The organism is Ruegeria sp. YTSC325 (genome assembly GCF_059609525.1).
This window is the reverse complement of sequence record NZ_JBXWLY010000002.1, coordinates 337,902-395,572: the sequence shown is the minus strand read 5'-3', so window position 1 is coordinate 395,572 and position 57,671 is coordinate 337,902. Positions and strand designations below refer to the sequence as shown.

52 protein-coding genes and 1 pseudogene (2 of these 53 cut by a window edge) are annotated in these 57,671 nt (G+C 57.2%); 38 read left to right on the top strand and 15 right to left on the bottom strand.

The window, feature by feature from the left end:
• From AC2FF7_RS04725 to AC2FF7_RS04705, 5 genes are all read left to right on the top strand, one after another.
• Positions 1–1,776, top strand: the 3' portion of a protein-coding gene (locus AC2FF7_RS04725) for a GcvT family protein (protein WP_496905267.1). Its footprint begins 642 nt before the window's first position; only the last 1,776 of its 2,418 coding nucleotides appear in the window; its start codon lies off the left edge, out of view; the stop codon is at positions 1,774–1,776.
• Positions 1,777–1,807: 31 nt separating this feature from the next.
• Positions 1,808–2,401, top strand: a complete 594-nt coding sequence (locus tag AC2FF7_RS04720; protein WP_496905266.1) for a nucleotidyltransferase family protein — start codon at positions 1,808–1,810, stop codon at positions 2,399–2,401.
• A gap of 758 nt (positions 2,402–3,159) precedes the next feature.
• Complete coding sequence (locus AC2FF7_RS04715; RefSeq protein ID WP_496905265.1) at positions 3,160–4,596, top strand: Do family serine endopeptidase; 1,437 nt, start codon at positions 3,160–3,162, stop codon at positions 4,594–4,596.
• Positions 4,597–4,778: 182 nt separating this feature from the next.
• Entirely contained in the window at positions 4,779–5,459 is a 681-nt protein-coding gene (locus AC2FF7_RS04710) for a response regulator transcription factor (RefSeq protein ID WP_480867465.1), read from the top strand.
• A complete protein-coding gene (locus AC2FF7_RS04705) occupies positions 5,452–6,819 on the top strand; it encodes a sensor histidine kinase (protein ID WP_496905264.1) in 1,368 nt (455 codons plus the stop codon). Before AC2FF7_RS04710 ends, AC2FF7_RS04705 begins: the two co-directional genes overlap by 8 nt.
• On the opposite strand, the gene AC2FF7_RS04700 is transcribed toward AC2FF7_RS04705, so the two are convergent.
• From AC2FF7_RS04700 to AC2FF7_RS04690, 3 genes are read right to left on the bottom strand one after another with little or no spacing between them, the layout of a single operon-like run.
• Positions 6,800–7,267 (bottom strand): CYTH domain-containing protein, encoded by a 468-nt coding sequence (locus AC2FF7_RS04700; protein ID WP_496905263.1) that lies wholly within the window; start codon positions 7,265–7,267, stop codon positions 6,800–6,802. The genes AC2FF7_RS04705 and AC2FF7_RS04700 overlap by 20 nt on opposite strands.
• Positions 7,264–8,019: a ParA family protein gene (locus tag AC2FF7_RS04695; protein ID WP_496905262.1), complete on the bottom strand. Its 756-nt coding sequence runs from the start codon at positions 8,017–8,019 to the stop codon at positions 7,264–7,266. The genes AC2FF7_RS04700 and AC2FF7_RS04695 overlap by 4 nt, the downstream gene beginning before the upstream one ends.
• Positions 8,020–8,022: 3 nt before the next feature.
• Positions 8,023–9,531 (bottom strand): CHAD domain-containing protein, encoded by a 1,509-nt coding sequence (locus AC2FF7_RS04690; RefSeq protein WP_496905261.1) that lies wholly within the window; start codon positions 9,529–9,531, stop codon positions 8,023–8,025.
• A gap of 140 nt (positions 9,532–9,671) precedes the next feature.
• On the opposite strand from AC2FF7_RS04690, the gene AC2FF7_RS04685 reads away from it, so the two are divergent.
• Positions 9,672–10,019: a TfoX/Sxy family protein gene (locus tag AC2FF7_RS04685; RefSeq protein WP_480867457.1), complete on the top strand. Its 348-nt coding sequence runs from the start codon at positions 9,672–9,674 to the stop codon at positions 10,017–10,019.
• A gap of 53 nt (positions 10,020–10,072) precedes the next feature.
• On the opposite strand, the gene ndk is transcribed toward AC2FF7_RS04685, so the two are convergent.
• On the bottom strand, positions 10,073–10,495 hold the full coding sequence (ndk, locus tag AC2FF7_RS04680; RefSeq protein WP_170352964.1) for a nucleoside-diphosphate kinase: 423 nt from the start codon (positions 10,493–10,495) through the stop codon (positions 10,073–10,075).
• A 102-nt stretch (positions 10,496–10,597) separates the two neighbouring features.
• Positions 10,598–11,800: a multidrug effflux MFS transporter gene (locus tag AC2FF7_RS04675; RefSeq protein WP_496905300.1), complete on the bottom strand. Its 1,203-nt coding sequence runs from the start codon at positions 11,798–11,800 to the stop codon at positions 10,598–10,600.
• 104 nt (positions 11,801–11,904) lie between these two features.
• Between AC2FF7_RS04675 and AC2FF7_RS04670 the strand changes: the two genes are divergently transcribed.
• The 11 genes from AC2FF7_RS04670 (at position 11,905) to AC2FF7_RS04620 (ending at position 25,626) form a co-directional block, all read left to right on the top strand.
• Positions 11,905–13,755 (top strand): ABC-F family ATP-binding cassette domain-containing protein, encoded by a 1,851-nt coding sequence (locus AC2FF7_RS04670; protein ID WP_496848400.1) that lies wholly within the window; start codon positions 11,905–11,907, stop codon positions 13,753–13,755.
• A complete protein-coding gene (locus tag AC2FF7_RS04665; RefSeq protein ID WP_480867454.1) occupies positions 13,752–14,144 on the top strand; it encodes an ACT domain-containing protein in 393 nt (130 codons plus the stop codon). The genes AC2FF7_RS04670 and AC2FF7_RS04665 overlap by 4 nt, the downstream gene beginning before the upstream one ends.
• Positions 14,141–14,761 (top strand): MarC family protein, encoded by a 621-nt coding sequence (locus AC2FF7_RS04660; RefSeq protein WP_170352956.1) that lies wholly within the window; start codon positions 14,141–14,143, stop codon positions 14,759–14,761. Before AC2FF7_RS04665 ends, AC2FF7_RS04660 begins: the two co-directional genes overlap by 4 nt.
• 40 nt (positions 14,762–14,801) lie before the next feature.
• Positions 14,802–15,383: a retropepsin-like aspartic protease family protein gene (locus AC2FF7_RS04655; RefSeq protein ID WP_170352955.1), complete on the top strand. Its 582-nt coding sequence runs from the start codon at positions 14,802–14,804 to the stop codon at positions 15,381–15,383.
• A gap of 48 nt (positions 15,384–15,431) precedes the next feature.
• Positions 15,432–16,052 carry an ImuA family protein gene (locus tag AC2FF7_RS04650; protein ID WP_480496113.1) on the top strand — a complete coding sequence of 207 codons (621 nt, stop codon included), beginning with the start codon at positions 15,432–15,434 and terminating at the stop codon, positions 16,050–16,052.
• Between the two features lie 65 nt (positions 16,053–16,117).
• A complete protein-coding gene (locus AC2FF7_RS04645; RefSeq protein WP_480496115.1) occupies positions 16,118–17,332 on the top strand; it encodes an MFS transporter in 1,215 nt (404 codons plus the stop codon).
• Positions 17,329–17,925, top strand: a complete 597-nt coding sequence (locus tag AC2FF7_RS04640) for a YceI family protein (RefSeq protein WP_496905260.1) — start codon at positions 17,329–17,331, stop codon at positions 17,923–17,925. The genes AC2FF7_RS04645 and AC2FF7_RS04640 overlap by 4 nt, the downstream gene beginning before the upstream one ends.
• 70 nt (positions 17,926–17,995) lie before the next feature.
• Complete coding sequence (locus tag AC2FF7_RS04635) at positions 17,996–19,231, top strand: MFS transporter (protein WP_480867449.1); 1,236 nt, start codon at positions 17,996–17,998, stop codon at positions 19,229–19,231.
• Positions 19,232–19,337: 106 nt separating this feature from the next.
• Positions 19,338–21,056 carry a methionine--tRNA ligase gene (gene metG / locus AC2FF7_RS04630; protein WP_480867448.1) on the top strand — a complete coding sequence of 573 codons (1,719 nt, stop codon included), beginning with the start codon at positions 19,338–19,340 and terminating at the stop codon, positions 21,054–21,056.
• Positions 21,057–21,306: 250 nt separating this feature from the next.
• Complete coding sequence (locus AC2FF7_RS04625; RefSeq protein WP_480867446.1) at positions 21,307–22,485, top strand: efflux RND transporter periplasmic adaptor subunit; 1,179 nt, start codon at positions 21,307–21,309, stop codon at positions 22,483–22,485.
• A gap of 3 nt (positions 22,486–22,488) precedes the next feature.
• Entirely contained in the window at positions 22,489–25,626 is a 3,138-nt protein-coding gene (locus tag AC2FF7_RS04620) for an efflux RND transporter permease subunit (protein WP_480867444.1), read from the top strand.
• A 35-nt stretch (positions 25,627–25,661) separates the two neighbouring features.
• Here the strand turns inward: AC2FF7_RS04620 and glpD are convergent, their stop codons facing one another.
• Complete coding sequence (gene glpD, locus AC2FF7_RS04615; RefSeq protein WP_496905259.1) at positions 25,662–27,230, bottom strand: glycerol-3-phosphate dehydrogenase; 1,569 nt, start codon at positions 27,228–27,230, stop codon at positions 25,662–25,664.
• Positions 27,231–27,432: 202 nt separating this feature from the next.
• On the opposite strand from glpD, the gene AC2FF7_RS04610 reads away from it, so the two are divergent.
• The 6 genes from AC2FF7_RS04610 (at position 27,433) to AC2FF7_RS04585 (ending at position 32,171) form a co-directional block, all read left to right on the top strand.
• Positions 27,433–28,194 (top strand): DeoR/GlpR family DNA-binding transcription regulator, encoded by a 762-nt coding sequence (locus AC2FF7_RS04610; RefSeq protein WP_170352937.1) that lies wholly within the window; start codon positions 27,433–27,435, stop codon positions 28,192–28,194.
• A gap of 104 nt (positions 28,195–28,298) precedes the next feature.
• Positions 28,299–28,454: a DUF5993 family protein gene (locus AC2FF7_RS04605; protein ID WP_170352935.1), complete on the top strand. Its 156-nt coding sequence runs from the start codon at positions 28,299–28,301 to the stop codon at positions 28,452–28,454.
• A 9-nt stretch (positions 28,455–28,463) separates the two neighbouring features.
• Positions 28,464–29,033 carry a disulfide bond formation protein B gene (locus AC2FF7_RS04600; RefSeq protein WP_480867440.1) on the top strand — a complete coding sequence of 190 codons (570 nt, stop codon included), beginning with the start codon at positions 28,464–28,466 and terminating at the stop codon, positions 29,031–29,033.
• Between the two features lie 34 nt (positions 29,034–29,067).
• Positions 29,068–29,430, top strand: coding sequence for a DUF3302 domain-containing protein (locus AC2FF7_RS04595; protein ID WP_170750798.1), 363 nt, complete (start codon positions 29,068–29,070; stop codon positions 29,428–29,430).
• A 21-nt stretch (positions 29,431–29,451) separates the two neighbouring features.
• Complete coding sequence (locus AC2FF7_RS04590) at positions 29,452–30,597, top strand: HlyD family secretion protein (protein WP_480867436.1); 1,146 nt, start codon at positions 29,452–29,454, stop codon at positions 30,595–30,597.
• Between the two features lie 11 nt (positions 30,598–30,608).
• The gene (locus AC2FF7_RS04585; protein WP_480867435.1) at positions 30,609–32,171 is read left to right on the top strand and encodes an efflux transporter outer membrane subunit; all 1,563 of its coding nucleotides are present in this window, start codon (positions 30,609–30,611) and stop codon (positions 32,169–32,171) included.
• Positions 32,172–32,174: 3 nt separating this feature from the next.
• On the opposite strand, the gene mprF is transcribed toward AC2FF7_RS04585, so the two are convergent.
• Together mprF and AC2FF7_RS04575 are read right to left on the bottom strand one after the other, a co-directional pair.
• Positions 32,175–34,784, bottom strand: coding sequence for a bifunctional lysylphosphatidylglycerol flippase/synthetase MprF (gene mprF, locus AC2FF7_RS04580; protein ID WP_496905258.1), 2,610 nt, complete (start codon positions 34,782–34,784; stop codon positions 32,175–32,177).
• 86 nt (positions 34,785–34,870) lie between these two features.
• Positions 34,871–35,299, bottom strand: a complete 429-nt coding sequence (locus AC2FF7_RS04575; protein WP_170751380.1) for an Lrp/AsnC family transcriptional regulator — start codon at positions 35,297–35,299, stop codon at positions 34,871–34,873.
• An 86-nt stretch (positions 35,300–35,385) separates the two neighbouring features.
• On the opposite strand from AC2FF7_RS04575, the gene rocF reads away from it, so the two are divergent.
• Both rocF and ocd read left to right on the top strand, forming a co-directional pair.
• Positions 35,386–36,306 (top strand): arginase, encoded by a 921-nt coding sequence (gene rocF, locus AC2FF7_RS04570; protein WP_480867433.1) that lies wholly within the window; start codon positions 35,386–35,388, stop codon positions 36,304–36,306.
• Positions 36,306–37,349: an ornithine cyclodeaminase gene (gene ocd, locus AC2FF7_RS04565; protein ID WP_496905257.1), complete on the top strand. Its 1,044-nt coding sequence runs from the start codon at positions 36,306–36,308 to the stop codon at positions 37,347–37,349. Before rocF ends, ocd begins: the two co-directional genes overlap by 1 nt.
• 132 nt (positions 37,350–37,481) lie before the next feature.
• Here the strand turns inward: ocd and AC2FF7_RS04560 are convergent, their stop codons facing one another.
• The 3 genes from AC2FF7_RS04560 to dctP form a co-directional block, all read right to left on the bottom strand.
• Positions 37,482–38,885 (bottom strand): TRAP transporter large permease, encoded by a 1,404-nt coding sequence (locus AC2FF7_RS04560; protein WP_209196515.1) that lies wholly within the window; start codon positions 38,883–38,885, stop codon positions 37,482–37,484.
• Positions 38,886–39,515 carry a TRAP transporter small permease gene (locus AC2FF7_RS04555; protein WP_480867429.1) on the bottom strand — a complete coding sequence of 210 codons (630 nt, stop codon included), beginning with the start codon at positions 39,513–39,515 and terminating at the stop codon, positions 38,886–38,888.
• 63 nt (positions 39,516–39,578) lie between these two features.
• On the bottom strand, positions 39,579–40,595 hold the full coding sequence (dctP, locus tag AC2FF7_RS04550; protein WP_496905256.1) for a TRAP transporter substrate-binding protein DctP: 1,017 nt from the start codon (positions 40,593–40,595) through the stop codon (positions 39,579–39,581).
• A gap of 428 nt (positions 40,596–41,023) precedes the next feature.
• Between dctP and acs the strand changes: the two genes are divergently transcribed.
• The 9 genes from acs (at position 41,024) to AC2FF7_RS04505 (ending at position 51,172) form a co-directional block, all read left to right on the top strand.
• Positions 41,024–42,988: an acetate--CoA ligase gene (gene acs / locus AC2FF7_RS04545; RefSeq protein WP_170352913.1), complete on the top strand. Its 1,965-nt coding sequence runs from the start codon at positions 41,024–41,026 to the stop codon at positions 42,986–42,988.
• Positions 42,989–42,995: 7 nt separating this feature from the next.
• Positions 42,996–43,679: an adenylate kinase gene (locus AC2FF7_RS04540; protein ID WP_170750782.1), complete on the top strand. Its 684-nt coding sequence runs from the start codon at positions 42,996–42,998 to the stop codon at positions 43,677–43,679.
• A 181-nt stretch (positions 43,680–43,860) separates the two neighbouring features.
• On the top strand, positions 43,861–44,145 hold the full coding sequence (locus AC2FF7_RS04535; protein ID WP_170352909.1) for a DUF4212 domain-containing protein: 285 nt from the start codon (positions 43,861–43,863) through the stop codon (positions 44,143–44,145).
• Positions 44,146–44,149: 4 nt separating this feature from the next.
• Positions 44,150–45,934: a sodium:solute symporter family protein gene (locus AC2FF7_RS04530; protein ID WP_170352907.1), complete on the top strand. Its 1,785-nt coding sequence runs from the start codon at positions 44,150–44,152 to the stop codon at positions 45,932–45,934.
• Between the two features lie 110 nt (positions 45,935–46,044).
• Positions 46,045–47,868, top strand: a complete 1,824-nt coding sequence (locus AC2FF7_RS04525; protein WP_496905255.1) for a DUF294 nucleotidyltransferase-like domain-containing protein — start codon at positions 46,045–46,047, stop codon at positions 47,866–47,868.
• A 25-nt stretch (positions 47,869–47,893) separates the two neighbouring features.
• Positions 47,894–48,412 carry a hypothetical protein gene (locus AC2FF7_RS04520; protein ID WP_496905254.1) on the top strand — a complete coding sequence of 173 codons (519 nt, stop codon included), beginning with the start codon at positions 47,894–47,896 and terminating at the stop codon, positions 48,410–48,412.
• A 1-nt stretch (position 48,413) separates the two neighbouring features.
• Positions 48,414–49,826, top strand: a complete 1,413-nt coding sequence (locus AC2FF7_RS04515) for a 3'-5' exonuclease (RefSeq protein WP_496905253.1) — start codon at positions 48,414–48,416, stop codon at positions 49,824–49,826.
• 89 nt (positions 49,827–49,915) lie between these two features.
• On the top strand, positions 49,916–50,416 hold the full coding sequence (locus AC2FF7_RS04510) for a flavin reductase family protein (RefSeq protein WP_209196525.1): 501 nt from the start codon (positions 49,916–49,918) through the stop codon (positions 50,414–50,416).
• Positions 50,417–50,470: 54 nt separating this feature from the next.
• Positions 50,471–51,172 (top strand): sulfotransferase family 2 domain-containing protein, encoded by a 702-nt coding sequence (locus AC2FF7_RS04505; RefSeq protein ID WP_480867420.1) that lies wholly within the window; start codon positions 50,471–50,473, stop codon positions 51,170–51,172.
• Here AC2FF7_RS04505 and AC2FF7_RS04500 read toward each other — a convergent pair whose 3' ends face one another.
• From AC2FF7_RS04500 to AC2FF7_RS04490, 3 genes are read right to left on the bottom strand one after another with little or no spacing between them, the layout of a single operon-like run.
• Positions 51,173–51,652, bottom strand: a complete 480-nt coding sequence (locus tag AC2FF7_RS04500) for a DUF6505 family protein (protein ID WP_170750768.1) — start codon at positions 51,650–51,652, stop codon at positions 51,173–51,175.
• A 2-nt stretch (positions 51,653–51,654) separates the two neighbouring features.
• Positions 51,655–52,344: a biotin/lipoate--protein ligase family protein gene (locus AC2FF7_RS04495; RefSeq protein ID WP_496905252.1), complete on the bottom strand. Its 690-nt coding sequence runs from the start codon at positions 52,342–52,344 to the stop codon at positions 51,655–51,657.
• Complete coding sequence (locus tag AC2FF7_RS04490; RefSeq protein WP_496905251.1) at positions 52,341–53,402, bottom strand: Mrp/NBP35 family ATP-binding protein; 1,062 nt, start codon at positions 53,400–53,402, stop codon at positions 52,341–52,343. The genes AC2FF7_RS04495 and AC2FF7_RS04490 overlap by 4 nt, the downstream gene beginning before the upstream one ends.
• Positions 53,403–53,511: 109 nt before the next feature.
• On the opposite strand from AC2FF7_RS04490, the gene AC2FF7_RS04485 reads away from it, so the two are divergent.
• Entirely contained in the window at positions 53,512–54,240 is a 729-nt protein-coding gene (locus AC2FF7_RS04485) for a hypothetical protein (RefSeq protein WP_170352887.1), read from the top strand.
• Here AC2FF7_RS04485 and AC2FF7_RS04480 read toward each other — a convergent pair.
• The gene (locus AC2FF7_RS04480) at positions 54,234–56,186 is read right to left on the bottom strand and encodes a 4Fe-4S binding protein (RefSeq protein ID WP_496905250.1); all 1,953 of its coding nucleotides are present in this window, start codon (positions 56,184–56,186) and stop codon (positions 54,234–54,236) included. The two genes, AC2FF7_RS04485 and AC2FF7_RS04480, sit on opposite strands and share 7 nt — an antisense overlap.
• A gap of 264 nt (positions 56,187–56,450) precedes the next feature.
• Here AC2FF7_RS04480 and AC2FF7_RS04475 point away from each other — a divergent pair, with 264 nt between their 5' ends.
• The 3 genes and pseudogenes from AC2FF7_RS04475 to AC2FF7_RS04465 form a co-directional block, all read left to right on the top strand.
• Positions 56,451–57,005 carry a DUF3305 domain-containing protein gene (locus AC2FF7_RS04475; protein WP_170352885.1) on the top strand — a complete coding sequence of 185 codons (555 nt, stop codon included), beginning with the start codon at positions 56,451–56,453 and terminating at the stop codon, positions 57,003–57,005.
• Positions 56,990–57,586 (top strand): annotated as a pseudogene (locus AC2FF7_RS04470) (DUF3306 domain-containing protein); the annotation flags it as partial. The gene AC2FF7_RS04475 and the pseudogene AC2FF7_RS04470, both read left to right, overlap by 16 nt.
• Before the next feature lie 4 nt (positions 57,587–57,590).
• A protein-coding gene (locus AC2FF7_RS04465; RefSeq protein ID WP_480867413.1) for a TorD/DmsD family molecular chaperone crosses the window boundary here: on the top strand, positions 57,591–57,671 show its 5' portion. It continues 531 nt past the right edge of the window; the window shows 81 of its 612 coding nt (coding positions 1–81); its start codon is at positions 57,591–57,593; its stop codon lies beyond the right edge, outside the window.

The following is a 57,671-nucleotide window of genomic DNA, read 5'->3' as shown; positions in this document are numbered from 1 at the left end:
GGCGTTTATTTCCCGCTGCACCCGATGGAGCATCAGTATCTGGTCACCGACACGATCCCTCAGATAGAAGCTATTATTGATGCGGGCGGAGAGCATCCGCATGTGATGGACCCAGCCGGAGAAAGCTATTTGCGACAGGAAGGGCGCGGGCTTTGCATCGGGTTTTATGAACAACCCTGCAAGCCTTGGGCCGTGAATGGGACGCCTTGGGAGTTCGGGCATGAATTACTGCCCGACGACTATGACAAGATCACCGATAGTATCGAGTTCGCATATCGCCGCTTCCCGGTCCTAGCCGAAGCCGGGGTGAAGTCGGTAATCCACGGGCCTTTCACCTTTGCGCCGGACGGGAACCCTCTGGTCGGCCCCGTCCCAGGGTTGCGCAACTACTGGTCTGCCTGTGGTGTAATGGCGGGCTTCAGCCAGGGCGGTGGCGTGGGTCTGACGCTGGCGCAATGGATGATCGAAGGCGAGCCCGAGCGCGATGTCTTTGCCATGGACGTGGCCCGGTTCGGCGACTGGATCAGCCCGGGCTATACTCGCCCCAAGGTGATCGAGAACTATCAGAAACGCTTTAGCGTTTCCTACCCGAACGAGGAACTGCCCGCCGCGCGCCCCAATCGAACCACGCCGATGTATGACATCTTCACCGATCTGGGTGCGGTCTGGGGTCAGCAATACGGGCTGGAGGTTCCAAACTATTTCGCCCAGCATGGTGAGCCCGAATACGAAACACCTTCATTCCGCCGGTCTGACGCATTTGCGGCCACTGGACGTGAGGTGCATGCGGTGCGCAATGCAGTGGGTATCAACGAGGTCCACAACTTCGGCAAATACCGTATCACCGGCCCTGATGCGCGAACATGGCTTAATCGGATCATGGCCGGGCGTATCCCGCAGCCTGGTCGCCTGTCACTGACGCCGATGCTGTCACCCAAAGGCAAGCTGATCGGGGATTTCACCGTATCTTGCCTGGATGAGACCGATTTCCGCCTGACCGCATCTTATGGCGCGCAAGCATTTCATATGCGGTGGTTCCTGCAGCATCAGGAAGGCGATGTTCACATCGAAAACATCAGCGATCGCCTGAACGGGTTTCAGATTGCTGGCCCCAAGGCTACGGAAGTTCTAGCGGCGTTTACCCGAGACGACCTCTCGGACCTGCGTTTCATGGATGTCCGCCGAATGACCTTCGGTATGACTGACTGTATCGTGCAACGTGTAAGCTACACCGGAGATCTGGGTTACGAGATCTACTGCGATCCGATGGCGCAGCGGCAGCTTTGGTGGACGCTCTGGCAAGCCGGAGAGCCGCTCGGCATGACCCCTTTCGGTATGCGGGCCATGATGAGCCTGCGTCTGGACAAGTTCTTTGGGTCATGGATGCGAGAATACTCGCCCGACTACACCCCAGGTGAAACCGGGTTGGATCGGTTCATTTCATTCTCGAAACCTGATGACTTCATCGGACGTGCCGCCGCAGAATTAGAGCGCTCGGAAAAACCTGCGCGCAGGTTGGTTTCCTTCATCGTTGATGCCGAAGACGCCGACGTGAATGCCTATGAACCGATTTGGCTACAGGGTGAGGTTGTGGGCTTCTGCACCTCGGGTGGGTATTCCCACCATGCGCAACAATCGGTTGCTTTGGGTTTCCTTCCTGTTGAACACATCGCGGAGGGAACAGAGGTCGAGATCGAAATTCTTGGTCAAATGCGTAAGGCCCGGATGGTGTCGACGCCTTTGTTTGATGGTGACGGAACCCGAATGCGGGGATGACATCAGCCAGCCAGAACGTCATTCTAGGCACATGAAAAAAATACCAATTATCTTGCTGGCTGCCGGTCAGTCCAAGCGCATGCGTGGACAGGACAAATTGCTGCAACAAGTGGACGGCATGACCCTGATGCGCCGATCTGCGCTAACTGCAATGGATGCCGGAGAGGTGTTCGTCGCGCTGCCCCCAAGGCCACATGATCGGTATGCCGCATTGCACGGGCTGGACCTGCACAGGATCGAGGTTGTCGATGCCGCGGAAGGGATGAATGCCAGTTTACGCCGTGCATTGGCTCAAATCCCAAACGATGTCCCGGCGGTCATGGTTTTATTGGCCGATCTGCCCGAGATCACGGCGCAGGACATAACCGCAGTCTTGTCCGCCGTGATCGATCACCCTGACCACCTGATTTGGCGCGGAGCCACAGCCTCGGGTAAGCCCGGTCATCCGGTGGTTTTTGACCAAAGTCTGTTTTCCGAGCTTAGCACCCTGTCCGGTGATGAAGGAGCCCAATCCGTTGTGCGTGCCCATTTGGACAAGGTTTTCTTGCGGCCCCTACCCGGCGAACATGCGTTACTGGATTTGGACACACCCGAGGATTGGGCAAGATGGCGCAATCAACGTTAAGTCAAAAGTAACACGGCCCGGTCTTTCCAGACCGGGCCGGTACCCAAAGCGGGACTACCACGTTTCACACGTTCCAAAAGCGCAGCCAAAAATGCCTGTAGCACCTTGGCTATTCCGCTGCCGAACCTAAACAAGACCCCCTCGTTAACATGCCGCTGAGCGCTTCTGGTAACAGTGATGAGCTTTTGGCACCCCCTAGTGCCATCAGCTTCCCCTCGCTTGGGCATGCCTATCGTCACCGATCCGCCCCGCGCAAACAACGCTAAAACAGGAATTTCGGTTAATTTTCGACATATCAGAATGGTTTTTCCGCAACATCTCTGAAATCGGCAATCTACCTAAAGATGTTTATTAACCCCCGATGAATGCAGGGAAATTCGAATATGATCAGATCTATATGAAAATTGATTTATGTTGTTCATGGTTGTTTGCGGTTAAGTGGTCTTTTCACCAGAACAGACCACAACCTAAAGGCGATATTAGGGAATGTAAAAACCCCCTTGCATCATTTGTTATCGAATTTGTCTCAATTCTTCACTTTTCTCTTTCTGGCCCCTTATTAGGAAACAATTTGGAAGATTCGCTGGTTTGATTCGTCCCGTTTTGCACCTTCCATCCATTCAGATCGGCGAATAAGACATCCGATTTGTGGCAAAATTAAGATTTCTTAACCTTTGTTAAAGGAAATGATCAGACTGGTGCCGCATCTGCTGTCTTAACGCGCGACCGCATCCGCGTGATATAAACAGGAGACCAAAATGAGCATCCGAAAATCTTCTCTTCTCATGCCGCGCACAACCAGTTGGGTTGGCGTCAGCGCCCTAAGCGCCGCGCTTCTTGCGACGACCGCCCTGCCCTCCAAAGCAGACGAAGCGCTGGCGGATCTGGTCGAGAGCGTATCGCCGTCAGTCGTGACCATTGTCGCGGAACAGAAAGCGCGCCAGATCCCGACCCAGGGACAGAACTTTGATTTTGAAGGACATCCGTTCGGTGAATTTTTCAAACGTTTCGGCGCGCCTGAAGGCTTCGATGCTCCGCAACGCGGTCCGGCACAGGGTCTGGGATCGGGATTTGTACTTGATGAGGCAGGCTACATTATCACCAACCACCATGTCGTCGACAATGCCGATTCTGTGACCGTCCGCCTAAGCGACGACCGCACGTTCGAAGCAGAAGTCATCGGGACCGACCCTTTGACGGATATCGCCGTGCTCAAAATCGACGCGGGTGAGGACCTGCAAGCCGTCGAACTGGGCGACAGCGATATTATCCGTGTGGGCGAAGATGTTGTCGCCATCGGAAACCCGTTTGGGCTCAACTCGACCGTGACTACGGGGATCGTTTCGGCCAAGGGTCGCAACATCTCGCAGGGGCCATACGCCGAATTCATCCAGACGGATGCCGCGATCAACAAGGGTAACTCGGGTGGACCTTTGTTCAACATGGATGGAGAGGTCATTGGGGTGAACTCGGCCATTTACTCGCCAACCGGCGGATCGGTGGGCTTGGGCTTTGCAGTAACGTCCAACATCGTGGACCACATCGCCTCTGATCTGCGCGATGACGGTCAGGTTAGCCGCGGCTGGTTGGGTGTCTCGATCCAGAATGTCAGCCCCGAAATCGCCGCCGCGATGGGTATCGATGCTTCAACCGGCGCGCTGGTGTCTGACGTGGTTGATGGCAGCCCGTCAGAGGGTATCCTCAAGCAAGGCGACGTTATTCTGACGTTCAACGACGAACCCGTCGAATCCAGCAGCGACCTGCCAATTCTTGTTGGAACAACCAAGGTTGGTACCGACAGCACTCTGACCGTTCTGCGTGACGGCAAGGAACAGCAGCTTAAGCTGACCGTCGGCCAGTATCAAAGCGCCTCGGCCAACATCGACACGTCTGTAGACGATGCGATCGAAGGCACCGCTCTGGGTGTGACGGTTGCCCCACTGACCGATGCCAACCGCACCGAGATGGGATTAAGCGAAAACGTCAGCGGTGTTGTGGTCACCGCTCTTGAAGCCGGTAGTCCAGCCGCCAAAGCCGGACTGCAACGTGGCGACGTGATCGTAAAACTGGGCAGTCAGAACACAACCACACCGGATGCGTTGAAGGCTGCACTGGACAGCGAAAAAACCGGCCCTGCGTTGATTCTTATCAACCGAGCAGGCAACCAGATCTTTGTTGCGGTGGAAATCGCCTGATCTGACACCCGCGCGCGCCACGTGATGGGGAATATCTGGCGTGCGCCTCCCCGGCGGGTTGATTTGTCCGCTCTCCGCCGGGACTGCCGGGTGCGCAACGACGCACCCGGCACGTTTTTCTCCAAACACAGTGCGTGACCCGACATTCTGTGGTTAAATTCAAAGTGAAAGGAGTTCGCATCATGAGCCGTCGCCTGTTGATCGTCGAAGATGACGCAGACACCCGCGAGTTCATCGCCAAAGGCTTTTGCGAGGAGGGCTATGTGGTCGAACAGGCCGCAGATGGCCGCGAGGGCCTGTACCATGCCACCGATGGCGGGTTCGATGCCATCGTGCTGGACAGAATGCTGCCGGGGCTGGACGGATTATCTCTGATCCGTTCCCTTCGGGCTGCCGGAATGAAAACCCCGGTGTTGATGCTCACCGCAATGAGCGCCGTGGATGAGCGGGTCAAAGGGCTGCGGTCGGGCGCAGATGACTATCTGGTAAAACCTTTTTCTTTCCAAGAGTTACACGCCCGCATTGAAGCACTTTTAAGGCGGCCACAGGAATCTGAGGAAAGCGCGACACTGACCTGTCGCGATCTCGAAATGGATCTGCTGACCCGCAAAGTAACGCGCGAAGGACACGAGATCACGCTGACACCGCGCGAATTTCAGATCCTCGAATACTTCCTGCGACGCAAGAACAGGGTGGTGTCCCGCACCATGTTGCTAGAAGGTGTGTGGGATTATCATTTCGACCCGAACACCAATGTTGTGGACGTCCATATCTCAAAACTGCGGAGGCAGTTGGATGAGGACGGTCGGACACCATTGATTGAAACCGTCCGCGGTGCGGGTTACATGATATCTGATGGATAACATACGGCTTTCGTTCAACAATTCCAGGACGCGCCTTGTCTTGGCCAGTATGGCCCTGAGCACATTGCTGACAGCGACGGTGCTTGCGCTGGTCTATGTAACAGCAAATCGCAGCATCGAGGGCGAAACGCGGTCGGTTGTGTCTGCAGAATTGACTGGCTTGGCGGATGAGTACGAACGTCGGGGATTGATCGGATTATTAACAGCCATTGAACGCCGCCTGCCCTCGGCCTCAGAACGAGATGCGCTTTACCTGCTAACTGACCGATTTGGCGCGAAACTTGCTGGTAACCTGAAACAGTGGCCAGTCGATATCACCGCGGGCAGCGGTTGGGTCGAACTTGAGCTCCACCGGGCGGACAATGACCAGTTGGTACCGATTTCGGCGGCTTCGATCCGCCTTCCTGGTGGAGAACGGCTCTTGGTCGGTCGAGACGCGTTGGCGCGGCAACAATTTGACCGGGTTTTGTTACGTTCGGTTGGAATAGCGCTGGGAATTGCCCTGGCGCTGAGTGTTTTGACCGGATGGTTGTTTACCAGGTTGGTCTTTTCGCGCCTGTCCGACATTGCCAGCACCGCGGAAAACATAGTCTCTGGGGATTTGTCCCGCAGAATGCCAATGCGCGGGACCGGAGACGAGTTTGATCAGGTGGCTGGAACACTGAACACGATGCTGGACCGCATCGAGGAATTGATTAGCAATCTGCGCACGACTTCGAATTCCATTGCTCATGACCTCCGCTCCCCTCTGTCGCGTCTCAAACAAAGGGTCGAGGCGTTGTCGGACCCCGCTAAAACGGATCACGAAAGAGAAATCGATGTCGCCCGTGCATCCGTTGAAATCGACCATGTTTTGCGTGTGCTGGGTCAATTGACCGAGATTTCACGCGCCGAAGCCGGTGTCGGGCGTGAACAGTTCGAAACCGTCGATCTGCAGCAGCTTGTCGGAGATGTTGTGGAACTCTATGAACCGGTCGCCGCTGATCAGGGGTCAAATCTTGAAGTTGTGGGGTCGGTCGCTCCGATACAGGGTCACCGTCCACTGTTGTCTCAGGCGCTGTCCAACTTGCTCGAGAACGCCCTGCGATATGCTCCTGAACACACAGCGATAACTGTAACAGTCAGCGAAGATGGCCCTAACGCCATCCTTAGCGTTCGTGACCACGGCCCCGGAGTTCCACCAGAAGATCTGCCGCGCTTGCAGGTGCCATTTGTCACGCTGGATCCTGCCCGTACCGAGCGTAACGCAGGGCTTGGATTGGCCCTTGTCGCCGCGATTTCACATATGCATGGCGGTGCCTTCACTGCGCGTAATTGCAACCCCGGCCTTGAGGCGACAATCAAACTGGCACGCCATTAATCGCCATTATTTTGTTCTTGTAGCGTTTATCTTCCGTGACATCCGCGCCAAACCAGTCCGGAGGCACATAGGCTAGCGCCTCGGGTTCAGAAGGGAATTCCACCTCGACCAGGCGCAACGGGGCGAGATCGCCGAAGAAGATATCCAACTCGAACACCCGACCATCTTCCATGCGGCCCGTGTACCGCTCTTTTTCGACCCGACGTCCGTCAGTTTCAGGCCAGAAGGTCTCAAATTGCTCTGCCGATATCTCTGCCTCACGTTCGATCCGTACCAATGACCCAACGCCCTTAAACGTCAGGTAGTAGCGGTCGCCTTTTTGCCGCAGGCGCAGCTCGGTGGAATCATCAGGTGCAGTCAAATAACCCTGACGCACCACTGCCCTTTCAGCCCTACTCAGATCGGGCAGTTCTGCTACCAGGAATTTACGTTCAATCTCGGCGCTCATCTTTTTGAAACCAATACATCTTCCAGTTCATCGAACAATGCCTGATAAGCTGCACAGGCTTGACTACGCGGAGCGTAGATACTGATCGGTGCGCGGTTCTGGCCCATGCGTTCAATATCTGCGGCAAACGGAATTACGGTCTGCAAAAACCTTTTACGGTACTGTTTGCGCATGCTTTCCATCGTTTCTTGGTGCAAGGACTTGCGTTGCTGAACCATCGAAAAGAAAGCCTTTATCTTCCTTCTGGGCAACTTCTTTTGCTCAAAGAAGCCAACCAACTGATCGAAAGTTCGTTCAGACAAAGTAGTGGGTATAACGGGCACGACGATCTGATCCGCTGCCTTGAAAATGTTCTCGGACAGGGTCGAAAAGTTCGGTGGGCAATCCAGTATGATTACGTCGTAGTCGCTCCCTGCACCAACCAAGGCCTTTTTCAACCGCGAGCGCTTGTTGCGCATACGCGACAGAAACACGTCGAAGTCCCTAAATGTCATGTTGGCAGGCAGAACATCAAGCCCGTCGAAGTCGCTGGCACGGATGGATTTTGTAAACCTCTCAACGTCTTCGAAGAACGTGGCCTCAGTCAGCTTTTTGGACGGTTTGACGCGCAGATAAAAGCTGGATGCCCCCTGCGGATCAAGATCACACAAAAGAACAGTGTTCCCGTCCTTGGCAAAAGCGTAAGCTAGGTTAACTGACGTCGCGGTCTTACCAACCCCGCCCTTGTTGCTGTAACAGGCAATGATTTTCACGCCCTAATCCTCCTTTTGGTGAAACAGGCTGCGAAACGTGTTTCTGACTTGTGGGCTATCGAAGTTCTGGAAGTTAGCAATCACACGCGCGCGCTCGACTTTTTGCCTTTGATCCAAGACCGCAACAAGGCCTCCGACTGCCATTGCCAATTGCGCATCCGCTCGGTGCTGGGTGTTTGTCCGCTGCTGGATAAATTCAATTAACGCCTCTTGCTGAACCGCGGCGTCATTGAAAAACCCAAGGTTATCTTGCAATTTTTTCAGAGGCTTGAGGATTCTTTTGAAAGCACTTTGGTCAAAGAGTGGGCCAAAAAACTCCATCAGGTAGCGTAACTTTTTGCAGTCAATCCTAAGATCATGAACCAAAGCGTCTGGTGTTTCCCGAGTGATCATGCGTGCGCGTTTACAGACTTTGCGATAACGCTTCCAAATCAACGCACAGGCGTAATCGTAAGCGCCGAGCTGCGCGTTGGGGCCGGGCTCGAAGTTGGATGCATCTGAAAACAGCTTCAAAGTCGCGCTGACGTGTTTATTGTATTTCGCCGATCGCAAACGCCTACACAACGCGGCCTGTACCTGCTTTCTCTCGTCTTCGAGCATTGTAAACATGATACCCGCACCCTCATGAAGACTTGGCGGTAACAATTTGAAATAATTATTTTTCTCTAGCAGATAGACATCCAGATCCCGCACCCGTCCGGTTGGCGCCATAAGATCAGAGAACGTTCGTTTCAACTTGATGGTTTGCCGCTCGGAAAACACGCCTTTAAACAGGCTGAGAACTGACCGCACGCGCCGCAGGGATACGCGGTAGTCGTGAAGAAACTCGGTGTCGATGTCCGCAAGCAACCCCGCCTCATTCTGCCGCGCGACGGTCAGGAAGGTATGGATCAGGTCAGTCGCCACCTCGGCCGAAGGCTCGGTCTTTCCCAGTCTTATTTCTGGCTTTGCCCGGTAAGGAACAGCGTCTGGAAAGAGGGTAACGCACAGAGTTTCCAGTCCAACATTCACGTCCAAATCTATGTTATTACGCAATAATTGAAATGTTCGATCATAGCCTTTCATGCGCCCAAATGTCAGAATACAGGCTTGGCCGCGCTCCGACGTCAACGTTGTCAACACCCCCCGTACCTGCGTTTTTTGCAGGTCGTCTAAGACAGATAAATCTTGGGTCGACATCACACCTGATCCGATGCGCATAAACGCTCGCAGTTTCGGAAAATCACCCAGTGCATCGCGAACGGGGCCAGCAGTAAGATCGCTTAGAAAACAGCCTTCTGCCCGACCTTTCTGCGCCAAGACCATACCGTCGCCGACCAATTTCAGTTCATCGGATATCTGGAAAAGTACGCGACCCGACGCCCGGATTGACTGGTCGTGACAATCCAAGACATGAAAAGTCTGGTGCGAAAGCCCTTTTTCGACCGATAAAACATACCCTTTTAGGCGTGACGAAATACGCCGCGCGTCGAAGCCGCCTGCCAAAATGAAAACAGCGTCAGTATCCGTCATCGCAAACAACCCCTGCCCGATGAGACAAGACACTGTCAGGAGATGGCGATTCCGCCCCGAAATCAACCCTTTCTCACGACTGCACTGGGCTTGACGAACTTGCCGATGACAGAGCGGGCGCATCGGGCTAAGACGAGACTATGTCTGATCCTGTTTCCTCGATCCGAAACCTTGGCCCTGCATTCGAACAGGCCTGTGCCCGCGCCGGCATCCATTCGGCACAGCAGTTGCGCGATCTGGGTGCGGATGCAGCTTATACCCGCCTGCTGCGCAGTGGTTCGCGCCCACATTTCATCGGCTACTACGTGCTGGTGATGGGGCTGCAGGGGCGTCCATGGAACGATTGCAAAGGCGAGGAGAAGAAGGCGCTGCGCAAACGGTTCGATGCGATCAAGGCCGGGGTCAGTACCGCGCCTGAGATGCAGATCATCGCTGATCTGGATGCGATCGGCGTGCGGATATCGGCTGCGGACCTCAAACCCGAATGAAAAAGGCCGCCCCCGGTGACGGGAGCGGCCCTGAATTCTACTGTGGCTAAAGTTTAGCCGACCAGTTCAATGCCCGAGAAGAAATAGGCGATTTCTACCGCTGCGGTCTCAGGTGCGTCGGAACCGTGGACCGAGTTTTCGCCAACGGATTCAGCAAACTCGGCACGGATGGTGCCGGCCGCTGCGTCTGCAGGGTTGGTTGCGCCCATGACTTCGCGGTTCTTGGCAATGGCGCCTTCACCTTCCAGAACCTGAACAACGACCGGAGCCGACGACATGAACTCGCACAGCTCGTCATAGAACGGACGCTCGGCATGAACTTCGTAGAACTTGCCAGCTTGCTCTTTGGTCATGTGGATGCGCTTTTGCGCAACGATGCGCAGGCCCGCGTCTTCAAACTTGGCGTTGATCTTGCCAGTCAGGTTGCGGCGGGTTGCATCGGGTTTGATGATCGAGAATGTGCGTTCCAGTGCCATATCGGCCTCTCCTTACAATGTGGCGCGTGGTATGCGCCGAAATCCATCGCGCGCCGCCTAGCACGGTATGTGGCCCAAGAAAAGTGTTATATGGCGTGGCGCTCAGATCGTGTCCGGCAATGGGTCCAACTGGTCGACCCGGCGAACATAGAGGATGGACAGAAGCCCGGCGAAACTGCTGAGGCACATCATGCCGAGAACGAGATAAGGACCATTCTCGGCAGTAACCAAGGCCCCAGTGGCCATGGTCAGCACGGCTCCCAACGCCACGGTCATCGCGCCCGACAATCCCGCCGCGCTGCCCGCCAGTTGCGGACGCACCGACATCAGCCCGGCAGTCGCATTGGCCACCGTCAACCCGTTGCCGAACCCAACCAGAATAGCCGAGCCGAAAAAGGTCCAGACGCTGCCGCCTTCGGCCGCGAAAACCACGAACCCCATCAAGGGCCCGACCGAGGCTATCACCCGCCCCGTCAAAATCATGGAGTTCAACCGGATCCGCGCCGCTAGACGCCCGGTCAGGTAGCTGCCCGCCATGAACCCCAGCGTAATGATCCCGATCCCCAGCCCGAGAAGCGCGGGGTTCAGGTCGAACCACGTCGCCGCAACTAAGGGCGCGCCGGTGATGAAGGCGTAGAACCCGCCAATCGAAAACGCGGCGCAGAAGGAATAGCCCCAGAACCGGCGTGAGTTGAAGAGCTGCGGATAAAGCCTCATCTGCGCGGCGAAAGTGGCCGTTGTGTTTGTGTTGGTCTCGCCCAGATCGACCCAGATCAACGCCAAGAGGCCCGTGCCCAGAAGAACATACAAAACAAACCCCGCGCGCCAGCCAAACAGCATCTCGAGCAGACCGCCCAGCATCGGCCCCAGCATCGGGGCGAGCGCCATGGCCATCGAGACATAGCCTAGTTTGGCGGCAGCCTCATTCGGTGGGTGCATGTCGCGGATCGCAGCGCGGGCCAGCACCTGCCCCGCGATCACCGCGCCCTGCAGCATTCGGAACCCAAGAAACGCCCAGATCGAATTTGCCAACGCACAGCCGATTGAGGCCACCACGAAGATAACCATGCAGACCAGCAAAACCGGCCTGCGCCCGAAGCGGTCGGACAAAGGTCCCATGATCAACTGCAGCACCGCCGACAGCGCCAGATAACCCGCGACCGACAGGTTCACCAACGCATAGTCCGCCTCCAGCGATACGCCTATGGCGGGCAGAGACGGCAGGAACATGTTCAGCGACAGCACTGACAACCCGGTCAGCAGGACCAGTGTGATCATCGACGGTGGTGTCTGCGCGGGCTTCATCGAGGGTTCCAGTTCATTCAAACATGTCAGCGCTATCACACTGATCGCATGATGAACATGCCAAGCCGCTGGCGGCGGCATCACGGCTCTGCTAAGAGCGGCCCATGCTACGGATCGAAGACATCAATTACGCCGTCGAAGGCCGCCCTTTGTTCGATGCGGCCAGTGCCACCATTCCCGATGGGCACAAGGTTGGGCTTGTGGGCCGCAATGGCACCGGCAAGACCACCCTGTTCCGCCTGATCCGGGGGGAATTGGCGCTGGAATCGGGCAATATCCTGCTGCCCAAACGCGCGCGGATCGGCGGTGTGGCGCAAGAGGTACCCTCCTCCGATGTCTCGCTGATCAATACCGTTCTGGCCGCCGATACCGAACGCAGTTCCCTGATGGCCGAGGCCGACAGCGCCACCGACCCTGCCCGCATCGCTGACATTCAGACCCGGCTGGCCGATATCGACGCTTGGTCGGCCGAAGCGCGCGCGGCCTCGATCCTGAAAGGTCTGGGGTTTGACGACGAGGATCAGCTGAAACCCTGCTCGGATTTCTCGGGCGGGTGGCGGATGCGTGTCGCGCTGGCGGCAGTACTGTTTTCGCAGCCCGATCTGCTGCTGCTGGACGAACCGACCAACTATCTGGACCTTGAAGGCGCGCTGTGGCTGGAAAGCTATCTGGCCAAATACCCGCATACAGTCATCATCATCAGCCACGACCGAGGGCTGTTGAACCGCGCGGTGGGGTCGATCCTGCATCTGGAAGATCGCAAGCTGACCTACTACGCCGTGCCTTACGACAAATTCGCCGAACGCCGCGCCGAACGCATTGCTCAGGCGGAATCGGAAAATGCCAAGGCCAAGGCCCGCATCGCTCATCTGCAGAGCTTCGTGGACCGGTTCCGCGCCAAGGCCACCAAGGCCGTGCAGGCCCAGTCGCGCCTGAAGATGATCGAGCGCATTCAGCTGGTCTCGACCCCGCAAGAGGCCGCCCTGCGCGCGTTTTCCTTCCCCGAGCCCGAGGAACTGTCGCCCCCGATCATTCACCTTGAGGGCGGTATCACAGGCTATGGCGACACCGAAGTGCTGCGCCGTCTGAACCTGCGCATTGATCAGGATGATCGCATCGCCCTACTGGGTAAGAACGGTCAGGGCAAATCGACCTTGTCCAAACTGCTGTCCGACCGCCTGCCCCTGATGGCAGGCAAGATGACCCGCAGTTCCAAGCTGCGCATCGGCTATTTCGCGCAGCATCAGGTGGATGAGCTGTATGTGGACGAAACTCCTCTGGACCACCTGCGCCGCCTGCGCCCGGATGAGGCACCGGGCAAGTGGCGATCCCGTCTGGCCGGGTTTGGCCTGAATGCCGACCAGGCGGATACAGAGGTCGGGCGTCTGTCGGGCGGCCAGAAAGCACGCCTGTCGCTGCTGCTGGCCACGATCGACGCGCCGCATATGCTGATTCTGGACGAACCCACCAACCATCTGGATATCGAAAGCCGCGAAGCGCTGGTCGAAGCGTTGACCGCCTATTCCGGCGCGGTGGTTCTGGTCAGCCACGACATGCACCTGCTGTCGCTGGTTGCGGATCGGCTGTGGCTTGTATCGGACGGGTCGGTAAAACCGTTCGAGGGCGATTTGGAGGCCTATCGTGCCCTGCTGCTGGCCCGCGACAAGCCGGTCAAGGAAAAGCCTGCCGCCGCGAAACCAAAACGCCCCTCGCGGGATGCGATGCTGGCCCTTCGCGCCGATCTGCGCAAATGCGAAGACCGGATTGAGAAGCTGACGGATATGCATGAAAAGCTGTCTGCAAAACTTGCCGATCCGGCCTTGTATGAAGACGATCGGATCAACGATCTGGAAACCTGGAATCGCAAATTCGCTGAGGTGGTTGAAGCGATGCAAAAAGCCGAAGCCCTTTGGGTGTCCGCCGCAGAACGTCTGGAGGAAGCCGAAGCGTCATGACTTCCCCAGTCACCGAAACTAAAGATATGATTGCCGGTATGCGCCCCGCGCTTCAGCCCGGTGAATATGCCTTTGTTGTCTGGCCGCCCGACGCAGAATGGCCAAGGGGCACACGGGCCAGCTGTATCGAGGCCGAGGGCCTTTCGCTGATCGTTCCCTTCGAGGCAGCGCAGAACGGCGCTGTACCTATGCGCTGCATTACCCTGCAGGTGCATTCCTCGCTTGAAGGTGTCGGCCTAACCGCTGCCGTCTCAAGTGCGCTTGCGCAAGCTGACATTCCGGCAAACATGGTTGCGGGGTATCACCATGACCATGTTTATGTTCCCAGCGATCAGGCCGATAAGGCCGTGGCAATCCTGACAGAACTTCAGGGCAGTGCCACAGAATGATCGACCTAGCCTTTTTCGTCACCGCATTCACCACCCTGTTCGTGGTGATCGACCCCTTTGGCACCACGCCCATCTTCGTGGCGCTGACACAGGATATGGATGCCGCAACCCGCCGCAAAACCGCGATCCGTAGCTGCCTGACCGCCGTTTGCATCCTGATCGCCTTTGCGGCCTTTGGCGAGGCGGTGCTGGGCTTTGTTGGCATCTCGATGGAGGCGTTCCGCGTCGCTGGTGGCGCATTGCTGTTCCTGACCGCGCTGGACATGCTGTTTGACCGCCGTACCAAACGGCGCGAGGACCGGGCCGAGGAAGAGGAACACCCCGACCCGTCCGTGTTCCCGTTGGCCATTCCGTTGATCGCGGGGCCAGGCTCGATTGCCACGATCATTCTGCTGGCCGGGCAGCACCCCGGCGTTTTGGGTATCGTCGAGGCTTGCATCGTCATGCTGGCCGTCATGGCCGTTGTTTTCATTTTTTTCCTGTCGGGTGGCGTGATCGCGCGCATTCTGGGCAAAACCGGTTTGAACGTGCTGACCCGTTTGTTGGGAATGCTGCTGGCGGCTCTGTCTGTTCAGTTCATATTGGATGGTCTCAAAGCCTTTGGTTTTGCGTCCTGACCCCCATATATCTTTCAATAGAATTGGATAGGATGATGGTATGGACGGCGACAGCTTTGCACGTTTGGCATATTTGAGCCTGCTTGGCGCGGCTGTTGTGGCGTGGTTTTTTTCGCAAAACCGGCAATCCCTGAACAAAACCTTGCAACAGGCGATGGCCTGGGTGTTCATTTTCATTGGCGTTATCGCCGTGGTCGGCCTATGGGAAGATATCCGCTCAACTGTTGGTCCGTCTCCTCAGATGACCGTAACCGGCGAGGTGATCGAGGTCCCCCGTGCGTATGATGGTCACTACTATCTGCCGGTCGAGGTTAACGGCCAGTCGATCACCTTTCTTGTTGATACAGGAGCCAGCCAGATTGTGCTGGCCCAGCGCGACGCCGAACGTCTGGGCATTGATACTGATCAGTTGAACTATATCGGCCGCGCCGCAACGGCGAATGGCGAGGTCCGGACGGCACCGGTGCGTCTGGATACGCTGACGCTGGGCCCGGTTACAGATCGCAATGTCTCGGCCTGGGTAAATGAAGGAGAGCTGTTCCAGTCGCTGCTGGGCATGGACTATCTGCATCTTTTCTCGAACATCCAGTTTGCGGATGGGCGCATGATCCTGTCTCGCTGACTTCAATCCACCATTGAGAACAAAATAAGAACATGCTAACATGAATGCATGTCTGCACATCTTCTTGATCGTAAAGCCAAACGCACAGCAGCGGGCCTTGCACTGCATCCTCAGATCACCTTACAACTGGGCCGCGTGCACGAAGCCTGTGGCCCTGCTCGACGCAGTTTCGCCACCTGGCTGGCCGGTCAGACGCAAGGTCCCGTGCTGTGGATTTCCCCCGCGTGGGAGCCGGGCCAGTTGAACCCTGACGGCATGATGCCCTTTGTCGATCCCGGCCGCTTCATCTTTGTCCACCCAACCCGCGCCGAGGATATTTTATGGTGTCTGGAAGAGGCCCTGCGCAGCGGGGCGATCCCGCTGATCATCGGTGACCTGCCTGGTGCGCCCAGCCTGACGCCCGTGCGCCGAATGCATCTGGCCGCCGAACAGGGGGGCACGCTGGGGCGGGCTCCGCTGGGGCTGTTGCTGACACCGGGTGATGGCGGCGCGCAGGGGGTTGAGACGCGTTGGCACATGGCCGCTGATCATGCCCAAGAAGCGCGCCGCTGGACCCTAACCCGCCGCCGTGCCCGCGCCCTGCCCCCGATCACGTGGCACGCTACGCAGACCAAACCGCGCGCCGGATTGAACCTGCAAAGAACGGCAACCGACGAGGTATTGTCGTGACACCACAGCGTGATCACGAAAGAAGTGACTAGCCAACCCCCACCCCGCGCCCTAGCGTTCCGGGAATGAGCCACGCAATCCACGACAGCCGCTATTCTTGGCTACGCCTTACAATCACACTTGCCATCGCGATGGTGGCGAATGTGGGCATGTGGGCGGTCATCGTGGTCATGCCCGCGATCGAGACACAGTTCGACGCGGGGCGGGCCGAAGCCTCGTTGCCTTACGTTCTGACCATGATCGGCTTTGCGCTGGGGAACATGTGGCTGGGGCAACTGGTCGATCGGCTGGGTGTGACCAAAGCGTTGATCGGAGCGGCCGTGCTCAGCACCGTCAGCTATGTGCTGGCAACCCTAGCGCCGAACATGGTCATGCTGTCGCTAGCACATCTGTTGGTGGGACTAGGCACCTCGATCGGGTTTGGTCCGCTGATCGCTGATATCTCGCACTGGTTCATGAAGCGGCGCGGCATTGCCGTGGCACTGGTGGCCAGCGGCAACTACCTGTCGGGCGCGATCTGGCCCACCCTTCTGTCCGATATTCTGGCGCGCGACGGCTGGCAGCAGGTCTATCTGACGCTGGCTCTAATAACTCCGGTGATCGTCATCCCCCTGTCCCTGTTGCTGCGCCGTCAGGTTCCGGCCGAGGCGCATCAGACCGCAGCCGCGAGCGCCAGCATCAAGGCAAGCAGCGTCGGGATCTCGCCGCGCGCGTTGCAATACATTCTGGGTCTGGCCGGGATCGGGTGTTGCGTTGCGATGTCGATGCCGCAGGTCCATATCGTCTCGTATTGCGTCGGGCTGGGCTATGGGCCCGCCGTCGGGGCCGAGATGCTGTCACTGATGTTGCTAGGCGGCGTGGTCAGCCGCGTGATTTCCGGGATGGTGGCCGACAAGCTGGGCGGGCTGATGACCCTGCTGATCGGGTCAATACTGCAATGCATCGCTCTGTTTCTGTTCCTGCCTTATGACGGGATGGTTTCGCTTTACATCATCAGCCTCATGTTCGGGTTAGCACAGGGTGGGATCGTACCCAGCTATGCGCTGGTTGTGCGCGAATACATGCCTCCGCAAGAGGCCGGAGCCCGCGTGGGCTTTGTCATGATGATGACCATCATGGGGATGGCTCTGGGCGGCTGGATGTCGGGCTGGATTTACGACGTAACCGGAAATTATCAATTGGCCTTTATCAACGGCATTCTCTGGAACGGGCTGAACATCGCAATCCTGCTGATGTTGCTGAAGCGCTCGCGCCCCCGCAGGCAAGAGGTCATGGCATGACCCAAGTAACACGACGCGCCGTACTGGCAGGTTTGGCTGTACTGACCCTTGCGGGTTCAGCACTGGCTGCGCCGCGCACGTACCAATTGGTGCCGGATGGAACATCGGTCGATTTCACCTTTGACCTTTCCGGCATCTCACAATCCGGCACCATGCCCATCGAATCCGCCGACATTCGGATCGACCTGAACGACCTGCTGAACAGCCGTGTGGACGTGATCCTGAACGTCGCCAAAGCGCGGACCAAGCTGCCATTCGCCCACAAACCCATGCTGAGCGAGAGCGTCCTGGATGCCGAAGGGTTTCCGACCATCCATTTTGTGTCAACAAGCGTACAACTTGGTGAAAGCGGCCGCATCTCTCAGGGCGCCAAGATCAGCGGGGATTTGACCGTTCGTGGCGTCACCCGCCCAATCGAGTTGAAAGCTGATTTATTCCGACCTCCGGGCAGTGCCGCTGACAATCTGGACGATCTGTCCATCCGCCTGACCGGAGAGTTGAACCGGCACGATTTCGGAGCGTCAGGCTATGCTGATCTGGTACAGGACACCGTAGGCTTGGACATCCGGGCGGAAATCCAACGCTCACAATAGCAAAAAAACGACGCGTCAAGGTCGATAAGCTGCGCGCATCTCGCTGCGGATGTCCCAAGGTGGTATCGTTATGCGCACGATGATTTCTTTTGCCGCCCTGTTTCTTTCGGTTATTCTGCTGCAGTTATCGACCGGCGGCGTGGGGCCGCTTGACGCCATCTCGGGACTGACGCTGGACTTTTCAACCGAGCAGATTGGTATGCTCGGATCGTCGCATTTCATTGGCTTTTTTGTGGGTTGCTGGTGGGCGCCTCGTCTGATGGGCAGCGTGGGGCATTCCCGCGCCTTTGCTGTCTGTACGGCATTGGGCGCGATGGGGTTGCTGGGGCATACTCTGACAGAAAACCCGAACGTCTGGGCCGTGCTACGGATCGCGTCAGGCACCTGTGTCGCTGGGTGCTATACAGTGATCGAGGCCTGGCTGAACGCCAAGGTCACCAACGAGTCGCGTGGCCGTGTCATGGGCAGTTACCGCATCGCCGATCTGGGCGCGTCGCTCTGTGCCCAGTTGATCATCGCTGTGCTGCCGCCCGCATCTTATGTCTCATACAACTTGCTGGCCATTTTATGCTGTGCCTCGCTGTTGCCGCTGACCTTGACCAAGGCGAGCCAACCTAAAACGCCCGACGCCCCTCGCCTGCGTCCTAAACTGGCATGGCGCAGTTCACCATTGGCTGTGGCGGGCGTGATCGTCGCGGCGCTCAGTTCGGCATCCTTCCGCATGGTCGGGCCGGTCTATGGGCAAGAGGTCGGACTTGGCGTCGACCAGATTGCTTTCTTTCTGGCGTCCTTCGTTCTGGGCGGGGCATTGGCGCAATACCCGGTAGGTTGGTTGGCAGACAAGTATGACCGTCGCTGGGTGTTGATCTGGCTGTCTGCCGCAGCGGTCCTGAGTTGCGGCATCACGATGGCAGCCGGTGGGGCAGGAACAATAGGCGTGATGCTGGCTGCGGGGATCTTTGGATTGACGACTTTCCCGATCTTTTCCGTCTCGTCTGCGCACGCAAACGACTTTGCCACAACCGAAGAACGGGTCGAGCTTTCTGCCGCATTGATGTTCTGGTTTGCGCTGGGTGCGATTGCGTCACCCTATGTATCGTCTAACCTGATTCAGCAGTTCGGCCCCGGCGCGTTGTTTGCTTTTGTTGCTTTGGGTCATGTATTCCTGATCGCGTTTGGCCTAGCACGAATGCGGTCGCGTCCGACACCGGATGAGCGAACAAACTATGTCTACGCTCCGCGAACATCCTTCACGATTGGGCGGCTGTTGAAACGGTCACGTGAGGCCGACAAAAACAGCCCCTGAACCGGTCGAATTGAGTTAACAAATAACAACACACGCAAAAGCCGGGCTTTTGCTGCCCGGTTACATAAGGTAGACGGGCGCGCAGACAGATACGTGGACACGCAAAATGGCTCGGATTCTCATCACCTCGGCGATACCCTACATCAACGGGATCAAGCACCTCGGCAACCTGATCGGCTCGCAGCTGCCGGCTGATCTGTACGCGCGCTATCAGCGTGGCCGCGGGAATGAGGTGATGTTCCTGTGTGCCACCGACGAACACGGAACCCCGGCGGAACTCGCCGCCGCCAAGGCGGGTAAGCCTGTGGCCGAATACTGCGCCGAGATGCATGGCGTTCAGGCCGATATCGCAAACCGGTTCGGACTGAGCTTTGATCACTTTGGCCGGTCGTCCAGCGATCAGAACAAGCACCTGACCCAGCATTTCGCGGGCAAACTGGACGAGGCCGGGCTGATCCGTGAGGTCAGCGAAAAACAGGTCTATTCCAACGCCGATGGCCGGTTCCTGCCCGACCGCTATATCGAGGGCACCTGCCCCAATTGCGGCTATGACCGCGCACGCGGCGATCAGTGTGAGAACTGTACCAAACAGTTGGACCCCACCGACCTGATCGAGCCGCGCAGCGCGATCAGTGGTTCGACTGATCTTGAGGTCCGCGAGACCAAGCACCTGTATCTGCGTCAATCCGCGATGAAAGATCAGCTGGATGCGTGGATCGACAGCAAAGCTGACTGGCCAATCCTGACCACCTCGATTGCCAAGAAATGGTTGCATGACGGAGACGGCCTGCAGGATCGAGGTATCACCCGCGATCTGGACTGGGGCGTTCCGGTCAAGAAAGGCGATCAGGACTGGCCGGGAATGGAAGGCAAAGTCTTCTATGTCTGGTTCGACGCGCCGATCGAATATATCGCCTGTGCCAAGGAATGGGCCGATGCCAGTGGAAAACCGGATGCCGAGTGGGAACGCTGGTGGCGCACCGACAAAGGCGCAGATGACGTGCGCTATGTGCAGTTCATGGGCAAAGATAACGTGCCTTTCCATACGCTCAGCTTCCCGGCCACCATTCTGGGATCAGGCGAGCCGTGGAAGATGGTCGATCACCTGAAATCCTTCAACTATCTGAACTATGATGGCGGCCAGTTCTCGACCTCTCAGGGTCGTGGCGTGTTTATGGATCAGGCTCTTGAGATCCTGCCCGCCGATTACTGGCGCTGGTGGCTGCTGAGCCATGCGCCCGAAAGCAGCGACAGCGAGTTCACATGGGAAAATTTCCAGCAGTCGGTGAACAAGGACCTGGCCGACGTGCTGGGCAACTTTGTCAGCCGGATCACCAAGTTCTGCCGTTCGAAATTTGGTGAGGCAGTGCCTGAGGGTGGCGTTTTTGGTGAGCGTGAACAAGAGCTTATCGCAGAGCTCACCCGCCGGGTCCGAGCCTATGAAGGTTTTATGGAATCAATGGAGGTCCGCAAATCAGCGCAAGAACTGCGTGCGATTTGGGTCGCGGGCAACGAATACCTGCAATCCGCAGCGCCGTGGTCAACCTTCAAGGAAGACCCGGCACAGGCTGCCGCACAAGTACGCCTTGGTCTGAACCTGATCCGACTGTACGCCGTGTTAAGCGCACCGTTCATCCCGATCACCTCGGCTCGGATGCTGAGCGCGATGAACACGCTGGACACCGATTGGCCAGAAGACATCGCAGCCGCGTTGAACGCCCTGCCCGCTGGTCATGAATTTGCTGTTCCAGATGTTCTTTTCGCCAAGATTACGGATGAACAGCGCGAAGACTGGCAAACTCGTTTTGCGGGCACCCGCGACTGACGGTTCACGACATCACAAGAACACAGGGGGCCTTGATGGCCCCTTTTTCGTTTAGGGTCGCCTCAATTCGGCGCATCAGTGAGTAAATATAAGGATCATCAGCATAATTTCCGCAACCAAAAGCCGGGTCGCAGCGTTCAACATGCTTGAGAAATCAACTTAAAACCGCCATCCTCACAGAGAGTTTAGTCGACTCGGCCGCCCTGCAAGTGCCGAGGCGCGTAAAGTTTACTTCAGTGAGGCGATTGCAATGCCCCTTTCACAGACGATTTCCAGACTCTGCCTATCCAGCGTGACGCCGGCTTTCGTGCGGCGCGCGACAGCGGCGGCTTTGATCGGGGTGGCATCAACAGCCACGGCGCAAGACCAAAGCGAAGCCCCGCCGCCTAAGGTTTCTATTGCTGCGGCTTACACTCAGGAAATAACCGAGGAAGCGACGTTTATCGGCCGCGCCGAGGCGCTGGACAAAGCCGATATTGTTGCCCGCGTCGGTGGTTTTCTGGACAGCCAGAACGTCGAAGACGGGGCTTTGGTAAAGGAAGGCGATCTGCTGTTCACTATTGAACCCGACCTTTACCAAGCGACATTGGATGCCAGAAATGCCGATCTGGACCGGGCGCAGGCCAATCTGGAACTGGCCAAGGTGGAGCTCGCACGTAAACAGGAATTGTACGAGCGTGACGCGACCCCGGAATCTGAACGCGACATTGCCCGCGCCAACGAACTGGTGGCCGAAGCCGAGGTCAAGTCCGCGCAGGCCGCGATTAAACAAGCCAAACTTGATCTCAGCTATACGGAAATCCACGCTCCCTTTGATGGACGTATCGGTCGCGCTACGACAAGTGTCGGGGATGTTGTTGGGCCGAATAACCCGCCGCTAGTGAATATCGTCAGCGAAGCCCCCATCTATGTGAATTTTTCGCTGAACGAAAAGGAATTCACGTCGGTTCTGCAAGCGGTGGGTGAAAACGCCGCCTCGCTTGCGGAAAGCAATAAAAGCCCAGTGGTGAAAGTTGTCCTGCCCAACGGGACCGAACTGGATGAGGAAGGTACAATCGTCTTTGTCGACAACCGAATAGACCCGCTGACCGGGGCGATCAGGGTGCGCGCTCAATTCGACAACGCCAAGCGTCTGATCGTCGATGGTGCATTCTTAAGCGTACAGATCGAGGCATTGAAACCAACGACTGAGGTGTTGATCCCGCAAGCCGCTTTGCAGCGCGATCAGCGTGGTGACTTTGTTCTGGTGGTGAATGACCAGCAGATGGTTGAACAGCGTTACATCACCACAGGCACGACCGTAGAGACAGCGATCATTGTAAAGGATGGTCTGCGTGAAGGTGAAAGCGTGATCGTTGAGGGCCTCCAGCGGGTGCGTCCCGGCGTGGCTGTAGATGCTGTAGTCGCCTCTCAGCAGCCGGGAGAATAAAGAATGTTCTCTGCCCTGTTCATTAGCCGGCCCAAGCTGGCACTTGTTATTTCGTTGGTGCTGACCATCATGGGCGGTATCGGCTATCTGGTTCTGCCGGTTGCGCAATTTCCTGACATCACACCGCCCGTGGTCAGCGTTTCGACCACGTACACCGGCGCCAATGCCGAAACCGTAGAAAACACCGTCGCCGCGCCGATCGAGGCTCAGGTCAATGGTGTGGACGACATGATCTATATGACGTCGACTTCATCGGATAACGGCTCCTACTCGTTGAATGTCACATTCGAGGTCGGCACCGACCCCGATATCGCATCTGTCAACGTGCAGAACCGCGTGGCGCAAGCGATGTCGTCGTTGCCGACGGAAGTGACCGCGTCCGGTGTCGTGACCCAAAAAGCATCCACCAATATGCTGCTGTTGGTGACGCTGACGTCGCCAAACGGGACATATGACAGTGTTTTCCTCTCCAACTATGCCTCAATCAATCTCAAAGACGCGCTGGCGCGGGTTCAGGGGGTTGGTAAGGCGGATGTACTGACCAATCTGGAATACGCGATGCGGATCTGGATGGACCCTGACAAAATGGCCGGCCTGTCCATCACACCCGGCGACGTGATCAGCGCCATTCGTGAACAAAACGTCGAGGTTTCGGCAGGCTCAATCGGCGCACCTCCGGTGCCTGAAGGGCAAACGTTTCAATATACCATCAAAACCAAGGGACGCCTGACATCCGCCAACGAATTCGGTGAGATTGTCATTCGCACCGGAGATGCAGGCGCCATCGTGCGTGTCAAAGACATCGCCCGGGTCGAGCTTGGGGCACAGTACTACGCCGCTTCGGGCTATTTCCAAAGCGTACCTGCGACGGTCATCGGCATCTATCAGGCGCCGGGCGCAAATGCGCTGGCTGTTTCGGAACGGGTGCAGGCTGAACTTGACCGGCTGTCTCGGTCATTCCCGACAGATGTAGAATATGCTGTGCCGTTCAATACCACCGACTTTGTTGAACAATCGCTGAACGATGTGGTTTCCACCCTGATCCTGACATTCATTTTGGTGATCTCGGTGGTGTTTGTCTTTCTTGGCAGTTGGCGAGCAACCATCATTCCAGCGGTCGCAATCCCCGTGTCTTTGATCGGGACCTTTGCCTTCTTACTCCTATTTGGAATGTCCCTGAACACGATTTCGCTGTTCGCCTTGGTTTTGGCCATCGGGATCGTGGTCGATGACGCCATTGTGGTGGTCGAAAACGTCGAGCGTATCATCGCAGAAGAAGGCCTGCCTCCGGCCGAGGCGACCCGCAAGGCGATGGGCCAGATCACCGGTCCCGTCATCGCGACAACGCTGGTTCTTTTGGCGGTTTTCGTCCCCGTGACCTTCATGCCCGGCATCTCGGGGCGGCTCTACTCGCAGTTCGCCGTGACGATCTCAACCGCGGTTGTGATCTCATCGATCAACGCATTGACGCTGTCGCCCGCGCTTTGTGGTCTTGTGCTGCGCGCACGATCTGGTCCACCGACAGGGTTGCTGGCTGTGTTCGAGCGGTTCATCGGTTCGGTACGTTCGGGCTATGTCGCCATCGTACGCCGGTTGCTGATCCTGCCGATCGTTGCGCTGGGGATCATCGTAGCTTTGGCGATGGGGACCGGGACAATCATGTCCAAAACCTCCAGCGGGTTCCTGCCGCTTGAAGACAACGGCTACTTGTTCGTCGATGTGCAATTGCCCGATGCGGCAACTCTGGAACGTACCGAAGTTGTAACCAAGCGCGTGGATGACCAAATCCGGGAAATTCCGGGTGTGGCCAACACGGTTCTGATTAACGGCTTCTCGATCCTGAACGGGACGTCAACCAACGGTGCCGCGATCTTTGTGAACCTCGACAACTGGGACGAACGTCAGGAAGACGACCTGAGCGCAAATGCCATTCTGGAGAAGGTGCTGGCCATTGCATATGGCGAAACCGCTGCATCCATCGTGGCCTTTAACCCACCCCCCATTCAGGGCCTTGGCAACTCGGCCGGGGTCGAGATGGAGGTCCAGCAAACCGGTGGGGGTACTCCTCAGGACCTAGCCTCGGCCGTTGGCTCTTTCGTCTATGCCGCGAACCAGCGCCCCGAGATTGGGCAAGCTTACACGACCTTCCGGGCAAACGTGCCGCAGCTGTTCGTCGATCTGGACCGTGAAAAGGCCAAGACACTGCAAGTGTCAGTCGCCGAAGTGTTCCAGACCATGCAAGCGCAATTGGGATCCTACTACGTCAATGACTTCAACCTGTTCGGACGGGTGTATCGTGTGATGATCCAAGCCGATGGGACGTATCGGGACAATGTCGACGATATCTCAAACCTGTATGTTCGGTCGCAAAAAGGCGAAATGGTTCCTCTGGGCACTCTGATCGACGTTGAAAACGTACTCGGCCCGGTTTTGCTGAAACGTCACAACCTGTTCCGTTCGGCCACGGTCACGGCTGTCCCGGCCGAGGGGCTATCGACCGGCGACGCCATCTCTGTCATGACCGAAGAATCTGCGAGCGCCCTGCCCCCCGGATACGCGTTTGAATGGACCGGTACGGCCCAGCAGCAGCTGGCCTCGGGCGGTCTGGTGATCGTGATCCTTGGACTGGCGATCTTGTTCGGATACCTGTTCCTTGTCGGACAATACGAAAGCTGGTCGCTTCCAGTTTCCATTCTGCTGTCTGTGATTGTCGCGCTTTTCGGAGCGGTTGCTGCCGTGGCTATCGTAGGCAGCGACATCAACCTATATACGCAGATCGGGATGATCATGCTTGTAGGGCTGGCGTCTAAGAACGGCATCCTCATCGTGGAATTCGCGATGGAACAGCGTGCCAAAGGACTATCAATCAAAGAAGCCGCCGCCGAAGCTGCCCATCAGCGTTTCCGCGCGGTGATGATGACAGCGCTGTCTTTCCTTTTGGGGGTCGTTCCACTCTTGGCCGCTAACGGAGCAGGTGCAGCCAGCCAGAAAGCGATCGGTGTGGCTGTGTTCGGCGGAATGCTGGCCGCTACCCTAATCGGCGTGATCCTCGTTCCAGTTCTCTACGCCCTGCTGCAAGGCTTGCGAGAATGGTTAAAAGGCATCAAGGATGACCCTGACCCCGCTGAGGAAACCGCCTGAACCCAAAAGCCCCGCCATTTAAGCGGGGCTTTTTTCTAGCGGTTTTCGATCCAGTCTTGGATGTGGGCGATCTGATCCCGCGTCAGTCTTAGGCCCAGTTTATTGCGCCGCCAGACGATGTCTTCGGCGCTGCGCGCGTATTCCTTCTCGACCAGCCACTCCAGCTCTTTCGAAGTCAGATTCGCGCCGAAATCCTCTCCCAAATCCTCGGTGATTTGCGCGTCACCCAGAATTGCACGAGCCTCGGTGCCATACGCGCGAACCAAGCGTTCTGCCCATGCCCTATCCAGAAAGGCATAATCAGCTTCCAAACCTGCTATCAAATCCTGCACACCATCAACGGGAAAGTCACCTCCTGGCAGGGACACACTAGCCGTCCATGGCCCCGGCAGATCAGAGAAATGCTCTGCCACCTTCTCCATCGCGCTTTCAGCCAGCCGTCGATAGGTGGTGATTTTCCCCCCGAACACGTTCAAAACCGGGGCACCACCTGTCGCATCGACCTTAAGCGTATAATCACGGGTCGCAGCAGTGGCGCTGCTGGCCCCATCGTCATACAATGGCCGCACGCCGGAATAGGTCCAGACGATGTCGTCACGCGTGATCGGCTGCTCGAAATACTTCGTCGCGAAGGTGCAGAGGTATTCTTGCTCGACCTCGGTGCAGACTGGCGGCTCTGATGGATTGGGGTGGTCCTGATCAGTGGTTCCAATCAGGGTAAAATCCCTCTCATACGGTATGGCAAAGATGATGCGGCCATCTTCGCCCTGAAAGAAGTAACATTTATCGTGGTCAAACAGCCTGCGCGTTACAATATGACTGCCTCGGACCAGACGAACCCCCTCACGAGAGTTCACACGTATCTTGGTCTGTATGATATCCCCGACCCACGGCCCACCCGCATTGATCAACATCTTCGCGCGGACGACGCGGGTTTCATCGGTCCCTGTTTCGCGGATCGTGACGTGCCAAAGGTCCGCAACACGTTCGGCCGAAAGAACCTCGGTCCGCACCATGATATTTGCACCTCGGGCTTCGGCGTCACGGGCGTTCAATACAACCAGCCGGGAATCTTCGATCCAGCAGTCCGAGTATTCATAGGCCGTTTCAAACTTGTCTTTCAGCGGGGCACCTTCAGGCGCAGATCGCAGATCCAATGAGGAGGTACCGGGCAATATCTTGCGCCCTCCAAGGTGGTCATACATGAACAAGCCTAGCCGGATCAGCCAGGCCGGACGACGCCCCCGCATCCACGGCATTATGGTGCTTAAAAGCCGCGAAGTCGGCGTATCCGAGTCGAACCGCATGTCCTCGTGATACGGCAGAACGAAGCGCATCGGCCAACTGATATGCGGCATCGCACGCAGCAGTGTTTCGCGTTCAATCAGCGCCTCGCGTACAAGGCGGAATTCGAAGTACTCCAAATATCGCAAACCACCATGAAACAACTTGGTCGAGGCTGACGAAGTGGCCGACGCCAGATCGTTCATCTCGGCCAAGGTTACCGACAATCCGCGCCCGGCCGCGTCGCGGGCAATGCCACAACCATTGATCCCTCCGCCGATAATGAAAAGGTCGGCCACATCGTCTGTTTGCACTGTCATACCCGGTGAGTCCCGATGTTGAAAATCTGCGGCCATTAACCCGGTGAGACCTTGGGTCGTCAACGATATTTTTCGTTTATGTTCGTTTTAGCTCGTTCTTATTTGTCGCATTTCTGCACAAATTGCACATTCACCTGTTTCAAAGGTTGATATTATTCAAAAAGAGAAGAAAACCGAAAAAACATTCCAACCGGAGGATCACGTGTCCCTTTCGTTTCGACAATCCGATATTCTGGAAATCGCCAAGCAAGATGGCCGTGTCGCGGTTGAAGACCTTGCCGCGCGTTTTGAGGTCACTGTTCAGACCATCCGACGTGACCTGTCCGATCTTGCGGACATGGGGAAATTGGACCGCGTTCACGGTGGCGCCGTGTTGCGGTCCGGCGTGTCAAACATCGGCTACGAGGATCGACGCGCCCTAAATGCCGAGATCAAGACCCGGATCGCGCAGTCCTGCGCGCGCGACATTCCAGACGGTGCATCGGTGTTCATGAACATCGGAACCTCGACCGAGGCGGTCGCGCGCCAACTTTTGTCTCACAAAGACCTCATGGTGGTGACGAACAACATGAACGTGGCCAACATACTTGTCGAAAACCCACACTGTCAGATCGTGGTTGCAGGTGGCGTGCTGCGCCGGTCGGACGGAGGGCTGATTGGCAACCTTACGACCTCGACGATCGAGCAATTCAAATTTGACTACGCTGTGATCAGTTGCTCTGCGCTTGACGCCGAGGGCGACTTGCTGGATTTCGACTTTCAAGAGGTCCATGTAAGTCAAACGATCATAGCACAGGCGCGGCATGTCATGCTTGCGGCAGACAGTTCGAAATTCCAGCGCTCAGCACCAGCGCGCATCGCATCCCTGTCTGATGTGGATGTCTTCTATACCGATGCTCAGCTACAACGCAGCTTGGTCCAGAAATGCGCTGACTGGGGCACGCGATTGGAAATCTGCACCTGACCTCCACTTTAGGCGAACTTTGACCGTCAAGTTCTTGCCAGACGCGAGCTAAGCTGACAATATTTAAGCATATTGCAATTCTTATGATTAGAGGGGTGCGAGACATGATCGCACTACTATTCGCGCTGCTTACAACAGCTATAGGGCTGATCTACTATCGGATGAAAAAGGCTGCCAACGCGGTTTTTTTCGTAACCCTGGCGCTGAGCGTCTACTGGTTCCGTTATCACGCGACCAGTCAACTGACCATTCAGCTTTAGGAGACGGCAGTGACACCCGAACTGTCTCGCAGCCTAAACGCGATTGGGGCCCTAGCGGTTAGCCTGATACTGTTGCTGGCTTTCGTTTATCAGTTAGCCTTGTACGAACTGCCCTGCCCTTTATGCCTGTTGCAGCGCGTGGGTTTCATGGCGGTCGGGGTCGGATTAGCGCTAAACCTGATACACGGCGCGCAACCGCAACATTATGCGCTAATGCTGATCTCGGCGCTGTTTGGGATCAGTGTTTCGATCCGACAGATCTTTCTGCACATCGTACCGGGAACCGGCCATTACGGGTCGCCGGTTCTCGGCTATCACTACTACACCTGGGCCGCGATCTGCTTTTTCCTGATCCTGCTGGGAACCGCCATTATGCTGTTGTTTTCGCGCCAATACACCGACGTTTCAAATGAGCAACCCCGATTTGGCGGCAATATACTGGCAAAAGTCGCGTTCTTTACCCTATTGGGCCTCGGAGCTCTAAACACAGTGTCGGCCCTGCTGGAATGTGGTCCCGGTATCTGCGCTGACCCTCCGACAAGCTATAAATTGATTGACGAAGTGGATGCTAACAAATGAGGATGGGTCAACCTTCCCATAAGGAGGCACGAGCATGGGATTATTGGGGCAGCCACTAGGCTACTATGACTACCTGACATTTGTCGCGCTCATTTTGCTGCTGGCTGCAGTGATGGCACTGTTTTTGTTCATCATGGGACTGCCAGGGCGCATTGCTATCAAGCGCAACCACCCCCATGCCGAGGCCGTTAAGATCATGGGGTGGATGGGGTTTCTGGCGATCGTGCCTTGGGTTCACGCGTTTATCTGGGCCTTCCACGATGGCACCACTGTCGATATCCGCCGTATGCCCGACGACGAACGCGATGCGGTGCGCAAGGAAATCAAACGGTTAGGCGGAACTCTGACCGAAGAATACCGCGACACGCTGGATCCTGAAGACAGTCAGAAAAGCTAAGGCCAAAGGAACTCTCACACTATGTTTGTCGCCCTGGGCATTACGCTTTTTTACCTCATTTTTGTTTGGCTGATCTTTTTCAAACTGAAATGGCTCAAATTCAATATCGCCTGGGGTATCGTCTCGTTCTGGGTAGGGGCGCATCTGCTGTTGATCTTTCTGGTGGCCCTGCGGTTCTTTCAGCCGTTTTCCATCGACAGCCATGTGATCCGCTCGACCATTCAGATCGTCCCCCGCCTGACGCAACCGACCATCCTGACCGAGGTACTGGTCGAGCCGAATACGCAGGTCAAAAAAGGCGATCCACTCTATCGCTTTGACGATACTGTCTTTTCGCTTGAGGTCGATGAAGCCAAAGCGCAGTTAGTCGCTGCCCAGCAAAACGCGAAAATTTTGGAACAGGACGTGATCGTCGCCGCCGAAAATGTCGAGCGCGCAAACGCGCAGCTGGCTTATGCACTGACGCAGCAGACCCGCTATGAAAACCTGGTGCCCGCAGGTGGCGCACGGCAGGATGAGCTGGACCGCTGGAATGAACAGGTGACCGAGGATCAGGCCCAGATCAAAGAGGCCGAGGCCAATCTGGAAAAAGCCCAACTGGCGCTGGATTCCCAAATTAACGGGGTCAACACAGGCATTCTGCAAGCGCAAGCGCAGCTGGACAAAGCGCAGTATTTCTTGGACAACACGACGATTTACGCCCCTGAAGACGGCATGATCGTCTCGCAGCAGGCACGTCCTGGCATGGTTGTGGGGGAAATCCGGCTGGGCGCTATTGCCAGTTTCGTCACCAAGGATAATCCTTATATCTTGGCCACTTACCGCCAACAGAACCTGAAATTCGTTGAACCGGGGCAAGAGGTTGAGGTGGCACTGGACCTTTATCCCGGTGAAATCCTCACCGGCAAGGTCGAGGCGATCTGGTGGGCCACTCGTCAGGGGCAATACCTACCTTCGGGCCGCCTGCCCGGCTTTGAGCTGCCCAAGCTGCCGGGCCGCATTGCGGTGCAAATCTCGGTCGATATTCCTGATGGTCACACCTTCCCCGCAGGCGGCCACGCGGCGGTCGCGATCTATACCGGTCAGGGCAAAAGCTTTGAGTTCCTGCGGCGCATCAACATTCGCCTATACTCATTTGCGAACTTCATCCGCCCGCTGGATATCTGAGGACATAGCGCATGAAACGAACCCGCCTGACCCGCCAGATGATGGGCACCGCGCTATGCGCCGCCCTTTTGGTCGGATGCGCACCGGTGGGGCCGGATTTTGTGCGCCCGAACTCTCCGGTCGTGAAGGAATGGATCGAGGTTAACAGCCCCAGTGTCGGCCCCAGCGGTTTGACCTCGCGCAGCGCGCCCGTGGTCAAATGGTGGGAGACATTCAATGACCCCACTCTCAACAGGTTGATCAACGAGGCCTATGCCCAAAACCTCGACCTGCAGGTTGCCGGGGCTCGCGTGTTGCAAGCCCGAGCGCAGTTGGGCATCGCATTTGGCGAGTTGTACCCGCAATCACAAGCCATCGGCGCCTCGATCGAGCGGCGTCAGGTCAGCGAAAACCTCGGCCCGATTGCCGATATTCGCGAGATCATCCCGCTGGACACCGAATTTTCAACATCGCAAGCCGGGTTTGACGCGCAGTGGGAACTGGACGTCTGGGGCCAGCAACGGCGCGGCGTGCAGGCGGCGCGGTCCAATCTTGCGTTGCAGGTGGCCAATTATGATGATGCGCTGGTGACGCTGACGGGCGATGTGGCCGCGCTCTATGTCAATATTCGCGCCCTGCAGGAGTCGTTGGCGATCGCACGGGACAATATCCAGCTTCAACAGGAATCGGCCGACCTGACCCAGTTGCGCTTCAACAATGGCGTCACGACCGAATTGGACGTCCAGGAATCCACGGCCCTTTTGAACAACACCAAGGCGCTGGTGCCCGCGCTGGAAAGCGATCTGCAACAGACCAAGAATGCGCTGGCTGTTCTGCTGGGCACGACACCGTCGCGCATGACCACTCTGTTGGGCAATTCCGGGCGTATCCCCACGGCCCGGTCAAACGTCGCTGTGGGTGTTCCGGCCGAACTGCTACGCCGCCGTCCCGATGTGCGCGCAGCGGAACTGGCCGCAGCCACACAATCGGCGCAGGTTGGGATCGCGATCGCAGACCTGTATCCGCAATTTATCCTGTCAGGCTCGATCGGCGTGCAGGCGTCCGGTGGGCGTGACCTGTTCACATCAGCCAGTTCAACCGGTCTGGCCAATGCGGGCGTGGTGTGGAACGTACTGAACTATGGGCGGATCAAGAACAATGTCCGCGCGCAGGACGCCGCCTATCAAGCGTTGATCGCGAATTATCAGAACACCGTACTGACCGCCTATTCCGAGGTTGAAAGCGCCATGGTCGCTTATACCCAATCGCGCAAGCAGGTAGGGTTTTATGAAAACAGCGTCGCCGCCTCGCGCCGCGCAGCCGAGATTGCGGTCGACCAATACCAGGACGGCATCGTGGATTATTCCCGCATCCTGAACACGCAGACGGCATTGCTGAATTCGCAAGCCAATCTGATCGAGGCACGCCAGCAGGTGTCCAGCAATCTGGTCGCTGTTTACAAAGGTCTGGGCGGCGGCTGGCAGATCCGGCAAACTCAGGAATTCCTGCCTGAAACGGTACTAGCTGAAATGGCCTATCGCACCGATTGGGGCGACCTGTTGGAACAAGACCCCACGCGCGCCAGCCTGAACTAAGTGCTATTTCGTCAGCCCTCGCAACCCGCCCGAGATCAGGATGTTCACTTCGTACAAGATGCGCGGAGCCGCCAGCCCACCGGGGCTGGCCAGATAATTCGGGCTCCATTCCGGGTCAAATTTCTGTTTGAAACTGCGCAACCCTTCGAAGTGATAGAATTGCTCACCATGTTCATAGACAAACCCACCGACGCGATTCCAGAATGACGCCAGTTGCCGGTTCTCGATCCCTGAAAACGGTGCAGCCCCCAATGAGAACCACTGGAACCCCTGCTCGGCACCCCATGCCATCATCTCGGCAAATAGCGCGTCCATGACGAAGCTGGCGCTGTCAGGTTCATATCGCATCAGGTCCAGTGACAGCTCCGATTTATGGCCGCCCTGAAACAGGTTGGCAAAGGCCACGATCCGCCCGCCTCCGCTTTCACGCAGCACGGCGTGGTCGAAATAGGACAGATAGTCGTCATCGAATCCCCCAAGCGCGAACCCCTTCTCCTCTCCGGCCTTCTGGGCCAGCCAGTCATCCGAGATTTTCCGCAGCTCCGGCAGAATCGGGGCAAGGTCTTCCTTGCGAATGATCTCAAAGACATAGCCCTCACGCTCAGCTCGGTTTTTCGCCTGCCGGAACCGTTTGCGCGATTTACCATCCAGCGAGAAATCCTTGAGTGGCACGCGGGCGACCTGACCGATTTTCAGGATCGACAGGCCAAGATCCAGAAAGGTCGGCAGGTATTTCGTCGAGACGCTGTAGAACGCGCACAGCTTACCTTCGCGATCCGCCATCTCGCGCAACTGCCAGATCAGTTGCTGCCCGGCTTTTTCATCGCCCACCGGCTCGCCCTTGGTTATCAGTGCGTTGCCGGTATCGGCATAGGCCAGAAACGCGCTGTCATCGGGGGCGATCAGGAACTGCTTGTCCCCAGTCAGGGAAATCTGCGCCTCGGTATCCTCGCTCTCCATCACCAACCGTTCAACAACTGCGGGGATCTCGGTGCGTTCCGGCACAGGAATTTCGCGTCCGAACAGAGAGGTCACGGCCACGACCCCAAGGATTAATGCCACCACAAGACTAGAGCGCAAAAACCGCGAGGCGTCGCCGTTCCACGCGAATTCCCACCATAGGGCATTCTGATATTCGACATGGGAATAGGCAAACAGACCGATCCAGAAAATCACGGCCAACAGGGCCATGACGCTGACCAGCCACGGAATATTCAAACGAAAAATCGACGCGCCGCTTACCCGATAAAAGGCATCGCGGAACATGGCCAGCACCCCAATCGTGGCCAACATGCTGATCGCTTCATGCGTATCCAACCCTTTCGCAATCGAGGCCCCAAAGCCGGCCACCATAAGCAACATCGCAACCACCCACGCGCGGTACAGCTTGCGGAACAGGCCGCGCGACACCAGCAATAGCAATACGCCCACCGCGCTACCGACCAGATGCGATGCCTCAACAAATGACAGCGGCAGGACATCCCGCAAAACCCCAAGGTTCTCACTGCTGGCTGGCAGAGCACCAGACACCAGCAAAATGACACCTGCAACCGCAGCAACGCCGGCTGCGACCATTGGAACGATGGGTCGGATAACGCGATACACCCACGTGGCGGCACCTGTGATGTGGTGCCGGTGGCTCAGCGCCGAGGCGACCGCAATCGAGAGGCTGGCGATCACGAAGGGCAGAAACGTGTAAACCAGACGGTACAGCAGCAATGCGGCGATCACATCCGAACGGCCCGAGGCCCCCAAACCCGCGATCATGGTGGCCTCAAACGCGCCGATACCGCCGGGAGCGTGGCTGACAATCCCGACTGCGATTGCCGCAATGAATATGGTGAAAAAATACGGAAAACCGACGCCCAGATCACTGGGCATCAACGTATAAAGCACCATCGACGCACCAAACAAATCCCCCAGCGCAGCAAGCGTCAGAAGACTGGCCAATTTGCCGTTGGGCAGGTTGAAGCCTACGCCCCCATAGGCCAGACGTCGCCCACCATTGGCAAGCCACAGGAACAGACCCAGCAATGCGGCAAGCATACACAGGCCGATCACCGTTTCGGTTGTGTCACTTATCGGAATAACCTTGGATATCCCATCAGGATGCAGTGTCAAAAGGATGCCCAGAAGAAGCACCATGCCTGACCAGAAGGCGATCCACGAGGTCGCGATGACCCCCGCAACCCTGCTCAGATCCAGACCCAAAGATGCATAAATCCGATACCGGATCGCGGTCCCTGTAATATAAGAGAACCCTAGGCAGTTCGACACTGCGTATCCGCAAGCCCCGGCCATTCCCGCCACTGGCAACGGCACTTCGCCATCCGCTACGCTTTGCACAGCAAACACGTCATAGAGCGACAGCGACAGGAAGCTGACCATCGTCCAGCACAGCGCAAAAAACATCAATTTCCAAGAAGTGTTAGCTACATCCGACTGCACATCGGACCATTTTACGTGCGAAGACAACTCGTGCAGGACAGTCAAAGCCACCAGCATAACCAGAACGGGGACCAGGATTTTAATCCAGGGACGTTCCAGAAACCCGGCCACACGTTCAGCCAAACGAACAGCCCAGAGGTCGTGGCCGGTATCCTGATCGGTCATATCTGTTCTCTGCTCTTGAGGTTTTGGTTGCTTGCGTGCTGTAGCAGTTTTACACAAATTCGTTGAACCTCAAAGCACTACGGCTCTTACATCCGGCCCTTACGTGTGGACAAAAGCAGATTGGTTTCCGATCGGGTGATCCCCTCCATCCGGCGGATTTGAAACAGGACTTCGTCCAACTCGGCCAACGTATCTGTGCTGATCTCGGCTATGAGGTCCCAGCTACCGTTGGTTGAATGAACGGCGCGCACTTCGGGCATGGCTGATATACGGGCCATCGTACGCTCGGTGCCGCGGCCCTCGATCTCAAGCATCATTAACCCGCGAACCGGACTTTGGGCCACATCCTGTCGGGTCAGGACTGTGAAACCCACGATCTCGCCCGATTGCTTGAGCCGCTGCAATCGACTGCGAACAGTCGTGCGTGTTACCCCAAGCGTTTCAGCAAGTTCAGACAAGGATGCGCGCGCATCGCGATGCAGTGCACTTAACAACCGATTGTCCAGTTCGTCCATATCAACTTCCCATTTCGAGATATCAAAGTTCTTTTTGAGCATTTTGATGACTTTTCGCAACCCACTATGACTGCATAAATAAGCACATGAAAAACACAAATATCATACTGGTTGGCAGCCCCATGGATTCGGGTAAACGCCGACAGGGCTGTCGGATGGGCCCCGACGCCTATCGGGTCGCAGGGTTGCAGACCGCTCTCAACAGTCTTGGGCATGCTGTACAGGATATTGGCGACGTCGTCCCCGACCAATTGGATGTGGCTGAACACTCGCACCTATTCGCGCTGCCTGAATGTATCGGTTGGACCCGTGCATTGAACCGGGCCGCTCAGGAGGCGGCGCAAAAGGGCATGCCGATATTCATGGGCGGAGATCACGCCCTGTCGATGGGGACCGTTTCTGGTATGGCCGAACACGCACAGAAGCTTGGCCGCCCCCTGTTTGTACTGTGGCTTGACGCACATAGCGATTTTCACACACCGCAGAGTACCGACAGTGGCAACCTGCATGGAACACCTGTTGCCTATTTCACCGGCCAATCGGGTTTTGAGGCTTTCCCACCGATCACTGCGACAGTCCCGACGGACCGAGTTGGCATGATTGGGCTGCGCTCGGTCGACCCTGCCGAACGGGCCCAGTTGGAAAAAGATCACGTCATGTTGGCAGACATGCGCAGCATCGACGAACACGGCATCAAAGCACCACTTATGGCCTTTCTCGAACGCGTTCGCGCAGCAAACGGGATGCTGCACGTGTCACTGGACGTCGACTTTCTGGACCCTTCCATCGCACCAGCTGTTGGAACGACCGTACCCGGTGGAGCGACCGAACGCGAAGCGCATCTGGTCATGGAGCTGCTGCACGAAAGCGGCCTTGTCTGTTCGCTTGATCTGGTCGAGCTCAACCCGTTTCTTGATGAGCGCGGCCGCACTGCAAAATTGATGGTCGATCTGGCCGCGTCCCTTCTGGGGCGGCGCATCTTCGACCGACCGACCCGGAGTTTCTGATGACCCAACCGTCCGATAAAGCCCTCGTTCCATTTGTATCTGTCGACAACATGATGCGACTGGTGCACCACATCGGCGTGGAACACATGATCGCTCAGATCGCGGCGCAGATCGAAGCTGATTTCAAAAGGTGGGAAAGCTTCGACAAGACCCCGCGCATTCCCGCCCATTCTCCGCATGGGGTTATTGAGTTGATGCCCACCTCCGACGGCGAGGCTTATGGGTTCAAATACGTCAACGGCCATCCCAAAAACACATCTGAGGGCCTTCAGACCGTCACAGCATTTGGACTGCTGGCAGATGTCTACACCGGGTACCCTACCCTGCTGACGGAAATGACATTGCTGACAGCCTTGCGAACAGCGGCCACGTCGGCCCTTGTGGGTCGCTACCTTGCCCCCAAATCCGCCACAACGATGGCCATGATTGGAAACGGTGCGCAATCCGAGTTCCAATGCCTAGCCTTCAAGGCGATGTGCAACATCAACACCGTTCGCCTGTACGACACTGACGCCAACGCCACCGAAAAATGCGCCGCGAACCTCAAGAATTCAGGACTGACTGTTGTTCTCTGCAAAACGCCCGAGGATGCTATCGAAGGCGCGCAGATTATTACGACCTGCACAGCAGATAAGAAATACGCGACCATACTGACAGATAACATGGTTGGGCCCGGCGTTCACATAAACGCAATCGGAGGAGATTGCCCTGGAAAAACCGAACTCCACCAGGACATCCTTCTCCGCTCCGAGATTTTTGTCGAGTATCCTGAGCAGACAAGGGTTGAAGGCGAAATACAGGCCTTGGCCTCGGATCATCCCGTGACAGAGATGTGGAAGGTCATGACAGGCCAAGCCACAGGCCGTAAAGACGACCGGCAGATTACCCTGTTTGACAGTGTTGGCTTCGCAATCGAGGATTTCTCGGCGCTACGGTTTATCAAAACTGCCATCGAAGGCACGAATTTCTATGAACCGTTGGACATGTTGGCGGACCCGGACGACCCCAGAGATCTGTTCGGCATGTTGATGCGTGCCGGCTAAACCGGGGGCGCTGCCCCCGCTGCCCTGCGGGCGACTCCCCCGAGATATTTTTGGCCAGATGAAGCTAGGGATCCTATTTTCATCTGGCAGCAAATATCCCGAAGCGCGAGGCAGAGCCTCGCAAAGAGCTCTCTATCCCGCCAACGATGGTAAGTAGAGCACGATACCGGGAAACGCGACCAGAAGCGCGATAGTGACTGCGTCCGCGATAAAAAACGGTGTCACGCCCTTGAATACATCCTGAACGCTTAAATCTGGACGTACTCCGGCGACAACAAAACAGTTGAGACCAATGGGCGGCGTGATCAGACAGAACTCTGCCATTTTTACAACCAGTATCCCGAACCAGATCGCGCACATTGGACCAGACATACCAAAAGCGCTGTCAGCCGCGCTGACTGTCTCGCCCCCGTTCAAGGCCATCACCGCAGGGTAAACCACCGGCAAGGTCAACAGAAGCATCCCTATGGCGTCCATGAACATTCCCAAAACCGCATAGGCCAACAGGATGCAGATTAGGATCAGCATGGGCGACATCTCAAGCGATGTGATCCAATCCGAGAATGCGCCGGGCAGATCAGCGAAACCGAGGAACCGCACGTAGATCAGAACCCCCCAGATGATCGAGAAGATCATCGCCGTCAGTTTGGCTGTTTCCAGCAGAGCGGATTTCAGTTCAGTCCAACGCATTCCGTGAAACAGGGCAAAACAGAAGACGATGAAGGCTCCGATAGCGCCGCCTTCGGTGGGGGTGCCCCAAGCCTTATCTCCGAACGGGTTGTAGACGAAGCAGATGATGATGAGGATCACAGCGACGATTGGGAACGCACCGGGCAGTGCCGCAAAGCGCTGCTTCCAAGTGAACCCAGTAACGGGTGGACCAACTGATTTGAAGATCACGGCGATGCCAACGATCAGCAGACCGTAAATGACCGCTGAAAATGCGCCGGGGATGAAACCGGCCAACAGCAGTTTGCCGACATCCTGTTCAACGATGATCGCATAGATCACCAGAATCGCAGATGGCGGGATCAGCGAGGCCAGTGTTCCGCCAGCAGCGACGACGCCGGCCGCGAATTGTTTATTGTACCCGACCTTCAGCATCTCGGGGATGGCGATGCGCGCAAACACGGCAGAAGTGGCGACCGAAGCGCCCGACACTGCCGCAAAGCCAGCCGTGGCGAAGACGGTGGACACCGCCAACCCGCCGGGCACCCAAGCGACCCAGCGTTTGGCGGCCTCGAACAGCGCGCGGGTCAAGCCTGCGTAATAGGCCAGATAACCGATCAGAATGAAGGTCGGAATCAGGCTGAGCGTATGGGCGGCAACCTTGGAATGGGGCACTTGTCCCGCCGTTTTGACAGCCACGGTCAGTGCTTTGCCAAAGCGGTCGGGATCATAGCCGAACTTGGCCCAGAAAATCCAGACCAGCCCAACCAGACCTGCCAAACCTGCCGCAAAGGCCACGCGCATCCCAGTGACGACCAGAACCAGAAGGCCGCCTGTGACCCACAGGCCGATATCAATCGTGTCCATCTAGTCCTGCCCTTCGAATTGCTCGGCCTCGGCAGCCGCCTGGGCGGCGACATCCTGTATCAGCGGCACGGCCACTGGTTTCTCCAGCCCTAAGACAAAGGCGCGGCCATAACCCCAGATTTGCAGGATCAGCCGCAAGCAAAGCACCGAGAAAGCAACCGGAGCCAACAGTTTGGCAGGCCAGAGCGGAATACCGATGTCGATTGAGCTGTCACGGCTCCACAACGGTGCGCCGAAATCGAACGAGCGGTCGAAATGGGACCAGCTGCCCCAGACAAGGGCTAGCATCAGAACAAGGATCAATACGACCGAGATCAGTTCGAACAGCCACAGCGCCCGCCCGTGCAGGCGCGAGATGACGATATCCATTCGGATGTGCCCGCCATCCCGCTGGACAAAGGAAATGCCAAGGAACGCGATCAGTGGCATGGCCTGTTCGATCCAGTCCACATAGCCAGGCAAAGGTGCGTTGAACGCGTTACGCCCGCTAACCGATACCACGGCCAAAACCATCAGCCCAAATACAGCTATCCCACTGATCAGTGCTAGGAGCTTCTCCAATCGCAATAGATGATGATCCAGACGGCTGAGACGGCTGCCGTCTTCAAGCACCGTGGCCTGTCCTGCCATGCCGGTGTTCCCCTGTTGTCTTTATAGGTGTCCGGGCGCCGAACAGGCACCCGGACTTAGTGATCAGTTACCGCCGCGCTGTTGCTTCAGCGTTGCCTGAACCAGATCATAGAGGTCTTGCGCAGGCAGACCCTGTGCTGACATATCCGCAATCCACTGCTCGCGGATCGGATCCGCGGCTTTTGTGCGGAACTCCTCGATTACGGCATCGTCGATTTCAACTTTGGCGACGCCTTTCTCGGACAGGACGCTGTCCCATTGCTCCAGTAGGCCGCCATAGTTGGCGAGGTAATGGTCAATCGCCTCATCAATCGAGCTGTTCAGCGCCTCGCGGTGCTCGGCAGGCAGCGCTTCATAAGCGTCGATATTCACCACGACCGGGCAGTTCACCGTGCCGGGATTGAGGTTCGCGGTCCACCAATCCGCCTCGTTGATGGTGCCGAACGACAGATGAGCGTGCTGGGCGAAAGCCACAGTATCCACAACACCCGATTCCATCGCATTGAACGCCTCTGTCGCAGGAACCGAGGTCGGGACACCCCCAACCGCTTCAAACGCCTGCCCCAGACCGCCGGTGGCGCGCACACGCATACCGTCAAAATCGGCCAGCTCGTCGCGCGGGTCACCTTTGCCGACAAGATTATACTGTGGCATGGGTGAGGTCATGATGATACGCGCATTCCACTGTGCCATCTCATCTTTCACCGCCGGGTGATCGTAAACCGCGTGGCTGACGGCAACCTCTTCTTCAAGGTTGCTTACACCCAGAAATGGGAGTTCGAGCACAGTGATGGCGCGGTTTTTGTCCCGGTGATAGCCCGCGCAGAACTGCGCCATCTCGAACGCGCCGATTTCAATGCCGTCCAGATTCTCTCGCGGCTTGGACAAGCCCCCGTAACTTACATTGATGGTGAATTCACCGCCGGTTTTTTCACTGACCAGCTCGGCCAGCTTTTCAACGTGCTCGGTAAAGGCGCGGCGTTTACCCCAGACCGAGGCGCTCCATTCGGTTGCCGCGGCCTCGGATACGAAGGCAACGGTCAGGGCGGCGACAGCGGCACCGCTCAGCATCTTTTTCATTATGATCTCTCCCTTATCTGCGCCCCTTGTCGAAGCGCTTGATGTCAAAGCTAGCGCCAACATCTGAGTGTGCCAACCCCCGGAAGATTTCACGGAACCAAGATCATCAGATCAAGTGACCGCTAACACGCTAAAGATGAATTTCCGATGCCATTTTTGGGCCCAACCAACGCAAACACGAGGATGGAAATCCGTTACAATTATCATCTTGTTATTAATAGATTATTATCAACATGATCCAAAAATGTTTTCACCTCAACGGCATTTAGAGAAATTTTTTTACAAACTAATCCATAGTTTCCGGTAATTTATTCCCTTGTTTTCTGTTCTCCGTATTATTCGGTATGGGGAGGAAGCGGGTCGACATTGTCAGTTTAGCAGGCAAAATTCGGCCCCACGAAATTTAGTCCAGAGGGAGGAGCCTCAGAATGACAACCGCTGCCCAGGCAGATGCCAAAACCTATCCGCCATCAGCAGACACTGTTGCCCGTGCACATGTCGATGCCGACAAATACAACGAGATGTATGCAGCCTCCGTCAACGATCCTGTTGCCTTCTGGGACGAACAGGGCAAGCGTATCGACTGGATCAAACCCTATACCCAAGTCAAGGACGTCAGCTTCGATTTCGGCTCGGTCGGTATTAACTGGTACGCCGACGGTACTCTGAATGTTTCGTCCAACTGCCTGGATCGCCATCTGAAAACCCGTGGAGATCAAACCGCGATCATCTGGGAGCCAGATGATCCAACTGATCCCGCTCAGCACATTACGTACGCCGAACTGCACCGTCGCACCTGCCGAATGGCCAACATCCTGGAATCAATGGGTGTGCGCAAAGGTGATCGAGTTGTCATCTACCTCCCGATGATCCCCGAGGCTGCTTACGCAATGCTGGCCTGTGCCCGTATCGGCGCAATTCATTCGATCGTGTTTGCCGGCTTCTCGCCCGATGCGCTGGCGGCACGGGTCAATGGCTGTGACGCCAAGGTCATCATCACAGCGGACGAAGCCCCGCGTGGCGGCCGCAAGACCCCGCTGAAATCCAACGCAGATGCGGCGCTGCTGCATTGTAAGGACACGGTGAAATGCCTCGTCGTCAAGCGGACTAACGGTCAAACCACATGGATCAACGGTCGCGACTACGACTACAACGAAATGGCGCTGGAGGCCGACGACTATTGCGCCCCCACCGAGATGAATGCCGAAGACCCGCTGTTCATTCTTTACACCTCTGGCTCGACCGGCCAGCCCAAAGGCGTCGTTCACACGACCGGCGGTTATCTGGTCTACGCCGCGCTGACCCATGAGGTAACATTCGACTATCACGAGGGTGATGTTTACTGGTGTACTGCGGACGTCGGCTGGGTCACAGGCCACAGCTACATCGTTTACGGTCCGCTGGCCAATGGCGCTACAACGCTGATGTTTGAAGGCGTCCCAACATACCCCGATGCAGGCCGTTTCTGGGAGGTTTGCGCGAAGCACAAGGTCAACCAATTCTATACAGCCCCCACCGCGATTCGCGCGCTGATGGGTCAGGGCAACGAGTTTGTCGAGAAGCACGACCTGAGCGACCTGCGCCTTCTGGGCACTGTCGGCGAACCGATCAACCCAGAAGCCTGGAACTGGTATAATGAGGTGATCGGCAAGGGCAAATGCCCTATCGTGGACACTTGGTGGCAAACCGAAACCGGCGGTCATCTGATGACCCCCCTGCCCGGTGCGCACGCTATGAAGCCCGGCGCGGCAATGAAGCCGTTCTTTGGCATCCAGCCAGTGGTTCTGGACCCCCAATCGGGCGTGGAAATCAGCGGTAACGGGGTCGAAGGCGTGCTGTGCATCAAGGATAGCTGGCCCGGTCAGATGCGTACCGTTTGGGGTGATCATGAGCGGTTCGAAAAGACCTATTTCTCGGATTACAAAGGCTACTATTTCACAGGTGATGGGTGCCGTCGGGATGAGGATGGCGACTACTGGATTACTGGCCGCGTAGATGATGTGATCAACGTATCCGGGCACCGCATGGGAACCGCCGAGGTCGAAAGCGCACTGGTCGCCCACGCCGCTGTGGCCGAAGCCGCCGTGGTGGGATATCCGCATGAAATCAAAGGACAAGGCATCTATTGTTATGTGACCTTGATGAATGATCGCACCCCCTCGGATGAGCTGCTGAAAGAACTGCGCACCTGGGTGCGGACCGAGATTGGACCGATTGCCTCGCCGGATGTGATCCAGTGGGCACCGGGCTTGCCGAAAACGCGCTCGGGCAAGATCATGCGCCGCATCCTGCGCAAAATCGCCGAGGATGACTTTGGCGCACTAGGGGACACTTCGACGCTTGCCGATCCGTCGGTGGTCGAAGACCTGATTGAAAACCGCGCGAACAAGTGAGGATGTGATGGACGCTGCCACGATCACCACACCCGTCGTCCTGATCCTTCTCGGCCCTCCGGGTGCCGGGAAGGGTACACAGGCTCGTATGCTTGAACAGAAGTTCGGGTTGGTTCAACTCAGCACCGGAGACTTGCTGCGTGCCGCCGTCGCGGCCGGGACTGAAGCAGGTTTGGCCGCCAAAGCCGTGATGGAGGCCGGAGATCTGGTCAGCGACGATATTGTCATCGCGATCCTGCGCGATCGACTGGCCGAGCCGGACTGCGCGAAAGGAATCATCCTTGACGGCTTTCCCCGCACCACGGTTCAGGCACAGGCGCTGGACACATTGTTGGCCGAATCTGGGCAAAAGATCAATTCGGCCATCAGCCTCGAGGTAGAAGACGCTGAAATGGTGATCCGGATTTCGGGTCGCTACACCTGCGGCATGTGCGGTGAAGGCTACCACGACACGTTCAAGCTGCCCGCGGTTGAAGGAAAATGCGACAAATGCGGCAGCTCAGAGTTCAAACGGCGCGCAGATGATAACGCTGAAACTGTTGCGTCCCGGCTGACGGCCTATCACGCGCAGACGGCACCGCTGATTGACTACTATCAGGCCCAGGGAGTGCTGAAGGGTATCGACGCAATGGGCCAGATAGATGACATCTCAATCGACCTGCAAGGGTATGTGCAAGAGGTCATGACTTAAAGGGTGGATCAAAGCGCAGGGCTTTAATCCTAAATCAGAATACTTCGAAGGAACTGCCTTGGCAGAACCGAGAAGTTTTACCTAACGTCACGGGGCGTTGGGCACAATCGCAAAGCGACCTGACGCGCATGAGGAGTTGTGTGCCAGGCCGTACGGCGAAAAAGCGAAGGAGGAACCCGCAATGGCGGATCAATCATCAAACTCCGCGCAGGCTGCCGAGTCCGACAAGGGCTATTGGCAGGCCAACCTGCGCCTAATTTACATCAGCCTTGTGATCTGGGCGCTGGTGTCGTTTGGATTCGGCATTCTGCTGCGTCCGCTGCTGTCGGGTATTTCCGTGGGCGGTACAGATCTGGGCTTTTGGTTCGCACAGCAGGGTTCGATCCTGGTCTTTCTGGTGCTGATCTTCAACTACGCCTGGCGCATGAACAAGCTGGACGCTGAATACGGCGTGGACGAGGAGTAACAGCATGGACCAGTTTACCATCAACCTGCTGTTTGTCGGCGCGTCTTTTGCGCTGTACATCGGCATCGCGATCTGGGCCCGGGCGGGTTCCACATCGGAATTCTACGCCGCCGGTCGCGGCGTTCACCCGGTCACCAACGGTATGGCGACAGCAGCGGACTGGATGTCAGCGGCCTCGTTCATCTCGATGGCGGGCCTGATTGCCTTCACCGGCTATGACAACTCGACCTTCCTGATGGGGTGGACCGGTGGCTACGTGCTGCTGGCTCTGCTGCTTGCGCCTTACTTGCGTAAGTTCGGCAAATACACCGTCTCGGAATTCATTGGCGACCGTTTTTACAGCCAGACCGCCCGTGTCGTTGCGGTGATTTGTCTTATCGTTGCCTCGGTGACCTACGTGATCGGTCAGATGACCGGTGTCGGCGTGGCCTTTGGCCGCTTCCTTGAGGTGTCGAACACATCCGGTCTGCTGATCGGTGCCTGTGTGGTGTTTGCCTACGCGGTGTTTGGTGGGATGAAGGGTGTGACCTACACTCAGGTTGCTCAGTACTGCGTGCTGATCACCGCCTACACCATCCCGGCGATCTTCATCTCGCTGCAGCTGACCGGCACCCCTGTTCCGGCGCTGGGTTTGTTTGGTGACACCGCAAGCGGTGAACCCCTGCTGACCAAGCTGGATGCCATTGTGACCGAGCTGGGCTTTAACGAATATACAGCCCACCACTCGAACACGCTGAACATGGTTCTGTTCACCCTGTCGCTGATGATCGGTACTGCGGGTCTGCCGCACGTCATCATGCGCTTCTTCACCGTTCCCAAAGTGTCTGACGCCCGCTGGTCCGCTGGCTGGACGCTGGTGTTCATCGCACTGCTGTACCTGACCGCCCCTGCGGTTGGCGCAATGGCCCGTCTGAACATCACCGACATGATGTGGCCTAATGGTGGTATCGAGGGCGGCGCTGTTTCTGTCGAAGCAATCGACACCGACCCGCGTTACGACTGGATGGCCACGTGGCAGAAAACCGGTCTTCTGGATTGGGAAGACAAGAACGGTGACGGTAAAATCCAGTACTATAACGACGCAAACGCCGACTTGCAGGCAATTGCCGAGGAAAAAGGCTGGGTTGGAAACGAGCTGACCAAGTTCAACCGTGACATCCTGGTTTTGGCCAACCCCGAAATTGCCAACCTGCCGGGTTGGGTGATCGGTCTGGTCGCGGCTGGTGGCCTTGCGGCTGCGCTGTCGACCGCCGCGGGTCTGTTGCTGGCGATCTCGTCGGCAGTGTCCCACGACCTGATCAAGGGTGCGATCAACCCGCAGATCTCGGAAAAAGGCGAGCTTCTGTCAGCGCGTATTGCAATGGCTGTAGCCATCGCTGTAGCAACGTGGCTGGGTCTGAATCCTCCGGGCTTCGCGGCGCAGACGGTGGCCTTGGCCTTCGGCTTGGCGGCAGCCTCGATCTTCCCGGCGCTGATGATGGGTATCTTCTCGACCCGCATCAACAACACCGGTGCGGTCGCGGGTATGCTGGCTGGTCTGGTTGTAACACTGATCTACATCTTCCTGCACAAGGGCTGGCTGTTCATTCCGGGCACCAACTCTTTCACTGATGCTGATCCGCTGCTGGGTCCGATCAAGTCGACCTCGTTCGGGGCGATCGGTGCCATGGTCAACTTTGCCGTCGCCTACTTCGTGGCCGGTGCGACCAAGGAAACTCCGCAGGAGATCAAAGATCTGGTCGAAAGCGTCCGCATTCCCCGTGGCGCGGGTGCAGCTCAGAATAAATGAGCATGATGCGGCCCAAAGCCTACTTGCCAAAGGCCGCGTCTTTCGACTGACTACTCCCGCCCGGCACTCTACCGGGCGGGATTTTTAAACCGGAAACCGAGGAGTATTCCATGCCCCTGTCCCATGATGAGATCACCCGGTTTCTGAAATCCGTACACCCTTATGACGCCCTGCCAGCGAATGTCTTGGATGCCATCGCACACCAGATCGAGGTGTGGGAGGTCGAAGAGGACTTCACGGTCTACAAATTGGGTCATTCTTTACCCGGTGTTTTTGTGATCTATGAGGGACAGATTGAGATCAAAGACCGGAACGATGTCGTCGTTTCGCATCTTGGTCTACGAAACTCATTCGGTGAACGCGGGCTTTTGAAGGATGGCAAGGCAATCACCAAGGCACGCGCCGACGCCTCATCGGTGCTGTTGCTTTTGCCTCCGGATCTGGTGCGCGAATTGATCGCCGGACATGAAGTCGTCGCAAAGTTCTTCAACCGCAGCCGCACCACACGCGCGGGACCACAGAGTCTGGCCACCAGTTCGATCGACGTTCTGATGGCGCGCAACCCAGCCACCTGCCCGCCTGATACACCGGTCCGCGAAGCCGCGCAGCTGATGCGTGACAAGCATATCTCATCGCTGTGCGTAACGGATCAGGAAACTCTTCTTGGCATCGCGACCCTGCGCGACGTGTCCGGCAAGTTTGTCGCGGACGAAATGCCAGCGGACACGCCCGTTGCCGCGATCATGACCGCTAACCCGATTACCCTGTCACCTTCCGATATCGGCTCGGATGTTCTGCATATCATGATGGAACGGGGGATTGGCCATGTTCCAATCTCCGAAGGTGGGCGGTTAGTCGGTATCGTTACTCAAACCGACCTGACCCATTATCAGGCCGTCAATTCGGCCGAACTTGTGCGCCAGATTGCAGCTGCGCAGACAGCGCAACAAATGGCGACTGTGACCGATGAAATTCCACAGCTTCTGGTACAGCTTGTTGCCGCAGGAAACCGACACGAGATCGTCACGCGCCTGATCACGGATATCGCTGACACAGCCACCCGTCGACTGTTAGCCTTGGCCGAAGCCAAGCTTGGCCCGCCCCCCGTACCCTATCTGTGGCTGGCCTGCGGATCGCAAGGGCGGCAGGAACAGACTGGTGTCTCTGATCAGGACAATTGCTTGATGCTGGAAGACAGCGTGACCGACGGTGACATGCCCTATTTTCATGCGATGGCACAGTTTGTATCGGACGGGCTGGACACATGCGGGTACTTCTATTGCCCCGGCGACATGATGGCGACAAACCCGCGCTGGTGCCAACCGGTACACGTGTGGCGCGACTATTTCAAAGGTTGGATCGCCAAGCCGAACCCCGAAGCACAAATGCTGGCATCCGTCATGTTTGACTTACGCCCGATCGGTGGCGCATTCGAGCTGTTCGACAAGCTGCAAGCCGATACGCTGGCTGCAGCCCGGGCGAATTCGATCTTTGTGGCGCACATGATTTCAAACTCGTTGAAACATACGCCTCCGCTTGGTTTGTTACGGGGATTTGCGACGATCCGGTCAGGTGAGCACCGCAATACACTGGATTTAAAGCACAACGGTGTCGTTCCCGTCGTCGATCTGGCCCGGATTTACAGTTTGCAGGGCGAGCTTCCCGAGGCGAACACGCGCGCGCGTTTACGGGCGGCTGGAGCGGCTGGTATCCTAAGCGAGTCCGGAGCGCGGGACCTGCTGGATGCATACGATCTGATTGCTGAAACCCGTCTGGAACACCAGGTGCGGCTTGTAAAAAGTGGCGAAAAGCCGGACAACTTCATGCCACCCACGGCCCTGTCCGATTTCGAACGCAGCCATCTTCGGGACGCGTTCGTCGTGATCAAGACGATGCAATCGGCGGCGGGCCACGGAAAAGGTATGCTGGGTTGAACCGGCCGAAATTGGGAGAAACGCAATGTTCCTGGAACTGATCGCCACACTCTTCGCAGGCGTTGCATTTGCAGGCGTCGTGATGCTGGTGAACAAGATGACGGGCGGTCGCTTGCCAAGGTGGGCAGCCCCTGTTGCAGCCGGTTTGGGGATGATCGGAATGACCATTTCCAGCGAATATTCCTGGTATGACCGCACCAAAGATACGCTGCCTGAAGGCATGGCGATTATTCAAGAAATCGAAAGTCGCGCTTTTTATCGCCCCTGGACCTATGCGGTCCCCTTTGTTGAACGTTTTGCCGCGATTGACACAGCCTCGGTTCGGACCAACGAACAGGTGCCCGAGCAACGGTTGGTAGACCTTTACTTTTTTGGGCGCTGGTCCCCGGTTTCCAAGCTGCCGGTCGCTGTGGATTGCGCACAAAACCAGCGCGCCAATCTGGCGGACGGGGCCGAATTCGGATCCGAAGGTCAGCTGCTGAACGCTGACTGGATCAACGCAGAAACCAACGACCCCATCATCGAGGCCACCTGCGGAGTGTAACATGCTGACCCGGTTAAGCCTGCGCTTACGCATCTTCCTGTTTTTTTGCCTGCTGGCTGTAGGCGGGTTAGCTGTCAGTTCTCTCGCCTTGTGGATCAGTTATCGGCGCGTTGCAGATCCTGAATTGGTCAACGCCTTCATCTTTGCTGAAATCCTTATGGCTTTTGGCTTTGTGGCGCTGATAGTCGCCGTTTGGTTGCTGTTTGATGACAACGTCGCCAAGCCGATCGAGCGTCTTTCGGCTGAGCTGCGCGCGCGCGCACACGCAGGCGTCAACCGGGAAATGGATGTTCAGGCCGCGCGTTACCTGGGTGATCTGGCCCCTGCTGCGGCTGGTCTGGCCGACCAGCTGTCAGAGAAGACTATGAGCGTAGCCGAAGCCGTCGCTGCTGAAACCGCCCATCTTGCTGCCGAAAAGCAGAGGCTGACAGCCTTGCTGACCGACATTCCGGTGGCCATGCTGCTGGCCAGCCCGACGCATAAGATCGTGCTCTATGATGGTCAGGCGGCCGAAGTTCTGGCGCAGATTTCACATCCCCGCCTGAATGCGTCGATGTCCGAGTATTTTCAGATGGGTCCCTTGGAACAAGCCTTTGCCAAACTTACCAAAACAGGGCTTGAGGTCGGTTGCACTCTCACAAGTATCGACGGCACACAAAACTATATGACGCGTATGAAACCCTTGGGCGACGCACCAGGTTACATGCTGATTTTTGACGACAGTGCCACAAACATCGCGCCCGAGGCCGCGCGGCCGCTGGTCTATGACTTTGCCCTATTGAACTCGGCTGCCAATAAGGAACTGCGTACACTTGACCTGCGCGAGCTTTGCTTTGTTGTGTTTGATACCGAAACCACGGGGCTGCTGCCACACAAGGACGAAATTGTGCAGATCGGAGCAGTGCGTGTCGTAAATGGCCGGATCATTGAAGGCGAACGGCTGGATATATTGGTCAACCCCGGTATGCCAATCCCTGCTGCCTCGACCAAGGTTCACAAGATCACAGACAATATGGTCTCGGGCGCGCCTGGAATCGCCGAGGCTGGCAAGGTCTTTCATCAATTTGCGCAGGACGCGGTGATCGTGGCCCATAATGCGCCATTCGACATGGCCTTTCTGCGCCGCCATGCGAACCGGATGGGCGTTGAATGGAACCACCCAATTTTGGATACTGTCCTGCTGTCCGCCGTTCTGTTCGGCGCCAGTGACACACACACGCTGGACGCCGTGTGCGACAGGCTCGACATCACTATCCCGCCAGAGTTGCGCCATACGGCGCTGGGGGATGCGGTCGCAACTGCCGAGGCGCTGGTTCGTATGTTACCGATGCTTGAGGCACGCGGCATGACCACCTTTGGCGCGGTGATCGAGGCGACCCGTCAGCACGGACGCTTACTGGAAGATCTGAACTAGGCTGGAAAAATACAGTTTCAAGCGCAGCTTTTCGTGGACAATTTCACTGGGCCGTGGCACCTGAGGCGCGGCCACTGAATGAGCGCGTGATGACCGAGACCACTTTCACCCCATCCCCCGACCAAAGCATCGCTTTCCGCGAAGCCTTGGGCTGTTTCGGAACAGGGGTCACCGTTGTGACAACGCATACCGAAATGGGGCCGCGGGCGATCACGGTGAATTCGTTTTCGTCGGTCTCGCTAGATCCACCTCTGGTTCTTTGGTGCCTTGCAAAGGACTCAAACCGGTTCGGCGCGTTCCATAACTGCCAGCATTATTCGATCCATGTCATGGCCGAAGATCAGCAGGATCAAGCACTGAAGTTTGCCGAAAATGGCGAAGACTTCTCCCACGCAGATTGGATAGCTGACCATGCCAAGCGTCCGCACCTGTCTGATTGCCTTGCTCGGTTTGATTGCACGCTAAACGCCCAACACGATGCCGGAGATCACCTTATCCTGATTGGCCAGGTCGAAAAGGTGATGTACCGCACAGGCAAGGGGTTGATTTTCAAGCGTGGACAATTTGGGGGTTTTGCCGATCTAATATAGATCAATAAGCCCAAATTACATTGCTATATCTGAATAATACAGCAATGTAGTGCGATGATCGGCACCAGGAATAAAATAGTCTTCGTCCACATACCCAAAACCGGCGGAAGCTCGGTCGCATGGGCGTTACGTAAGGAATTTGATCGGCCGAATCCGTTGCAGCGGATGTTAAAAAGCTTGGACGGTCGAACGATAAACAGGGGCATCTACCAAAAGTCGCGGTTCCAGCCGCTTCCAGATCATGCCAAGGCGATAGACTATCTGGAACGCTTGGGCCCAGTGTATTGGACAATGCGCTCGGTTGCATTCGTTCGTAATCCATTCGACTTGTTGATTTCACTTTATAGCTACATCCAACAAACCGAAATTCATCATGACCACCAGGCGGTCAAAGGTATTTCTTTTGAAGAGTTTATATTGACGCGCTGCGGAGGCGAGCTTTCACCTTACAGACAAACAAGTTTTCTGTTGGACGAACAGAACCGATGTCTTGTCAGCTTTGTTGGCCGAATGGAAAACCTAGGCACCAACTTCCAGAGTTTTTGTGCGAAAGTCGACATCCAAGCCAGTTTAAGCCACCAAAACAAGTCCAATAGATCAAGGGTAGTTGCGGATCACTACAACTCCGAGATGATAGATATTGTCGTCGAAACGTTCCGCGCGGATTTCAACTTACTAGGCTACAGCACTGATCCGAATAACCAATCCATAGACCAGATGGAGTTGCTGAAGCACCCTAAGCTGAAACCAATTTAGTCACTCGTCCAGCGACCCATGCACGGCCAGTGCCTCAAGTTGGGTTTCCTGCGGGGTGATGATGCGGAAAGCCTCATGCACACCCGTCTCGGATAGTTCACGCGCGACGGTCAGCAGGGTGTTGGGCGCATGTTCTTCGCATAGCTCGGACATATGAGTGATTTCGGCTTGCGCGACGCCCATCGCCGCCTCAACCGAAGGCGCGCCGTAGATTTGTACGAAATGCTCGGCCAGGTTCTGCGCAATCTGGTCGATCTCGGCTGGTTCCACTTGCGTCACTGCCACGAATGTCACCCGGCCAAAGGTCTCGACACCCAGCCATCCGTTCGCGAAAGCCTGCCGGGCCTTGCCCTCAAGATCGCCCTCGCCCCAGTTCGAAAACTCGAACCCGCCAGAGATGCACCACTCGCCCGTGCGGGCCGGGGAATGAAACACGTTCATGTCGCTTTCGTCGAAATGAATTGCGCGGGCCAGTTTCATCTTTAGTTCTCCAGTAGATCCGTCAAGGGGCGCAGGGTTGTTTCGGCACCGTCGCGGATCAGCATTCCGAACCGCTCGTCGGCGCCCAGAAAGACACCTGTGTCATAGGGTTCGCCCACCCCGCGTAGCAGCCCCATCCATTCGGCATGAAGCGGCGCATTTCCGTCCTCTTGCCAGCGGTTGAGCCATGTCAGCATATGCCTCGACCAGCTTTCAACCAGTTGAGTCGGCGACACCTCAGCACAGCCCTCATCATAAAGCGCTGTAATATCTGGGTTTTCACCGGGCGCATCGCTGGTTTGCAGCAGTGCCAGTTCCCAGCCGACGATCAGCCAATCGGGCTCTTCCTCGGGCGCGGTGCTTGAGGCCGTGACCTGAAACATCCCACATTTAGCCCCGTTCACACAGATCGGGCCGTCCCAGTCCAGATGGACCGCCACCTCGGGCGGGGCCAGCGCGCCCAGTGCGTTCTGAAACCCCACGGCACAGAGCGGCAACATCACCATCGCGTCCTGCAGCGGAACTTCGGGTGCAAAGACGATAGCCACGCGTAAGCGGTCAGCCTGAATGTTGTAAACCACGGTGCCCGCATCGCATCCCAGCGCGGCCATGGCTTGCGCGCGCTGAAACGGATCTTGTCCCCCCTGCACCGGGTGACCGACCAACAGAGGGGGAAAAACCGGCTCGCTCATGCGTTTCCCCTGGCGATCAAGTCGCGGGCGATTTTGCGGAACGCGTCGGCCTGCGGGCTGTCGGGTTTGCTGACTACGATGGGCGCTCCCCCATCAGCGGCCACGCGAATGTCCAGATGCAACGGGATTTCCCCCAGCAGCGGTACACCCAGCGATTCAGCCTCGGATTTGACACCACCATGGCCGAACACATGTTCCTCATGCCCGCAATTCGAACAGATATGGGTGGACATGTTCTCGATCATGCCGACGATGGGCGTTTTCAACTGGTTGAACATGTCGATCCCCTTGCGGGCATCGATCAGGGCTACGTCCTGCGGGGTCGACACAACAATCGCGCCATCCACCTGGAACTTTTGGCTCAGCGTCAGTTGCACGTCACCGGTGCCGGGCGGCAGGTCGACGATCAGCACATCCAACGCGCCCCATTGCACCTGGTTCATCATCTGCTGCAACGCGCCCATCAGCATCGGACCTCGCCAGACAACCGCCTGCCCTTCGTTGGTCATCAGCCCCATGGACATCATGGTGACGCCGTGATTGCGTAACGGCAGAATCGTCTTGCCATCCGGGCTGGCCGGACGACCCGAAACACCCAGCATCCGGGGCTGCGAAGGGCCGTACACATCCGCATCCAACAGACCCACGCGCCGCCCCTCGGCGGCCAGCGCACAGGCGAGGTTCGCGGACACGGTCGATTTACCGACACCCCCCTTACCCGAGGCCACGGCGATGATGCGATCCACGCCCGCCACCGGCTGCGGACCTGTTTGCGAAGGTTTGGGTTTCGGCTTCAGATCCGGCGGTGCCTTGTCGGAATGCGCGGTCAGCATGGCCGAGACCTTGGACACACCATCAACCATCTGCGCGGCCTGCTCGGCCGCTGCGCGCACGGGTTCCATCTTGTCGGCGTTCTTAGGGTCGATCTCCATCACGAAGCGTACGGTGTCACCTTCGACATTCAGGGCACGCACGATCCCGGCGCTGACAATGTCTTGTCCGGACATGGGATCGGTGATTTTCTTCAGGTTCGCCAGAATTGCGTCACGAACACTCATGCCTTTTCTCCGTGTGTCGATCCAACCAAGTGGTTGATTTTCATTGCATGTGTCTCCGTCTCATTCAGTTTATTTGACGCAATCGGGGCGCTGCCGTTAGGCTGACCCCATGCGCGTTATCCTTTTGTGCCTGAGCCTGACGCTCTCCGCCACCCCCTCTTGGTCGCAAGAGGCGCTGGGACTGGCTGCCCCGCCCGAGGTTGCCGACTCTGGTCTGTTGCAACATATTCTTCCGCGCTTCTCGCTCAAGACCGGGATACGCGTTATTGCGGATGATACCGGCGTTTTGGTGTTGGAAAGCGGCCCGCCGGGTGATCCGGTCTTTGCCCGCGACGGTGTGATCTATCACCTCAGGATCGGCGAGGATGCCAAACACGAACGTTTCCGCGACTGGCTGCTGTCCGATATCGGCAAGCGCACGGTTGAAGGGTTTGCTCCGGAAACCGGCGCGCCCTTCTCGGCCGAGTTCGAAGTTGCCGCGGTGCAGGAAGAGGTGGTTGTTGATGGCGACGCCGCATGGGGAGAAGAGCTGTCGATGACTCATTGCGGGCGGTGCCACGTGATCGGCCCGCAAAACCGCATGAATGGGCTGGGCTCGACGCCATCCTTTGCAGTCCTGCGCGCCATGCCCGACTGGTCGGAACGATTCGAGGCGTTCTTTGCCCTGAACCCACACCCCGCCTTTACCCAGATCGACGGGCTGACATTGCCCTTTGACCCCGAACGCCCCTCGCCCATCCACCCCGTCCAGATGACGCTGGACGAGTTGGAGGCGATACTGGCCTTTGTATCGGTCATCAAAGCCGCGGATCTGGGCGCACCGTTGCAGCTTCAGTGATCCTTGCGCTTTGTGAAATAATCCTCGGTCGTAACAACCTTGGGACGCGGCGCAGACTGGAACGGGTTGTCCTGTTGCTGGAACTGCGCGTTCACACGGCAGTTATCGCACATCTGGATCATCCGCGCCTTGTCCGAGGTGGCAAACATCGGATGCGTGCCCGACAGCTTCTCCATGATCCGTTCGACCGTGGATTTCACACCGAACAGCGCGCCACATTCGACGCATGCAAATGGTTCTTCCTCGTTCAACACCTGCTGAGACAGGGCGGCATCGCTCAGGTCCAGTTGCGGGACCAGCGTGATCGCGTCCTCGGGGCAGATTGTTCGGCACATACCGCATTGCAGGCAGGCATCCTGCTGGAAGTTCAACTGCGGCATGTCAGGGTTGTCGATCAACGCCCCCGACGGGCAGAGCGACACGCAGCTTAGGCACAGCGTGCAACTGTCTGTGTTCACCGCCACCGCTCCGTAAGGCGCATCTTCGGGCAATGGCAACGGAGCTTCGGCCTGAGGGTTGAGCGCCTGCGCGGCCAAGCGTGCGATTTGACGCCGGTTTCCCAAGGGAAGCACCGGATCGGCCAAAGGCTCTGGTACGTCCTGTGCGTATAGTTCGTCAGACATCGCATCCGGATCAGCCTGATCAATCAGGCCCAGCTTCCCCGCGCCTGCTATGGCCTCGGCCAGTGCCAGTTCACGATCCAACGCGTCCCGCTCGGTCGTTGGTGCCAGCAAGACATCCACACGAGCAAACCCATGGGCCAGCGCGGCCAGCATTTCGGAATGGCCAAACCCCGAGATCACGTTCAGTTCCAATGGGATCACGTCGGCAGGCAAACCGCGACCAAAGCGGGCGGACAGTCGGATCATTTCAGCCCCGTGGGCATCATGAACCAGCAGCCGGGGCGCTTGTCCCTCGGCCCGTCGATAAGTGCGCGCCAGAATGTGCATCCGGGACAAAAGTGCTGCAACCGGCGGGTCTTCGTAGGTGATCGCCGTCGAGGGGCAAACCGCCGCGCATTCTCCGCATCCGGCACAGATCATAGGATCGATAGCCACATGTTCACCCGCAGAGGTGATCGCACCAGTCGGGCAGATGTCCAGACAGTTCGAACACCCTACCTGTTCGGCGCGGGAATGGGCGCAGAGGGTTTCCTCCATCCGCACATAAAGAGGTTTTTCAAAGGTGCCGACCAGTTGCGCGGCCTCAAAGGCCAGGCGTTCAACGGCGACCGTATCCTTGGGATCGGCCCTCAGATACCCCTCGCGCTTGGCAGGGGCCTGCACGAAAGGCGTATCACCGGTCAGATCCAGCACGATATCGCAGGAGGAGCCCGCCCCGTCGCGCGGTTCAGACCATGCAAACGCCCCGCGCCCGCCGGGTTCTAACTGTTGTAGCGCATCCAGCCGCAGGGAAAATCCGCCCAAAGCACCGGTCAGCGACCGAACGCGCCCGCGCACCACATCATAGGCGCGCGACATCGGCTCGCTATCGTCGGTGCTCAGGACCGTGACGGCCAAGGTAGGCGAAAGACGCTCGGCCAGATCAAACGCCACCGCGCCGGGGCCGATGATAAAACACGTGCCTTCGCTGACGACATCCACGCCGGGCGTGATCGGCTGCGGCAACAGCGCCTCGGCCGCCAGCGCAGCCATCTTGGGGGCGGCATCCGCGCCCTCATCCGACCATCCCGCGCGGTCACGTAGATCGACGAAACCAGGTGCCTCGACCCCAAGCTCATCGGCCAAGTTGCGAAAAACTTCCTGCTCTTGCCCACAGGCGACGATCACGTCACCGTCTTGCATAAAATTCGCAGCTGTATCCAACTCGCGCGTACACAGCGCCGTGTGGACCTTGGAACATGTCGCATCGCAGGCGGATGCCATCTTGTCTGCGTCCACGCGCTGAGTGCCCGCGCAGTCGCATAATAGTAGTTTGGTGCTCATATCCCCTCCCCGGATGTCGCGCCATCTCACAGCACAGTAGGCTGTATTCGGGGGACGGCAATGTAAACCCCATCGCAAACACGCCAAATCCAACCCCCGGACGCGCTACACAACCCTGTTTTTCTACCCGGGAACAAGGCCCCTCACGAACTCGCTATCGACGTATGCGACTAAAGTCGTAGTGCTTGGACTTGGCAGAAGATCATTTTGTGTACCATAGTGGACACGGGGAAGGCAGGGGAGAGCCTTCCGGGGAGGATTTACGTGGCGAAGGCCGCTACTCAGATTGAAATGCCGATAGGCGTTGTTGTGCGCAAAACACCCGGTGTCACTCGCTGGGCGAAATGGAACTGGCGTGCGATTGCGGTGTTGCCCGGTGCGGGCCCTGCCGATTGGCACGAAATGCGCCGGGAAGGCGAAGCTGTGGAATACCACGCGGCCACCCTGCCCCTGACGCTGTGGGCGGATGAGACCGAGGCGTATATGGTCAACCTGTCCGACGGCACGCCCTCGATATACCTTGTGCTGCGGGATGCGCTGGACGGGCAACGCCCGATGGATGCTGTGCTGGTTACAGCCTCACCCTATGAAGGGCAGGATTACGCGGATACCGGCGAAGAGATTGTCGAGAAAATTCCAATGACCGACGGGCTGATCGCCTGGGTACGGGATTTCGCGTTGGAACATCACCGCGATGAAGTCTTCGTTAAACGCAAGCGCGACAAGAAACGCACTGATTTGGTCGAAGATGGCAAAGGCGATGCGCGCATACGGCAAGAGTCCGATGTTTACCGCGCCCCGCGGAGGATCATCCAATGACTGAAGCCCGCGATTTCTGGTCCCGCCGCAAAGCCGCCGTTCAGGCCGAGGCTGAGGCCGAAGTAATCGCAGCCGAAGAACAGGTGATCGCAGACCAGCGCGCCGAGCTTGAGGAAAAGACCGACGCCGAGATTCTGGCCGAGCTTAACCTCCCCGATCCCGATCAGTTGCAAGCGGGCGATGACGTCTCGGGCTTTATGGCCAAAGCCGTTCCCGACCGTCTTCGCCGCCGCGCCCTGCGCAGGTTGTGGCGGCTGAACCCGGTGTTGGCCAATGTCGATGGGCTGGTCGATTATGGCGAAGACTATACCGACGCGGCCTGTGTGATCGAAAACCTGCAGACCGCCTATCAGGTCGGCAAGGGCATGTTGGCTCATGTCGAAGCGCTGGCCGCCAAGGCCGAAGTCGAGGCGGAAGATTCCGATATCGAGGTCGAGGCCGAGGAGCCTCAGCCTGAACCCGAAGAGATCGACACCCCCGACCCAGAGCCCGTTCTCTTGGCTGAAATAGAACCAGACGCGCCGGAGGAGGCGGAAGTCGCCCCTGCCCCGCGCCGCATGAAATTTGAATTCGAAGGATAACCGAATGACCGCAAGTGAAGCGCAACAGATGGATGTCTCGGCCGAGGATCGCCTGCGCGCGGATTTCTATAACTTTCTGGGCCTG

Bases quoted from the DNA above. Each gene is read 5' to 3' on its own strand.
- AC2FF7_RS04495 (WP_496905252.1), bottom strand. From the start codon at position 52,344: ATGAGCGAGCCGGTTTTTCCCCCTCTGTTGGTCGGTCACCCGGTGCAG.
- AC2FF7_RS04715 (WP_496905265.1), top strand. From the start codon at position 3,160: ATGAGCATCCGAAAATCTTCTCTTCTCATGCCGCGCACAACCAGTTGG.
- AC2FF7_RS04585 (WP_480867435.1), top strand. From the start codon at position 30,609: ATGAAACGAACCCGCCTGACCCGCCAGATGATGGGCACCGCGCTATGC.
- AC2FF7_RS04595 (WP_170750798.1), top strand. From the start codon at position 29,068: ATGGGATTATTGGGGCAGCCACTAGGCTACTATGACTACCTGACATTT.
- glpD (WP_496905259.1), bottom strand. From the start codon at position 27,230: ATGACAGTGCAAACAGACGATGTGGCCGACCTTTTCATTATCGGCGGA.
- AC2FF7_RS04620 (WP_480867444.1), top strand. From the start codon at position 22,489: ATGTTCTCTGCCCTGTTCATTAGCCGGCCCAAGCTGGCACTTGTTATT.
- AC2FF7_RS04675 (WP_496905300.1), bottom strand. From the start codon at position 11,800: ATGAAGCCCGCGCAGACACCACCGTCGATGATCACACTGGTCCTGCTG.
- AC2FF7_RS04515 (WP_496905253.1), top strand. From the start codon at position 48,414: ATGCTGACCCGGTTAAGCCTGCGCTTACGCATCTTCCTGTTTTTTTGC.
- AC2FF7_RS04655 (WP_170352955.1), top strand. From the start codon at position 14,802: ATGGACGGCGACAGCTTTGCACGTTTGGCATATTTGAGCCTGCTTGGC.
- AC2FF7_RS04510 (WP_209196525.1), top strand. From the start codon at position 49,916: ATGACCGAGACCACTTTCACCCCATCCCCCGACCAAAGCATCGCTTTC.
- AC2FF7_RS04665 (WP_480867454.1), top strand. From the start codon at position 13,752: ATGACTTCCCCAGTCACCGAAACTAAAGATATGATTGCCGGTATGCGC.
- AC2FF7_RS04500 (WP_170750768.1), bottom strand. From the start codon at position 51,652: ATGAAACTGGCCCGCGCAATTCATTTCGACGAAAGCGACATGAACGTG.
- mprF (WP_496905258.1), bottom strand. From the start codon at position 34,784: ATGACCGATCAGGATACCGGCCACGACCTCTGGGCTGTTCGTTTGGCT.
- AC2FF7_RS04605 (WP_170352935.1), top strand. From the start codon at position 28,299: ATGATCGCACTACTATTCGCGCTGCTTACAACAGCTATAGGGCTGATC.
- AC2FF7_RS04555 (WP_480867429.1), bottom strand. From the start codon at position 39,515: ATGGCAGGACAGGCCACGGTGCTTGAAGACGGCAGCCGTCTCAGCCGT.
- AC2FF7_RS04505 (WP_480867420.1), top strand. From the start codon at position 50,471: ATGATCGGCACCAGGAATAAAATAGTCTTCGTCCACATACCCAAAACC.
- ocd (WP_496905257.1), top strand. From the start codon at position 36,306: ATGACCCAACCGTCCGATAAAGCCCTCGTTCCATTTGTATCTGTCGAC.
- AC2FF7_RS04635 (WP_480867449.1), top strand. From the start codon at position 17,996: ATGCGCACGATGATTTCTTTTGCCGCCCTGTTTCTTTCGGTTATTCTG.
- AC2FF7_RS04720 (WP_496905266.1), top strand. From the start codon at position 1,808: ATGAAAAAAATACCAATTATCTTGCTGGCTGCCGGTCAGTCCAAGCGC.
- ndk (WP_170352964.1), bottom strand. From the start codon at position 10,495: ATGGCACTGGAACGCACATTCTCGATCATCAAACCCGATGCAACCCGC.
- AC2FF7_RS04625 (WP_480867446.1), top strand. From the start codon at position 21,307: ATGCCCCTTTCACAGACGATTTCCAGACTCTGCCTATCCAGCGTGACG.
- AC2FF7_RS04710 (WP_480867465.1), top strand. From the start codon at position 4,779: ATGAGCCGTCGCCTGTTGATCGTCGAAGATGACGCAGACACCCGCGAG.
- metG (WP_480867448.1), top strand. From the start codon at position 19,338: ATGGCTCGGATTCTCATCACCTCGGCGATACCCTACATCAACGGGATC.
- AC2FF7_RS04575 (WP_170751380.1), bottom strand. From the start codon at position 35,299: ATGGACGAACTGGACAATCGGTTGTTAAGTGCACTGCATCGCGATGCG.
- dctP (WP_496905256.1), bottom strand. From the start codon at position 40,595: ATGAAAAAGATGCTGAGCGGTGCCGCTGTCGCCGCCCTGACCGTTGCC.
- AC2FF7_RS04530 (WP_170352907.1), top strand. From the start codon at position 44,150: ATGGACCAGTTTACCATCAACCTGCTGTTTGTCGGCGCGTCTTTTGCG.
- AC2FF7_RS04650 (WP_480496113.1), top strand. From the start codon at position 15,432: ATGTCTGCACATCTTCTTGATCGTAAAGCCAAACGCACAGCAGCGGGC.
- AC2FF7_RS04525 (WP_496905255.1), top strand. From the start codon at position 46,045: ATGCCCCTGTCCCATGATGAGATCACCCGGTTTCTGAAATCCGTACAC.
- AC2FF7_RS04590 (WP_480867436.1), top strand. From the start codon at position 29,452: ATGTTTGTCGCCCTGGGCATTACGCTTTTTTACCTCATTTTTGTTTGG.
- AC2FF7_RS04660 (WP_170352956.1), top strand. From the start codon at position 14,141: ATGATCGACCTAGCCTTTTTCGTCACCGCATTCACCACCCTGTTCGTG.
- AC2FF7_RS04670 (WP_496848400.1), top strand. From the start codon at position 11,905: ATGCTACGGATCGAAGACATCAATTACGCCGTCGAAGGCCGCCCTTTG.
- AC2FF7_RS04640 (WP_496905260.1), top strand. From the start codon at position 17,329: ATGACCCAAGTAACACGACGCGCCGTACTGGCAGGTTTGGCTGTACTG.
- AC2FF7_RS04560 (WP_209196515.1), bottom strand. From the start codon at position 38,885: ATGGACACGATTGATATCGGCCTGTGGGTCACAGGCGGCCTTCTGGTT.
- AC2FF7_RS04480 (WP_496905250.1), bottom strand. From the start codon at position 56,186: ATGAGCACCAAACTACTATTATGCGACTGCGCGGGCACTCAGCGCGTG.
- AC2FF7_RS04490 (WP_496905251.1), bottom strand. From the start codon at position 53,402: ATGAGTGTTCGTGACGCAATTCTGGCGAACCTGAAGAAAATCACCGAT.
- AC2FF7_RS04705 (WP_496905264.1), top strand. From the start codon at position 5,452: ATGGATAACATACGGCTTTCGTTCAACAATTCCAGGACGCGCCTTGTC.
- AC2FF7_RS04690 (WP_496905261.1), bottom strand. From the start codon at position 9,531: ATGACGGATACTGACGCTGTTTTCATTTTGGCAGGCGGCTTCGACGCG.
- AC2FF7_RS04700 (WP_496905263.1), bottom strand. From the start codon at position 7,267: ATGAGCGCCGAGATTGAACGTAAATTCCTGGTAGCAGAACTGCCCGAT.
- AC2FF7_RS04520 (WP_496905254.1), top strand. From the start codon at position 47,894: ATGTTCCTGGAACTGATCGCCACACTCTTCGCAGGCGTTGCATTTGCA.
- rocF (WP_480867433.1), top strand. From the start codon at position 35,386: ATGAAAAACACAAATATCATACTGGTTGGCAGCCCCATGGATTCGGGT.
- AC2FF7_RS04485 (WP_170352887.1), top strand. From the start codon at position 53,512: ATGCGCGTTATCCTTTTGTGCCTGAGCCTGACGCTCTCCGCCACCCCC.
- AC2FF7_RS04645 (WP_480496115.1), top strand. From the start codon at position 16,118: ATGAGCCACGCAATCCACGACAGCCGCTATTCTTGGCTACGCCTTACA.
- AC2FF7_RS04540 (WP_170750782.1), top strand. From the start codon at position 42,996: ATGGACGCTGCCACGATCACCACACCCGTCGTCCTGATCCTTCTCGGC.
- AC2FF7_RS04685 (WP_480867457.1), top strand. From the start codon at position 9,672: ATGTCTGATCCTGTTTCCTCGATCCGAAACCTTGGCCCTGCATTCGAA.
- acs (WP_170352913.1), top strand. From the start codon at position 41,024: ATGACAACCGCTGCCCAGGCAGATGCCAAAACCTATCCGCCATCAGCA.
- AC2FF7_RS04535 (WP_170352909.1), top strand. From the start codon at position 43,861: ATGGCGGATCAATCATCAAACTCCGCGCAGGCTGCCGAGTCCGACAAG.